Below are 52,125 nucleotides of genomic sequence, written 5' to 3'. Positions count from 1 at the left end.
GAATATAGGAGAAACCGAAGGTAAATATAGACATAAGTAAAAGAACAAACGGACTGGACTGGTATAAAAGAACCTCTGCTATAAAGATGGTGACGGAGGATAAAAGAGCACTAACTGATACCCTCCTATTTTCTGCGGATAAATAATTTTCTTTCCATATAAAATCGTGCGGCGGAGTAACGATAAACGAGAAGCCGGTATAATAAATTCTAAGGATAAACGATATAGCAAAACAGATAAGTATATATGTTAATTGTAAGATGTAGACCTGATAAGTTGTGTTTTGCTGTAGTACCCCAGTCTGCAAAATACCCAGAAAATTATAAAGATAGTAGACGCCGACTTGCAAAATCGCATATGCACTTATTCCAGCTCCGAGGATAAATGCCGCAAGATGCGTCTTAATCGACATCCCGTATCTGAAAAACAATATAAACAGTATATATTGTAAAGGTAAATCCCACTTAGGAATATCGAAAACCACGCGCATGAAAAAAGAAATTATAGCGATTAATACCCCAAAACCAATAATTCTTTTTTTATATGATGCTACTGGAAGCATATATATTTTAAGACTAAACACCATAACGGCTATTGCATCCAAAATACCAAGCAGTATATAAATCGCATTACTTAACACCTCACACCGCCTATCTAATTAATCTACCTTAATTATATAGGGGCGCATGACGTAAGCAAGAGATTTTAAAAATTTGTCGAAACAATATCCTCCAGCTTAATCCAACTAAAATCATCCTCACCACGAAACAGTTTTACTTCGCGTCTAGCGGTGTTAATTGATGTAACCACACCAGTCATAAGCGTGTCGTCGAACGGGCTAAACACGGTCACCGTGACGGCGTTGCGTGAGTTGTAAGAGTCTATTAGAGCCTGCTCAATCAATTGCACCTCTTGATCGTCTAGCTCAGGCTTTCCCCTCCGTTGTCGGTCCTTCATAAGCTTTAGATAAGCCTCTTTATGTTCTGGTATGATAATCCGGCTGCTTTCCCACAAACCATTACCTTCTAGTTTTTTAGACATGTATGTAGCCTCCTGTTGTGTTATGTAGAAATTATATAGCGAACGTTTGTTCCTTACAAGGGATATGTTTTCTAGAAAACAAAAAAATAAGCCTCAGATTAATCCGAGGCTTAATATTCCGTATAGTATCTATTTGCTGCACCTGGTGGCGTAACGATCTTCTGATCGCGATCCCAGCCCTCTATGATTACGATATGGCGCGTATCAGATTTGTTTTCCCAGAAGATATAGTTATCATTTTCAAGAGCCAACAGACCCGCCTTTATGTCCTCTGTGCGCCTTCCTGTCTTTATCTCCAGTTCTCGTATGGTCGGTAGTCGCCTTCTTCCAGCAGAGTAGTTGTAGAGTATCCGTAGTAGCTTGCGTTCTAAATCGGGCAACAATGCGATCAACTCCCTTCACTTGTATTATATACAAACATTCGTTCCTATAAAAGAGACGGAAAATAATTCTTTACACTCTTATTATACGTATAAATAATACGTTGACACGTACTTATTATACGTGTATAATAATAAGTGTAAGGAGGGCAATCACTTGAAATCATACAGTTCGAGAGAATTAATCAAACTGTTAGAAGAGGACGGATGGTACATAATAGGAGTACATGGTAGTCACCACTACTTCAAGCATCCGACAAAAATCGGTAAGGTTACGGTTCCACATCCTAAGAAAAGCTTTCCTCCGAAGACACAAGCAAGTATCCTAAAGACAGCGGGGATTAAGGGCTGAACAGCCCTCCCCAAAGGAGGTTAATTATAGTGAGTAAAAAAGACGTTTATCGCTACTGGGCATTGCTCGACCATTCTGAAGAGGGTATATCCGTTCGTTTTCCAGATCTTCCTGGTTGCCTTACATTTGGAGATACTGCCGAAGAAGCGCACGCTGCAGCTCGTGAAGCGCTGGAGGGTTTTATGTATGTTACGGAACAAGACGGCGACCCTATCCCTGCCCCTTCCCCACTTGATGTTATTTTGGCACAAAGAGAAGCAACAGAAGCTGCGTGTGACGTTCAGGTCTATATGCCAGTAGTTCGGGAAGCTATGGAAAGTAAGGCTGTTAAAAAGACACTGACTGTCCCAAAGTGGCTTAATGATCAAGCTGAACTGCAACACCTTAATTTCTCCCAGGTGCTACAGGAAGGATTGAAGCGGAGTCTCGGTATTAATCCTTTGGAGAAACGATAATGAAATACGGCCCACGCAAGCCCAGCCTAAACAAGCGTATAGCAGCTCGTACCAGCCTCAAACGGCAGATTGTACACCGTGCAGGACTCAAGATGCCACGGGGCTGGGGATGGCTCAGAAACCCACGTAAGGCGGCATACAATAAGGTGTACAATCGTACAACGTTTGATATATTTAAAGTGATTGGTAAATTATTCAAGTAGGAGGGCTAAAAATGGCATTTGAAGGATATAGCGAGGATCAGCGAGGACGTTGGTTTAACTATCCATTTCCCTCATCGGTATCAATGTTATATGTGAATGTAGATCAAACAGAAACAAAATGGTACCTTATTAACGAACAAGAAAAACATTTGATCCGTATTAGGAATGAAAAACAAATTGAAATGCTCTATTACTGTATGTATGGAGTCCGGTTAAATGACGAGAAAATCAACTGGATTATTGACAAAAACGGTGGAGGTTTCAAGTATTACGACAGTGTAGATGATTTTAAAAAAGCTGAAGATGAAGTGGTATAGGAATAACAAAAAAGCTCTGCCGACCAATTAAGGTTAGCAGAGCTTTTAACTATATATAGATTAATCTAACTATCCCCCATTGATTCACATAACAACATCATTTAATGGTACTTAGTGACTATGTACACAGATGTACAGATTAATTATAATTATTTTTGTAGTTAAATTATAGAAAGAAGGGATTTAATTTGAAAAGATTAATGAGTTTTGGTATCGCCACATCATTGCTTCTGTCACTAAGCCCTGCTGCTTTTGCGCAGGATTCAATTTCAGCAAATCAAACTGATAGTGGTTTCATTAAAGTGATTGAAAATACTGAGAATCAGGAAGGACATGTTATTACTCCTTTTGATGTTCAATTGATTAATCCGATACATCACACTGGAAAAGGAGCATTTGAGAAAACCTTCACCATGATCCCTGAGAATGGAGAAGACGCCAATGTGTTCGTTAAAAATAATGGAAGTTCAACAGTTTATGTAGAGATTAAGAAAGCGGGTTCTAGCACCTCTATAGACACTTCGGTTTCACCTGGTAGTCAAAAGACCTTGCAAATTTATTCTCAAAGCAAAAACTCATATAGTGTATACATTTACACCCAGGACGGTTCCCAGATGGACCTCAATATAAGCGCAAGACAATTCTAATTAATGTGCAGCAATTACTAAGTAGATTCATATACATCCGACTCACATAAAACAGAGAAGGACTCTATCGGCTATATACCGTTGGAGTCCTCTTTCACATCTACTCTAAATTCAAACTGCTTACGAAAGAAATACGCCCCGTTAATCTTGATGGCTTCAGGTGTAATCTTCTCCAATACTCCACCGTAATCCACAATGTCTATCAAATCCTCTCCCAACGGCTGGACTACATATACTCTTACCTGGCTTAATGCAGCTGCAAATAGTTCTATATCCGACTTTAACACTTTATATGTATGGTTCATGCTGATCACCTCAGTAATTCATTCGGTGAATGATGTGGTAATTCCTTTAATAAAAAAACCGCCGACCAGTTAAGATTAGCGGGGATTTTATTTATTCAGGCAAATCAGAGTTTTCGGGCTTTACCCATCCCTCATTAAATCTGAAATAAGTTGTTTCTCCTGTAAGCCTGTTCACTTTGACCAAAGTTTCTTTTGAATGTGTATATAGATATGGTGTCGGATAAACATAGTAAAATATAAAAAGTAAGAAAATCAGTAAAAACGCGTATTTGAAAACATCCTTTGTTGCTATTACTGCTAAACTCTTGTCTTTTTCTTTTGAAAAAATTAATGAAGCAGTACCGATCAGCCCCAAAATAATGAAGATGGATATCAATCCAATTATGATATACAAAATAATAGTAACCATTCTTTTGAACTCCTCGCCCAAATCAATTCAATTACTGGTTAAAAATTACTGATTTTTGACATTCTCGGTTTTCTCAGATATGTCTACTCCATACTTAGTTTGTAACTCTCCTAAAGAATCTGTATACATTCTTAGTTTTTCATTGCTCAAATCAGAGTTTGTTTTTAGATTAGCCTGAGCTTCTGATGCTTTTTCATCAGTTATTTGATAGTCGTTGGGTTTATCAGCTACATATTTCATGAGTGTAACAGTATCTGATTGAAGATCAATGGCTGCAGAAATTGATTCAAGTAATTTCTCATGAGTATCAGTTATGCTCTTGTAACCTTGGTATTTTGATATTAGTTTTCTTTCCTCTTCTTGAATATCTATAAGTCTATGGAGTTTATCATCCTGAATTTCTACAGTTAAATCCTCTATCTTCTGTTGTTTTCGCTCAAGCACAAATTTTACAACTATCATTTTATTTTCATTCATATACTGAGTTAGTTTTTCTTTCATTGTAGATTCTATTTGATCTTCTTTTGCTTTTTCTAATAGTGTTTTTGCATCAGAGCTTGAGGGATTATCGATTAAGGCATTGTTAAAACTGTCTATTGCTGAACTGTATTGTTTGCTTTTTAAGTATTTTTTCCCATGGTTCATATTTTTTTCAAACTCACTTTGACCACATCCAACTAACATAAAAATTACAGCGAATGACAAAATATAAAAAATGAGCCGCATTTATAGACCACCTTTTGAACAATTATGATATCGGATTTTCAACTGTTTATTTTGATAACCAATAAAAAATGAATATAAAAAATACCCCACCAGCGTATGCCAGCAAGGTGCAAGAGATACTTTATTTCACAAAGACTTATCTAACAATATAAAAGCCAAATGATCAGCCTCTTCTTCGCCGATTTTTCTGTGTTCCTTTGGATGTATCAGCAGCCGAAGGCCTTGTCCTATTTACATATCCCATAAACATTTCATACAGAAAAATAAATGGGAGCGTTCCTATCATAATGTACCATATGACATTTAATAGTGCTGGTTTCATGAATTCTTGATTCTTTCCGAATAATATCAAAAGCATCGTAAAAATAACTAATACTATTAATGTCCCTAAATAGACTGTTGTGACAGTTGTTAATTTACCGTTTTTCCACAAACCACCTAGTTCGAAATTAATCCAAGCTTTTTTTTCGGGTTCAGGAGGTGCATCAAGTACAGAAAATGCAATATTAAACATTCCTTTTCTCCCACTTTTGATAGTCACAATAAATACCAGCTAGCAACCCGGCCGACAAGATCACTCCGAACAAAGAAGGTATAATTGAAATAGTATTTGTAATTCCTAAAACCAAAAAAGAAGTGAGCGCAACAATTCCGACTATGCCGAATGAAAAGAAGCCCATCACTACCTTTTTATACATAAAAATAGCCTCCTTAACTTCAGATATGTCACCTTCAATTGCAACTCCATTTTGATCAACTTCATAATATGAACTCACGTCAATGGGAGGAGGGGTAGTACCTTTGATTTTTGAAGGTTCTGAATATTCTTCAATCACATCAACAATTGCTGGATATTTCTTTTGCAGAGTCAGATCACTTAGACCATCTCCAAAAGTCGATCCGATGAAAGATCTACTTTGAGTAAAAGATGACATTATAGCCTACCTCCAGATTCTATTCGGGAACTCTTCAAGATTAGAACAAATACCATTTAGAACACCATTGATCTGATCGGGTTTTTTTTCAAATTCTGTTGAAATATCAATATCGATGAGCGGATGAACGCTTTCCACGTTTAATGATGAAATATCACCTGTAGTTAGATTTAGGTTTTCGCCTTTAACTTTGTGTAAGTATCCAGTATTAACAACCATTGTCAATTCGTGATTTACCTTATACCTAAAAGAAACTCTTGGTTCAACATCCAATGTCGCGGCTTGTTCACCTAAGAAATCTAAAATATTTTGTGAGAAAAAATAATTGGCTAGTTTTTTTGAAGCATCTAAATTGTTTTGGATCTCTTCAAAGTAAGAATGAGCCCTTACACCGATTCTTTTTGTTTTTTCAACATCCATCTTTCTCATAATAAATGGAATAATGGAAGCGCCTAAAACCTTAATTTGATGTACGTTTTTTGGTAAATCCAAGTCTATAACCAGTCGTTCTTGATACAGTTGTACATTTGATGCGGTTTGCGGATTTAAAAACAAGAGCATTTTGTTCTCTTCCCTGTATTCAAAATGAGGGAAATCTTTTTTTAGCTCTTTTACAATATCATTTCGTGTCCTTCCGTCCTCAAATAAAAAAGAGGGTTCGAATCTTATTTCCGCGAAAATTTTGTTTAATTTCATAATATCCTCATCCCATGGTTGATTCTGTTGTGAGATAATACATTCATCTAGTAAAAATGTACCATTGTATAAATATTCCTGTCAATCTTTGAACACTTTAATACATCCCTAAGCACCTCCATTTTGTTTGTTTTCTAAATTTCTCTATTATCATAATAAACACCTTTCTCCCATAGTTAGGCTGAAAAAAGACTAACCTAAGTACATTTCAGGGACGTTATTAGGATAAAACCTATATTTATAGCGTCGTTTTGGGGATAGGTAAAATGACAACGCTATGAATATAGGTGAATTAACAGCTTGCTTAACAACCCGAAAACAAAAATAACCCCACCAGCGGAAGCTAGTAGGGCATTAACTTTTTAGGTTTACTCCGTAATGACTGGAGTTTTTACGGAATCTACTGGTGCAGGATTAGGCTCGGGTGCAGATTGAACCTGAGCAGAGGCAGCGGGTCCCACTTCTGCTGTAGCCTGTGCCAAGAAATCATTAAGCTTTGCAGCAAGACCCGATACAGCTTCCTTAGCTGCTACCTGTGCTGCCTCCTCGTTTGGCTGTGCTTCAGTAGCCAGTACCGCTTTTGTTTTGGCCTTATACTCCAGATATGCTTTCTCAATCGCGGCTTGAAGCTCCACAACTGACACTGTAATGCCTTGTTCTGTCAAACGGAGTGTAGCATACTGTAAAGCTTCTTGAAGCTTACGCTCGCCTCCAGCCTGCTTAAACGCCGTTTGAGCAAAAGCGAAGCCCTCCCCAGCAATCTTGTGTATTACTTCCCTCTGTGCTGCCGTTGTACGCGCTTCTAGCCACACGTTAACCTTAGTTTTGAGTTTGTTCAGACCTCCTAAAACAAACGCTGTAAGCACACCCGCAGCGGCTGTGACGATGGTATTTACGTAAGGTTGTACAGTTTCGATAATTGTTTGCATATAAAATCCCCCTATTATTGTTTGGGCAGACCTGCGGCAGCGCGCAGATAATTAGCCAGATTGTTGAAATGTTGCATTTGTTCCTTGTCACCCGCTTGTTTCGCTTTAAACCAAGCTGGTTGGAGCCACCGGAAGATAATCTCTTGTGCATTGGACTTGTACAGCTTCACAGATCCAGCAAGCGGCAGATTCTTTTCATTAAGCCCGGCCGCAGCTCGCAGGTTATTAGCGAGGTTATGAAAGTGTGTCTTGCCTTCCTGATCGGCTGCCTTCTGGCTGGCAAACCAAGCTGGAGATACATAGTTGTCTATAAGCGACTGAGCGATATACACAGGCAGCGGTGTAAAGTCCAGCGCAACAGGAGCCACAGAAGCGCCTTTAAGCTCTGCTTCCACGTCATAAACCAATTCCTTTAGCGTCTTGCCAATAGTCGCAAGCGCTTGGTCTACGTCTCTCTTACGAGCAGGGTCAAGCTGTTTATGGCTTGGTATGTGTGTACGTGGATTAATCCCCCACTTGTTACAGCAGTAAGCCATATACCATACAAAGCGTTTGTAAGCCTCCAGCGTGTCGATCTTGCCACCAAAACAAAGTTCTATACCAAGGGCGATATCGTTTGCATCGTCGCCAAAGCGTTCGTTATCCGTGGTGACGTTGTACAAGACGTGCCAAGCTTTCTCTGCTGCGTCTGGTCCGGTTCCTGTTGGGATGATTTCAAGAATCTTTTTGTCATCTACAAAGACCTGAGCAGATGCGGATCGGTCTTTTAGATTTTGAAAATAGGTAAAGTGGTTATCCGCTGAAGCTCCTGGATTACCCGTGTCGTGTGCAACTAAAAAGACCGGATTCCCGCTTGTTAGGCGAGTACCCGGTCTTACGTTATGGCGCTTGTTTATGTAGCGCCGTTCTATCGTATATTTGGTTGTATCCAATTATCACAATCCCCCTCTAAAAATGAAGGCGACGATAGCAATGATCGTGCCTCCTAAAACGAACTTAGTAAAGTCCATCCAGCTCTTTTGCCCCGCCTTTTCGTCTTCCTGGCTTTGTTGAAGTAATTGAAACATACGTGCATCCAAGGTATCCCACCGGCGCATGATTTCATTGAATTGAATCTTCATTTCCGCTGAAGCTTGTTTAATCTGTTTCACATCTTCTTCGTGACGGCTCCGGCTCTCATCAAGATAGTTGAGTTTAAGTTGCATGGCGTTACTTTCTGCCGCAAGTCTAGCAAATTCATCTGATAAAGCAGACAATCCCTTTTCCACATCTTCAAGCCTTTGGATCGGCACTACATCCCCTTCCCCTCCTTTGAAGATTTCCCCCGTTTCGTTCATGACCTTTCCCCCGTCTCTCTATAAAATCAGCCCTCAACCACTCTGAGGACATAAAAAAACACGCCGTTTAAGACGTGTCGTTAAAATCTATTTAAGATTCTTATCGAAAAAATCAGCTGCAAGTTGAGTGGAAAATTCATGTGTAACCCCTCGCGGAGATTGTAAGTTTACATTTTTTTCAACACTCAATTCTTTGTAATGTTCCTTTATTTTAGCATATGAAACCTGAGCATCTGCATAATGGAAATGGTCCATCTCTCCGTTAACATACAACGCGTTACGTGGAGCGATTAGATTGCCGACATCCCACATCTCTCCAATGTTAAGGATCCCGCTAATGTTGTTACAGATATCGTGCGTACCGTCTGTGAACGTTTTTGCATAGGTGCCGAGATAACCTTGTACATAAGCTGCGTCTACTCGCTCATCTAATGCAGCAACCAACATACTCAGTGCTCCGCCTGTAGATACACCAGCGGTTCCGATTTTCTTCTGATTCACGTAACTGACGTTGTTTACTGCTGCGCTCAGATATAAAGCATCCGTAGTTATATCCCCATACCACGAACCGCCGTGCAAGCGCGCTACAGCATCAAGGACTAGGTGATCTCCCATCTTCGCAAGCTTACCCATACCTCTATTTTCCATTGTGTAAACGAGGTAACCATTTTGTGCAAGTCCTACTGCACCAGCATGTTGATATGATTCTGGTTTAGAGATTAGTTCTTCCATCTCCCCATGTCCAGAAAATACTAGGACCGTAGGATACTTATTATTTGTTTTAAAGCCTTTCGGGTAGATCACTTCGCCAGGTATCTTCTGACCGTCAAAACTAGAAAACGTTATATCTGTTACATCCAGTCCCTCTACCTTTTTTTGTTCTCCGTAGATAATTTCAGGAGCATCTGGTAACTTTCCGTTATTCAAATGAATGCCGTAAACAGATATAAGTTTCTGTTTAAATGTAGCTCCCTTATCAGCATAAGCGAAGGATGTAGTCATAATTAGGATCAGTGCCACCAACAAGAAACTTATCTTTCTACGCAATATCAACTCAACGCCTTCCAAAAGGTATTTATTAATAGTTATTAATAGAGTACCTTCATTCCAGAAGACAAGTCAATGAGAAGCGAATACAAAATGTCCTTAAAATCCGTCGACGCAACAGCACTATCTATAAACGTAGCTGTTCTCATCTTGCCCGTTATAACATTACCAGATATTGAAATGTTATCGAGTCTATTGGCTGTGTCGGTTACCAGATTGATGCCGACACTGTTTGCATTATTGAGCTTTATTTGATTGTCTTTAATATTTGCAGTCGATATCGAGGTATCTTCGTCCTTACCTATAGCAATTTGTCCTTTAACAGTGTTTGCGCCAGTAATCACGTTACTTACTACATTTAAATTTTCAACAGTAGATTGATCGTGCCCAAGTTGTAACACAAGTTCGGACATTGAAGTGATTTCGTTATTTTCTATAGTGACATTCTTTGGATTTGTTCCATCCAATAACAAACCCCATATCCCTAGGTTTTTGGCTCGGTCAATTTGAATTGTAGCCGTCCCGTAGGTGTCTTGGAGATTGTTACCGATACTTTCTCTTACAGTAACATTGCGTGATCCGCAAATGTCTACGAAATGTTGATCGTGATTTAACGATTGGACACGCTCAATGAGTACATTATCCGCATGTCCTAACGCAATCAAGTCCCCGTATTTTCTTGGTTTAGAAGTTACGCCACCGTCTGTAATTGTAAAATTACGCAAGGTGATATTCCCAGCTGCTTTATATTCACCATTTGTGTCGTAACCCTTATTTACAAGTAGTATGCCGTTTTGTTCCCGTTCACTACTGATCCTTTTGAGAATAGTGACACCCACCCCAGAGCCTTCAATTGTCACACCAGCCGGGATTATTAAGCAAGCCTTGTCATGCACGCTTTTTGCAAGACTTAATAAAAACTTGCCTTTGCCAAGGACAAGTTTACCGCCCCCGGCCCTTTCTAGGTAATTCAAAGCTGACTGTAAAGCCTGGGTCTGATCTGTGCCGTTACCAGTAGCGCCAAACGCAGCAGCTTTAACTACAAAATTGCGACCTTTGTTCAAAATTTCATGTTTGGTGCCAGAAACATTACTTATGCTAAAATCACTGGCTGACGCAAAGTAAAGTCCCGAAAAGAAAATACAAACAACCATAAGGAAAAACATAGATAATTTCATACGCATCATCTAACAACCTTCCCTAGTAACGTTTATGTTAACACCTTACATTTTAATGGGAAGTAAAGTCAATTCCTATAATGTATTTACACGCCGACACGCAACATCAAATAGCCACTGGATCTGATCGAACCTGTATGATCCGTTGGATTAATTGCCATGTTACAGCCAGCATTACCCGTGTTGATGGTTAAAGTGTTAATCACTCGACCATTCGCATCATTTCCTGTTACAGACTTACTCAATACTGCGCCTACAAACTTCGTGGTCGCCCCCTCCACCCAATAAGCTGTCTCAATTTCCTCTGCATCCGTACCAAATGCCGTGGCCGAAATCGGGTTAAAAAACATTGTTCCACTTGTCGTGTATGCCGTCTGTGTGATTCCGCTTTTTCTGATAGGCGAGACAAACGTATACGTCTTTGCAGATTGAATTGTCAATACAGGACCGGTTGCCGCAAAACCTAAAGATTCAAAGTTTACAAACTGCAGGTTATTGGTCCCATCTAACGACGGCGTGGACTCATGGTAATGCCCTTGCATTGGTGCGTCATCGTACACATTATTTTGTGAAACCACCGCTTGTAAAAAGTTTGAAACATTAACCCCTCCGCGCTCCGAAATCCCCCATCGGTACCCAGTGCCCAGAACCATATTTGAGATTATCTTTGCTTTGCAATAGAGACTGTTAGCAATGGCAGAATCCATTTCGAGTTGGATACCATACAATTGCGCATCCGTGCGGGAATTTGAGTCTGCCATTATAATTTGATTTGCGCTGATCAAAATATCTTTAAAACTATCTGCCCTTATAATCTTCGCATCTGCATAACCACCTCCTTGGCAGGCGAAGCGTACAGTATTATTACAAATTGCTGCACTAATGCCGTTACTCACTCGGATTCCCGAAATGTAATGAGTGCTGGTTGACTCTCTAATATCCATGTCAACGGTATTTTCTGATACCAATACATTTTTGAAATTAGCAAATGTACTTGGCATTGTAGAGCTACCAACAAAAATTGCTGCACGCATCTTCCCCGTTACGATATTGCTGGAGATAGATATGTTTTCAAACTTGTTTGTTGGATCGCCAACCAAGTAGATTCCTGCACTATTTATATTGTTGAGTTCTATTTTGTTATCTTCAATATCAGCGGTTGATATCGAAGTATCTTCGTCATTCCCGATTGCTATCTGACCTTTAGCAATGTTCGCACAAACAATTACATTGTCTACTACACTCAAGTCCTCTACAGTAGACTTTCCATGCCCAAGTTGTAGTATCAGTTCAGATATAGAAGTGATACTATTCCCTTCAATAGTCACATTGCTTGGATTTGTATCATCCAGCAAAAGACCCCAGATTCCAAGCCCTTTCGCCCGGTCGATTTGGATAGTTGCACTCCCATAGGTATCTTGCAAGTTATTACACATGCAATCCCGAATGGTGATATTTCGCGATCCGCAAACATCCACAAAATGTTGATCGTGATTTAAAGATCCAACCCGCTCAATAAGCACATTATCCGCATGCCCCAGCGCAATTAGATCCCCATATGTTCTGGGAGTTGCAGTAACAGCACCATCAGTGATCGTGAAATTTCGTAGCGTAATGTTACCCGCCGCTGTGTATCCACCCTTTGTGTCGTAATCCTTGTTAACTAACAATACTCCGTCTTGAATACGTTCGCTTTCCAGCCGTTTAAGGATAGTCACGCCCATGCCAGATCCTTCTATCGTTACTCCCTTAGGAATGAGGATACAAGCTTTGGTATGTGTGCTTTTAGCGAGACTCAAAAGAAATGTGCCTGCGCCTAGGATAAGTTTTCCGCCTCCGACACTCTCCAGGTAATTGAGTGCATTTTGAATGGCCTGTGTTTGATCTGTGTTATTTCCTGTGGCTCCAAACATATCCGACGTGACCACAAATTTAGTCGCCTTATCCAAGCTTCCTTTTGTCGAACCTGCAAAGGTGTCTATAGCACGCCAGTTGTCGTTCATCATAGTTTCCACATCGAAGAAATCATTCCCGTCTGTTGTGGGGTCCTTCATATATAAGCTCAAATTAGGTGTATTACTAGCCAATTGGCACACCTCCCGCAAAATTATTTAATTGAGTACTGTTTATTGCATTAATCGTCATCGTATGGTGTATTTCACGTATGACAAGATACCTGAACTTATATCGCACTTCTAGATGCGCGGGTTTTATTTCCTCTATTGCGTCCTTTAGATCCTGTAAGTTCGGCGGCACGCCTAAAGTACCGATAAATTTAATGTCAAACCGATATTCAGCCGGATATACAATTACATCCACCTTGCCGCGATCATAGCTGTCAGCAACATTTTTTATCATGCTTGCAGACACCTTGCCGCTGCCGCGCATTTTAGAGATAACCACGCTACGGCGCTGCTCGATTGGCTTAGATGGGAGCGGAGTTATTTTCAAATCGCGTTCCCAATAAGCAATTCCCCAAGTTGCCGTCTCCGGGTGAAACTGCCGGAATGTATCCACTATTGCGGCATTCACTTTGTCGAGCTCAATATCTTCCGTGTCCATTATCTGCACAAACTCTTCAATCTCTTGGTAATAGTCAGGCAGATAGGACATAAGTTTCTTAGACATGTACATCCACCGTCCCAAGTACAGCTACGCTATCCAGCGGAACTTGTATATTGCCAGTCAGCCCGTTAATAGTCAGGTCAAAGTAATCTATGACTTGTGGGACATCAAGGATAAGGTTTGCTATTCGAGTAATCCTAACTAATGTATCAGTGTCAGAGAAAGCTAAACCTTCAAGGTACTTCGCAATACTTACTTCTAATTGTTCTTTTACATCAGCCACCGTAGCATCCCGCGCGAGTTCGACTCTTGTACTAATATTGATAGCGACTTCAGTTGCCCCTACAACCGTAACAACTGGTCCGATTGGTGCAACACCTTCACCGTGTCCATCTTGAGTAGGATCAATATATGTTTGTACAGCCTGTACAACTGCAGCAGAGGGGGAACGTTTGTCGTTATTCAAAATAACAACCTTTACCGTCCCTTCACCGTTCCAGAGAGGGAATACTTTGGCGTCACCAACCCCTGGCACTTCACGTGCCCAGTTAACATATTGATTTTTATTTGCACTTGTAATAGGTTTCGATACTCTGTCTTGGTACCGATCGTACAACGCCTCTCCCGTTTCGGTATCTTCTCCAGACACCAACAGATCGACCAATTCGGCCCGAGCCAGCCCGTTTATAAAATCAATCGGTAACAGTGAACCCGAAAATTGATTACCTATTACGCCAGCCGTTTCACATTCTACGGCAAACTGTCCGACACCCAATTTGCTGAGCACGATATAATTCAGGTCCTCGATACCGTAGCGACTACCAATAGGTACGTCCATTAACGCTCCCTGGTTATCGTAAAACTTGCCCCGCCAGTGAGCCTTTGTTGCCGCCTTTCGCACTATGCCAGACCAAGCCACAGCCGAGTCCAAATATTCCTCATTGTCCGCATTTGGGAAAACTAGGCTTATATTCGTATCCAGCTCAACATACATTTGGGCCAGTTCATTTGCTGCAGGTGCCAGGGCATCATAAATAACGCTCCCCTCCCGTTTATCCATGGTATCTGGTATACGAGCCAGCAGGCGTTCTAAGATAGCTTCTTCAGTTTGACCCTCATACAATGCCACCCACCCCCGTTTCGTCTCTAAAGTTACCTTGTGTTGTGATCACTTCAAATTCGGCCAGAACATCGCTACCGTTAAAAGTGAATTGAAAATCTCGCACATCAGTAATCCGGTCATCTGCCAGGAGCGCTTCACGGACCAACCGTTTTAATTCAGTCTGCACAAATAACCGGCTCTGCCCTTGCAGCCGGTCTATCTCAGCTCCGTAATCATCGGAGTATATTAGATTTTCATAACGTAATGTCTGGAGTATCTTATACACCACTTGCCGCATAGCTTCCAGACCGTCCACAATGCCGCGTGCGCGTCCATTAAAAAAATCCAAGGCATATGTCTTGGTGGGCATTTCTTCCTCTTCAATCTCTTCATCAACAATGCTGCCGCCCTCTGGTATCATGGTTTCACCAACTTATCTATGACAGCGAATTGCTGGCCGCCTTGCATGCGTTGTAAAAGCACAGCGTCACCGATCTTGAGCCCTTCACGGATAACCAGTACATCAGGTAACGCGGTTTGGGTGGTTTTGGTTGCCGTTTCTGTCGGAGTTTCGTCTTTATACACGTGACTGTGTGTTAGGCTAACCTCGTAACGGGTTACTCGTTCCGTGATAAGCAAGAAATCTTCATCCAGTACCAAACGTTGATCCACTGTGATTTCAAGCGGCGCGATGCCTGTTACTTGCCCTACCATCCCTGTGGACGGCTTGGATGCCTCGACGCTGTTTAAAGCTATTTGTCGTAGCTGTTTTATCATTAAATCACCTTCAATTCGAGTGACATTGTGTGCTCAAGCCCTGAAAATTTATGTGTGCATGAATCTACCAAGTAAACTTGGCTTACTTTCAGATCGTCGATGAATACAGGCACATAACACCCGGCCCGGATGCTTAAATCTCCCATAGCATCTATACTCAGACTCTTGCTTTCCCGGTTGTGCAAGGTAAGAAGGTTTTGGGCTTTTTGTTTAATCTGTGCCGCGTTCATCTTTTCATCGACTTTATCGTAGAGTTGCAGCTTACCCCACTTTTTTATGTTGTTACCATCCTGATAAACGTAGGCATCCCGTTTGCCGCTCTCTTTATTGTCCTGCACCAGCTTTACATAGTTGTAGGTCTCACTGTCTATGGACCGTTTAAGCGCGTATCCGGTCATTAGACTGCCATCACCCACCGACACCGATACAAGCATATCAGCGGCCCGTTTAAGGGCCAGAGCGCCGAAATCGTCATAGAATACATAGATTGATCCAGTAGACATAAGCGTCTGGTCGATAGCCTTGTAAATGATATCTAATAGCTTTTGATTGTCCTCGACCATAGCGGGTATTTTGTATCCCGTGTCGGCAATCATCCCGGTCTTAAGTTTGAAGTCCTCCGCAATACGCTTGATAACCGCCCCGGCCGTTAGGTTTTTAAATACATATGTGTCATTGGCATTGAGATAGCGAATTTGGTCGTATGCGGTAATCTTCATATCGGACTTTTCCGACTGCTCCACCGAAAATACGTAGCCGTAAAATATCTTGTACTTGCCTTTGGTTATTCGAACGATATCCCCGTTTTGGACCTTGAACTTTTTGTTCTGGTAGATTCCGTCACGGACTAGCGTGATATCTACGCTACCTGGGCTCCCGGTGCGTTCGGTCTTCCAAGTTAATTCAGACACCAGCCCGGCGGCATTTTCCTTGCCCGCCATCGCCTCGCCGGACACCTGCCACACGTTACCGTCTCGATTGTCGATAAATATATCCATGCCATCACCCCGGCAGTCTCAGCACTTGCCCAACCTTTAGCCGCTTGGCCTGTGCATTCGTGATTTTGTTGAGTGTTTGTATCTCTTTGCAACGTGACCCGTCACCCAGGTTCTTTTTAGCGATAATCCAAAGCGTATCTCCAGCTTTAACCTTGACCGACTTGGGTTTAACCTTCTCATTAGGACGCTTAGCCTTTGCCTTTGTGGTCGTAGTCTTTTTTGCGCCTGCCTTGGTTGTGGTTTGCTTCACCTTGGCCTGCACCGCATTGTAAAACACGTACTTTTTGAATGATATTGTGTATTCAATGTCCGATGTACCAGCTACCGGTTTCCACTCAAACTCTTCGATTGTCACCGGCATGTTTATAGCTATCTCCTGCGGACTCTTTTGTGCGCCCGGGTCAAAACTTATCGCTGAATAAATAAAGCGGATGGGCCGCTTGGTGTCCATCCACTTGTCTATTAAAGCTATATATTCAGGTATTGGCCTTAATTCATCGGTGTTGACGAATGGGTACGCCTGTCCAGGGAAAAAGCTATCGAAGGATATCTCCGTAAGTTTCCGTGACTGAATCGCGTTGATCTCGCCCCCGTCCACGATTTTAAATGTGGAACCATCTCCAGCCTCTTTGATGCTCATTTCTGGCGGATTCACTGGGATACGAAATGCTTCTTCTCCGTTGTTGTAGCTTAGTAGTATGGCGTGTTCCATTAGGTGTACACCCCCTGTGCTGTTGAAACAAATTGTTCTTCTAAATGGTCGCCAATTTTCTTAATGATCGTATCCACATCAGCTCCGTTGTTGATGTCGCCTGTCTTGACCTGCACTGTAGGCGTAAGAGTCACGAAGTTCTGTATAGACTTCATTTCTGCAATATCCCGCATGACCTTTAAATCCTCCGATGAGATATCAACCTTGTCCTCGATCTTACCAACCTTGCCCACTTTGCCAACATTACCGATGTTGCCATTTTGTTTAGGCATTTTTGGGACTGTGTAAGGTTGCGCAGTTCCTTTCAAGGAGAAGTTACTTATAGATTTAGTTAGGTCATTCGCTGCTGTTTTCCCACTATTGAAAGCCTTCAAAACGTCCATTGATTGCATTCGGTATTTGCTAAAATCCAAAACGTCTTTATCCGTTGTTGGCTTTTGTGGTCCATCTTCCATCTTCATGTATTGGATCGCTGAAATGGTAGAGCCTGTAATAGAATTCGTCTTTTCTATCAACCAATTCAGACCGTCGACCATCTTATTAATTAGATCAACAAAGTACTTACCTATGTCATTCCAAAGGTCATAAAACAGTTTTTTAATGGCATAGACCGGATCGATGAATATATTTGCGAAGAATTCTACAAAATCCAGTATCACATTCCAGAATCCCGCAATCCAGTTGTTGAGTTGAGCAAACATTGCGTAGAAGATACCTACAACAAAAGCCACAACTTGCCCGGTAGAAATACCAAACTTATTTAGGATCGTTATAATCGCAATTATGCCAGCAACAATTAGCGCTAAAGGCCAAACAGCTATGATCCAATCTACCGCAAATCCGACAGCTACAGCAGCAGCCACAACACCCAATACCAATAAAGTGTTCTTGACCAAGTCCCAGTTATTTATTAGGAATTGCACTACGCTTGATGTGACTTGAGCTATCATAGACATACCGGCCTGTATGCTACCGAAAAATTGGTCAAACTTGCCTGAAGCAAAAGCTTTATTGATAACGTCAAACAAAGGAGCAAACGCGTTTACCGCAGCATTACCAGCTTGAGCCAAATTGAATTTAAAGGTATTCACAAGTTTCTGCCATTTCGCTGCTGGTGAATCCAACATTTTTGAGAATGCCTTTTCAGAAAGGTTTTGTTGAACAAGGAGCTTATCCATCCCCTTTATGAACCCTTCAATATCTCCCGCTTTACCAGCTTTTAGAGCATCACTATTTTTAATAGTTCCTCGGCCAATGTTAAAGCGTTCGACGATGGATGTGTAATCGCCGGATAGCAACTCCTTCATCGAAAATGCCGCTCCTTCAAGCCCTTCCATTGGGTTGAGCTTCGCAAGACGCATAGACAGCTTATTTAACTGTGCTAGTTGCTTAGGATCAAGCGTAGAGGACATGAATGACATAGTTCCTGATAAAGCTTGCTGTACGTCTTGACCAGCAGCTAATGCTTGTTTAGTAATCGCATTGTAAATGGCATTACCCAGTGCTTCTGATCCCGAACGGGCAACAAATGTACTAATCATCTGTTGTTGTTCCATCGCCCCGCCCATAACATTTTCAAACAGACCTTTTGCAGCTGCAATAGATACATAAGCAGCGGCGATGTTCCTAAGGTTGCTTAGCATCCCCTCAGAGTTCCGTCCACCTTCTCGCAATCTCCGGTTTAGTTGATCTTGTAATTGGTTTATCTTCTGTTCCAAAGCTTCTATCCGTGCTAAAGCGGCTTGTAACGATGCTGCGTTTGCACCGCTGCTTGTTCTCAGTTGTCGAACAACACGAATAAGCCGCAGTACAAGCATTTGCAGATTACCAAACATTGCTTGCAACGAAGCTGGTAACTGTATCTGTATACGTGCCTGTATATTCCGAAGCTGGGAATCAATCTGTTGTCGAATGTGCCGCGCTTGCGCTATTGCATCAGCGGCGTTGATTGTTATATTTACAACCGAAGCTGTAAACATTCCGCGAATACGGTCACGAATAACTGTAATTTCGCGCAGAATATCAGCAGAGTTCACCACAATGTTGACAACAGACCCTGAGCCCATCTGCCTTATATGGTTACGCACAACTTCTAGCTCTCGAATTGCATTGGCTGCATCAATATTGATTCGTACATTTCCATCAGATAAAGATTGCAGTCTTCGTTGTACAGCATTCAACTCACTAACTGCATTAGCCGCGTTTACGTTTATTTGAATATTAGCACGGGCGGCTGTTTGCAACCGTTCCATTTGCCGTGTTGTATTTTGAAGAGCCTGATTGACTGCATTTAGTTTGCTTGAAAAGTTATCATATAGTTGGAGCGTCGATTGAACAGTAGCCATTTTCCCTCCTTTCCAAAAAAGAGGCACAAAAAAAGCACCCTATTTGGATGCTTTACCTGTACTTTGTTTTTTAGGATTTACTATTTTTTCAACTACATTGATTTCCTGTAAACCTGCCTTCACTCCTACTAAATACAAAGGAGAATTTTCTCGATATTCAGCTAATTCACTTGTTTTACCATCATCCAAGTATTCAAGTAACGATGCCAGCGCAGAGTCTTTCATAGCTACTCCATCCAAAATCTTTGATTTCCCTTCCGTTAAATGAGCTCCAAGTTTCTCGGGAAATCTTTCGTCAAACTTCATTGCTATTAAATTTGATCTATGTTGATTAATTATATCCCGATACTCTTTAACGTTTTCGTAAGCTTCGACTTGACTAAACGAACCAGATGAATAAGCTTTAACGAATTCATTAAAATTCGCTTCACTCTCAATCATTTGTGTAGTTTCACTGAGAACTTGCTTTTTAAACGAATCAAACTCCTTCTTTATTTGAGCAGATTCTGTCATGGGTTTTACAGATTCTTTGCCGCTCTCTGAACCTTTTGTGATTCCAACAATGATAACCAAAGGAATTCCTATTATCAATATGATTGCAAGAAGAACCAATTGGCTTTTATGACGTTTCTTTCTTTTTTCCATCTTGTATTCTTTTTTCGATTCTTGCCACTCGCCGTAATTAGACATAATGACCCTCCTGAGTGGGTATATTTTACCATTATTCTATCAACCCGCTCAGGAAGAGTAAATCATTTATTTAGTTTTACTACTTGTTTTTCTCATTTTCTATACGTTCTTTAATCATCGCGTATATAACCCCGCGCTCAGTCACGGACATTTTCATGAGGTCCTGCGGCAATATACGTAATTTATGGAGGGCGTAATAGGCGAAACTCGCATCGACGTCCTCCTTTATGAGTTTTTTGTTTCTTCCATAACCTTGTTGATATCTTGATCGTAACCATTAAGCTCCTGCACCTTTTCCAACAAAGTAGCGAACTCACCAGACAAAAGCATTTTGTTGAGCAAGTTATCAGCCCCAACAACACCATAGTTCTCTTGCAGCTCAGCATCTTTCAGGTTAGGATACACTACGCTTTCTAAAACTAGCTTAGTGGTGTAATCGTCTGGGTCAATTTCAGGAATTTTCATCCCCCCTTTGCCCTTCTCTGTTTTCGTGGCAGACTTTCTAATGGCTTTGTTTCGTTCTTCCGAAATACCTTGGATCTTCCAAAGAACGGGCTTGCCATCTTCATCCTTAAATCTTTCAGAAACAGCAACCTCTTCTGTAATATCCACTGAAGAATTTTCTTTAAAGAATGCGCTAAATTGACTCATTATTTATATCCCCTTAATTTAGATTATTTTAGTTACCACCCAAAACAGGTTTTGTGAAGCTGTCTTGCAATCCTACCCCGGAAAAAGTAAAGTCCAAATCTTCGTCCAACAATTGAGATTCAGTATCCAACTTAGCAATAATAATGCTGCTTATATTGACATTCTTGAGCGTCACGGTTTGTTTGCCGATCGAGGAGGTTGGGTCTTCATTGACCGCGACCAGATCAAAATAGGTATCTTTTCCTGTGGTCACATAATCCAGCATCATTTGTCTGAACAACGAGGTCACATAGTAAAAAGTCATTGACCCCGTTCCCTTCCAACCATTGGCTTTATTCTGATCCCCCAGATATCCCAATACTTTTACTTCTGTCATGTTTTTCTCGATCTTTGCCTCGAATTTCTTGCAGTAGGCCATCTCTTCCACACTACCGTTTATGGTGGCGTACAATCGACCCTGCTGACCAGAGATTGTATCTTTTGCGTTTAACCATGCCATATTAGCTTACCCTCACTTTCAAGTAGATTTTTTCTGCTGCATCTACTGGTTTAACTCCCGTATCTACCAACACCGCGTCTTTGTCTTCGCCAGCAGTTACTATAAAATCTGTTTGAGGGTTGAAGTCCTCAATGGCATTGATGCTTTGCAACAATTCCATGTACTTAATACCTTCTTTTTTGAAGATATTGCGTCCATCTGCATTGTTGTCCACCTTGCCGATATAGGACTTTTCAAACACCTTCTTGAGGTCGTTGCCTATGCTGTCCAACACACGAATTACGCGGTTCTTAGAGCGTTCCTTACCCTTAGTAGGAGTGTAACTTCTGAAAGTATTGATATCCTTTTCAACGATGGCTTTATCGTCACTAAAGGTGAATACGAACTCCCCGTTTCGCAACGCTATTATCGTCTCGCTATTGGTCAAACGTACATCAACATCAACTGCATCGTCATAGGCCGTGTAAGTAAGTGACTGGTTCACCTGTGCCGCCGCCTCTGCTGCAGCTACCCAAGCCACCACGTTAATCTTGTCGATCACCGTTCCATCCGACAGTATCACGCCATTCCTCGCGCTGATTACTCCCTCGTAGTCAGCAGTAGGATAGTCAGAGAGGACAACTTGTACATAACGGCCCTCTGACTCTCTCAATCGCTTCACAAAGGATACGTAAATTGACTTGAGCGTGGCATCCGTAGATACCACTCCGATGGTGTTGAAACTCTGTGTTTCTACAGCCACTAAAAAGTCACTATGGTCTGTGTTGGTTACAGCACCGTTTGCGCCGCCTGTAAGTGGAGCGCCAGCTGTAGCAGCCAGCGTCTTATCAGTTGCAGACGCCTTGAATGTTACCCAGTCATTGGCTACCAGTCCGTCGATGTTCGCCACCTTCTGCGTATCTACTTCCCGACCTTCCACAAGCGTTCTTACATTAAAAATAGTAGGAGTATCAATGTCACTTTGGATCACAACGGTAATGTCGTTCCCACGCACGCCTCCATATTTAGCTGTGGTGACTAAATTCCCACTTGTGGCGGTGGCTTTTGTACCTTCGTTGAGTTTGTATATAAGAAGCTTAGAAGCCCGTTTCATCGCTTCTTTAACTAGCAACAAGCTTGCATGAGTAATGTCATATCCCAACACCTTAGATACATCGTCTCCTGCATTAATGGTAATGATCTGCTTTGCCGCCCCCCACGGAAGCATCAGGGGCAAAGCTACCGTACCGCGCTCCCCAAGTGAGCTGAGTGATTTCGGGTCAGAAACAATATTAATGTATACGCCCGGTCTGACTTTATTTTGGGTAACCCATGTACCACCTGGCATTATTTAGCCTCCTTTGCGTTAAAATCCGCCAGAAGGTTCTTAGCCTCACTGACTGTGTATGTTCGTTTATCCTGAAGCAAAGCGCTTAGGAAGTCCTTTTCGATGTTCGTAAATTGCTGTGAATCCTGGAATTGCTCTTTGGCAAAACGGGGTTCTACCGAAGCTGTGGACGTTGCCGCCTCTTTCTTCGTAGGCGCTGCCGCAGGCGTTGTCTCGGTTTCTGTTTCTTGGTTATCAGCCACGTATACCAGCCTCCTGTTTTAAAGTCCTCATTTTTGTTTCTGGTCCCTTTGGACGCATCAAATGTACATTGACGTCAATAAAGAAATGCAACACATCATCAACAATCTGGTGTTTCATCCCTACCGCCCTGTACATGGTGCCTTCCCACTGGATATACTCCAGTTCCTCGTACAGTTGGTCAGCAACCGTTTCGCATTCACGGCGCTTCTCCGGGTTGCTAGGTTCCGGGAAATAGTGAATGTCATAGTTGCCCACTCTCATGTAACGCCGCCCAAATTCGCGGTCTTGTGAGCCGTTTATGAGCAGCACAAAAAAGCACGGTTCCTTGAAACCCTGCTCGATTCGCTCGTCGTACACTGGGACACCCGTTCGAAAGGTACTCAGGTACTTCAATATTCCGTTTTTTACATCTTCCATTGCATCACCTCAGGTGGTCTTCCATAAATCGTTTCAACTTGCGGTCCATTAGTGCAGGCAGTTCTCGTTCAAGCTCTCTTTCGGAAATAGTGAGCATGAACCTACCTTCCACCCAGCCCGTGTGTAGCCGTGTGCGGTGCCCATATTCCACGTAAGGCGCATATTCGATGGGGTTAAACAATTCGATGCTATAGCCCCCGCCCACACGCTCTACAGGACCCAACTGCCAGTTACGCCGGAGCATCCCAGTATCTACAGGAGTACGTGCCACCGTTTTAGCTAGTAGCCTGCTGGCAAGCTCTCTTATGCAGTTCTCCACGAATTGTGGGTAATCAGCTTGCATCTTACGCAGGCTCTTGCCCAGCTGCTCGAACTCGCTAAAATCAAACTCAGCAAAGCCGCTCATGCTTTACCGACCCGCTTCATCTTGATTTCTTGATGCGTTGGGTAAATGAAAGGCTCGCCCGATTGCTGAAATTCATAGCTCATACCGTCCTGCGTGATAAAAATACGACTTCCGGACGGAATAACAATATCAGGCGTAATGAATAGCTTCCCATCATATGCGACATCATTGTTCGTGTCCGTTTGTGCTGCGCTTGGCAAGGATGCTTGGGACAATGCACACGGCTGGTTGTCGAATATAATGCCCTTTGTGGGTCGTTCTACGCCTGTTACGGGGTCTTTGCGGGTTGTCTGTCCTTCTACCCGACAAACACCTGTGTAGGTCATTTCAAGCAGTCTGCGTTCTGTTACTGGACTACCCAATTGCATCACTACCACCTCAATCTACGGAATGCGTTGAGCTGCGTGGCATACGACTTAATGAAAGCCGTACCCTCCACGCCCTTCTTGGCATATGCGGAAAAATTAAACTGCACATCGCCGCGCTTGACACTTTGGACGTTCAACTCAGCTTCTCCAGCTGTTGCAGGCTCTGCAAACTGGTTAAGGTAATAGTCCTTAGCAATCAGCAGCATCGTATTTTCTAGTTGCTCCGGTATGTCGGATATATTGCAATAGTTTTTGATACCATCAATCGTAAAGTTGAGGGCAAAAGACAACTGCACATCCTTATCTGTTTCAGTAACTGGCAGACCCAGCAGAACCTTAAGCTTAGTGAGTAAAGCTTCGAGACGTTTCGGGTCCATATCGCTCACCAGCCTATTCGTTTTTATTTGCGGTGTCCGCTTCGGCTTTATTTGTGCTGTCCGTTTTCTTTGTTGATGCTACTTCTTCAAGTACGCCTTTTTCAACCAGTTTGGCTCCATACTTATCGTCAAGATCGATTTCACCAGAATTCACAATAACCCCGGCTTGGATCACCGGGGATAGTACCTTATATTTTTGTTTTGCCATGTTATAAGTTCCTCCTATTAAACCGACAGACGGTAGATTTGGGATGGTTTTTGTACAGCTACGAAAGCAGATTCACCAACGTATACCTCTTCGGATGGCGGTGGGCCTTCTTTGACGATAGGCAGTACATAGATTCCTGGTTCAAAGTTCTTTTCAATTGTTGGACCTTGTACGGTGATGATAGGTTGTTCGCCCAACAGCGCTACCGTACGAGCTTCAAGCAACCGCGCAGGCGCTGCACCTTCCAAGGAAACCACATCGTCATTGACACGGATCGTAATTGGAGCGTCAGCAATTTGTGTGATGATGCCTTGTACTTGTTCCCGTGTAGGAAGCATAGCATTATTGACTCCAAACAATGCCCCACGGGTTTGATTATTAAGAGTCAGGTCCAACATGACATCACCGGAAATATCAATATAACGTGGCGCTTGACCTGCGTTGATATCCTTATAAGCTTTAATTGCTGCTCTCAGGTCATCCAATGGTGTGGAAGCTGCTCGATCAGACCATAAAACGGTCGGTGTCACCTTGGCTGTTAGGCCGAAGTTAACATTGATTTGCACATCGTTTTTGTTATACACGATAACCCCATTGTAAACAGCCTGTGCTCTCAACCATTCCTCAGTATCGTTCACACCTTCGATCAAGCGATCTGTTTGGTCGTAGATACGTTGGATTGCTCTTTGACGTTCATTTTCAACACGCGGATTAGTAAACTTGAGTTGTTCACGCTCGTCCAAGCGGAAGCCGTGTTGAATCTTAGCAACCTCTTGAGTGAGTGTTTTTAACCCTTGTTTGTCCCGTAGCGGAGCACCTGAATTCCACCCAGTAATGGAGGCGCTTGGTGCATAGGTTTGTGTAAATACGTCATAGTCAAATGTCAAATCGTAACTCGTATCGGTAGCACTGATAGCTTTAAGAAGATACTGTTTTGGTATAAGCCGGTTCTCTACATACCCCATGAATTCCGGTTGTTTAAATTGATCTAATGAAAGAATACCCATTTATATATTCCCCTTCCCTTGTCCCTGTTTTAGTAGTAACGGTAACGTCCGCCTGCCGCTGTTTTAAATGCTGCTGTAACGCCTGTGAGTTTGCTTTCCACAACCAAGGCTTCTGCCCATGCACCAACAATGACGTTCTGTGTGGTCGCATCTCCTGTAAACGCATCATGTGATGTGAGATAAACCTTGCCTGTGTCAGCATCCGCAAACGGTTTAGCCAGCCCGTTGGCTTGGATGCTGATTGCTGTACCTGCTGGAACAAGTGTGTTTACAGCAAACTTAGTGCCGTCCAATGTCACCCCACCGATTTTTTCAATGGAGCCCTTTACGACATAAAGGATTTCCTTTTGTGATCCATACTCTTTAACACGTGGATTCAAGTTCATTATTTTTCACTCCCATTTCTTTGCTCGGCAATTGACTTGCCTGCGTCATAACCCTTCAATGGTGCTGGTGGGTTGCCAGCCCCTGCACCTTCCGCTGGTTTAGCACCTTTGAAAGTCGGTTGCGTATTACCTTCCTCTTTTGGAACAAACAAAAAAGACTTGCTATCACGCAGGTCCTTGAGTTGGTCGTCCAAGCCGCCTTTCACAGCGCCGTTGTCGTCCAGTTCAATTTTCGATTTGTCCAGCAGTCCAGCCACAATATCAGGATCGTGCGCCTGACCGCTTAGAGCCATCTTAAGCGCAGTGTTCATTCGCAGTTCCTTCATATCAGCTTCGTACTTGTCGGTAGCGGCTTTATTGTCCGCCTGAAGCTTTGTAATCTGATCCTGTAGCGCTGGCACATCCCCTGCCGCCTTCTGCAAATCGGTCAGTTGCTTATCGCGTTCCTTCAAATCACCTTCAAGTTGCTTCTTAGCATCATTTATTTCATCAAATCGATGCTTAGGCACATATCCGGTGTACTTTTCCTCAACCTCCTTTGTGATAGCATCAATTTTGTCAGCTGGCACGCCTTGACCCTCCAGCAATACTCTTAACCATTCCATATATACCGCTCCTTCATCTTCGTTTTTTAACCTGGTCTCGACCAGTGATGTCTTGTGTTTTACGCCCACAATACCAAACGGCGATAGGCAAAATAAAAAGCCTGCTGCATCTAAATGTGCAATCAGGCTTTAATCCTTACTATTTTGTTTTTCAAATGGCTCTTTGACTTGCCTTAGCATGTCAGCAGCTATTTCTTTAGGTGTTTTGGTAAAATCCAGCTTCAGCGGCGTATCATCGATTAAACCGATAGTCCGCTTTGGCTGCTTGGAAGTCTTCGACATACGTCCACCCCAGTTCTTTTATGATTAATCGCAACCATAGGTAATCCATATATTCATTCTTGGCTGTTTCTGACATTGTAGCATAGTTCTCGCTGCTTTGTAACTGCTCAAGAGCAGTCATAGCAGTAGCTTCCAGCACATTATTAAACACAAGCAGATCGGATGATTTACCATTGGATGATACTCCACTTACTCCGCCATCATGCCCAACTGCAAGTAGGCTAGATATAGCGGGATAAATAGCCATGTTACGTATATCCTTAACGTTAACCCTTGTCCCTCTCGGGTGGTTGTGAGTCAGGATTACGCTATTCGGCGGTGCTTTAATAAGCGAATCGTGTATCTCAGGAGTGAATGTAACTTTGTTTATGACGCCATCGACCCGACCGATTTTCTTGCCTGCTGTCTGATCCATAATAACCATGATTTCTTTGCCTGCTTTGTGGCCTTCCCGGGCAAGACTGCGGTTAACCTCAGCCAATTTTTCCAATACCGGTTCAGACACATTAGGTAGATCAACATGGTAAGAAGCTTTTGGATTGTACTTCCTGTTAAAACTTCCCCCAGGCTCTTCAACCTCAGGATCAGGCACATTGCTTTCTGTGGGTTCATTCGGTGCGTTTGGCTTAACATATTCCTTTTCCCATTGCTCATAGGTAATGTCGCCAGGTACCGCTTGGTTCTTGCCATCTTCTTCCCGAGCTATTCGCTCCTGAACATTATCCTCGTAATAAGGAATCGTAGTAGAGCGGCAATGAGCATGCAGCGGCGGGTAAGTAACTCCTACCTCTGCCTCGGACACCGCAAATACCTCTCCATCCATGTGCCGGCAGATACTTGATGTGTGTTTATCCAGGGTAGCTGTAAACTTGTACTGCTCTACACCTAACTCCTTATAGGCATCCATGCGAGACTGGCCGGCAAAGTAGGCGGATTCAGTTTGGATGATTCGTGCTGCAGCTGATCGAGATACTCCCATACGGTCAGATAAGGCGTTAATCATCTTGTCCGGCGTATCGCCGCGTATCATGCCTTGTGTAAGCACGGTTTGAAGCTCATGGACCAACTTATCACGGTCTTTCCATATCCGCGCTGAGAAGTTTGAACCATCTGCCGCCCACGGCTTACTTAAGACCGCCTCAATCTGCCGCTTGTCCAACTTCGAAAATGTAGCACCTAGTCCTGTGCCTTTATGAAGCTCAAATACCGAATGATAGTACCCATCCTTGTATATATCGCCCATAAGCTCTTTAGCGCCTGCCTGACGCTTTCCAGTCAGCACCTCGACATGTTGCCGCATCTGCATTTGTAGAGCCTCTAAGCGAGTCATACGCACTCTTATGGATGCATTCTCAAGTTCCTTCATCCAACGCTGATCCACAGCATTTTCGCGGCCTGCCTTGATATAGTCATCTACCGTCCATTTGAACTCTTTGAGCTCCCCAGCTTTGAGCACTTGCCTTGCTTCAGCTAGGCTGATCTCGTTATTTTTCGCAAACCGCTGGTAGAACACGTCAATATCTTTTTGGATGGATGCGTTAGCCTTGGCATACTCAATCTCCATTTTGCGGACGTAAGCATCTCCTTTGCCTAGCTGCGCCTCATTAAGGGCATCCATACGCTTAGACCAGTATTCCTCGGACCTCATGATTGTTCATCCTGTTTTGGTACTGGTTCAGGAGGGACGCCACCCGTGCCGCCGTAAGGTTGATCTTCTGCCACAGTCATAGCATCGTTCTTTTCCTTTTTGAGCCTATCGAGTTCGTCCTGCACGTTGGTTACCCATGGATGATTAGCCACAATGGTTTCGTCGGAAATAACGCCTACACTATCCTTAGCATTTGTCACAGCTTCCGTTTCGTTGATCAGGATATCCCGGTTAAAGATGAACTCTACATCAAACTCAGAGTAATCTTTGTTCGTTGTATTCGCCAAATGCTGATTAACGAACCAGAGCAGTTGCTCCAGAGAAGCTTGAAACTCAGTCTCGATGATGTTCGCATCCATATCCAGGTCACCATATAGGAAACGTAAAGCTATACCGGAAGGACTGTTACCAAATTTATCGGATTGCGTATCTACCCCGCGTCCAAACTCATAAATACTTTTCCGCAACTCAGTTATATGGCTAGTTAGCGCCGTAGTATCAATGTTAACGCTAATTGTATCAATGCCACCGTCACCAGAAACCTTTGTCATACGGTATTGTGCCAAGTTACGCCGTGCTTCCCCCAAATCCGTACCATCGTAGTTTTTGAGCACGATGATATCATTCGGTAAGTCCTCAAGATTGTTAGAGTTGAAGGAGACGTGTTTGTCGTAATCATCGACCAATGTCTTTAGGATCTCAACCAACGGCATTTCTTCGTCGTTGTATTTAAACGGGATGAACGGGATACGCTCCCAGTTGAGCTGTTGAACATTTCCGTTAACATCCTCAGCAGAAAAATGCCCCTGCAATTCCTCGTACGGCACATAGTCGGACGTGGAGTTTTGCACCCACTTCATAACACCGTTTGAATCCCAAAACTCAATGATTTGAATGGTCTTTTTTGTCTTGGCCTCGTATACTTCGACTGGGTAGAAGCGAATCATTGCATCCAATTCAGTATGAGCTCCATCTTTCCAAAGCGGCACACACTCCTTAGTCGGAATGACTTTGAAACTCAACTCTCCCGTTTCAGAATAGTATACTTGCAACCATCCGATACCATTGTTGACAGCATTTTTTCCAAGGTTCTTGAGTTGGCGTAAGAAAGACTTACCATAGTATTTATCCAGTTCATCCTTATACTCTTTGGGCCCATCAGTTGTAATACTTATCGGTTTAGACAGCAAATAGCCGGTCTTTTGATCAACCAGCTTGCGTACAAACCCGAATACCAGTTTGTTATTGGCGAGATTTTGCGCCTCAATCTTAGCGCCGCCTTCACCGATAACATACCGCTTATGCTCGAGGATATCTGTCTTGTTTCGATAGTACAGTTCACCCGTAATCATCCACTCTAGTTTCTTGGATCGTTTGAAGTCATTAACCTCTTGTTGTGCTATCTCCCTATTGGTCATAGGAGCATTTTTTTCAAGGTTGTAGATTACTTCTTCTGTTGTGGTCATGTTTACCTCCTCCCTTAAAATTCAAATGTAGCTGGCTTTCTAATTTGCTCCATGGCATACCTTAAAGCATCCAACGTATGGTTGAAGTCATCTATAGGTTTGTTCATGAACTTGCCTGCTTTGTTTTGCTCCCATACGTAGCTTGAAAGCTCAATAGCAACATTGGGGCAATTGAATTTGTGGACTATAATCTCGTATTGTTGAATGAATTGGATGCCATTCTTAACACTGTCTGGGCCCTTATCAGCAGCCCGTATCCTTCCGATACCGTAGCCTCTTATCTCATCAATGGATTTGGGCTCCGATGAGTCAGCAATGATCCGCTCTTTCGCATAGCCCTTGCCTTTAATCATCTGGGCAATATCGTCATTCTGCATGCCGTGTTCATAATGCTCATCGAATATATAAAGCTTCTTCGCCTCTTTGTTTACGAGAGCACAAACTAGTGCGCTCGGGTCATTCGTGTAACCAAAGTCGAGGCCGAAAACGGCTTTATATCCGCTTTGCTTAGAGATGGCTTTCCAGTCAAAGTCTTCTTCTCTCCAATCCTCATATATAGCGCCCTCAGCAATCCCCCAATCCCCATCACCTTCAACCCGGTGACGTTTGGGTTTATGCTCTTTCATCCATTTAAACAATGCACGATCATCTTCCCCCAGGAACTCATTGCATCGATAATTCGTGGTGATTGCCAGGACATTTGGATTGGAGACATCAAAAAAACGCTTCTTCAGCCAGTGTTTTTCATTCCACGGGTTAAAGGAAAGCGTCAATTGTTTAAAGTATCCTTCGGGCAGTTCTCCCCGGATAGACATATCAACTTTGTCAAAATCATCTTCGTTTAAAATTTGGTATGCTTCTTCAAACCAAGCCCAACACAAAAAACCGTTATCCACCGTTATAGATGTGATGGACATCGGATCATCAAGGCCGCGGAACAATATTTTCTGTCCTGTCGGCTTATATACAGCTTCAAGGGGGCTTTTCTTAAACTGCCATAAATGTGATACTTTCAACCGATGAGCGGCCCATTTCAGCTGCGCCCATGTTGAATCCTTATGAGTATTAAACGTCTTTCTCAGAACCAGCGTGTTGGCTAACGGCATCTTCATCATGTTGTAGATGATCCAGTAAGCAGAGGTCACGCTTTTCTTAGAACCCCGGCCGCCCTTGACTACACGGTAACGTCCTCGAAAACGCCAAAATTCGGCATACCCTTTGCCTATTGCCTCTTGTAAGCTTATTTCGTTACTCATGCAAATCATCCTTAAACACTACCGATTCTGACATTTTTCCTTTATCCATAGAATCCACTTCCGCTTTCAGTTTGCTAATCCGTAGTTGCTGCTCTTCATCGGCATAACCAAGCCTACACATTTCCTCATACCGCTTAATGAGTCCTTGCAGCGTGGTCATAGCGCGACTCTGAGCATTAAGGAATGTTGCCTGTCTATCCCAAGCAAACTGAAATTCAAATTCCTGTTCTGTAACAACTGGTTGAAAGGAAGTCTCTTCTTTAGTTGAAGTGTCCATAACCTCGAACTTCTCTTTTTTCAGTTCCTTAATCATTTCATCCTTATCAGTAACGTACATGACTTGTTGCGCTCTGAGGATTGCCGCGTATTGGAGAGTGATTTGATCCCATATCATATCCAAGGGGGATCGTTCTTCAATCATTTCCATTATTTCTGCGGTATCAGCTGGTAGGAACTTGCGAAAGAATCCATGCGTCACAGCTTTGTCGTTCCCATAAGGACCACCTGGGCCACCTTTATTGCCCACTGCATTCTTGTTACCTTTGGGAGCACCATGCCCCGCTGCGTTTCGACTGCCCTTGGGTGGGCCGCGTCTTTTTTGGGATGCATCTTTAACGTTGGACGCATCTTTTATGGATTCGGATGCATCTTTATCCCAACCTTGCCGCTGTTTCCGACTCTTAATGGTCGGGTACTTGATACCATGCTTATCAGCTAGGTCGGTTAAGGAAATATCCGTTGTTTCGTACTCTTCTCTGATTGCTGACCAATCCATGACTACATTTCACCACCCCCGGCTGGTTATTTGTGTTGGTTTTGTTATAAGGAAATTTGAAAATAAACCGATAATTTCTAATGTAACGCACTTTTATACATAGGAGTTGGATACATGCTTGAAATTGTCCTGTTTTTTAGCTTTTTAGCCTTCTTTATCATTATGCTTGTAATACTAATCGTTGCTGAGCTTCCTCATTTTTTGTGGGTGAGAAGGCATCTAAAAAAACCACTGAAAAGATTTAAGTCCACAATGCAAAACGATTTGCAATTTAGTTACCGGTTAGAAAAAAATACAAACACTTTTGTAGAGTACTACAAAAAGTATGACACCCAGTCATTAGAGAATTTAAAATTAGAGATCGCCATCAAGCAACAAAGGTTTACTATCAAAAATCAGTTGACGAAATACTTTACTTCTGGTGTTTTACCTATAATTTCAGTTGGTATAGCAATATCTTCGCTTTACTATAAAAATAACAGTGATAACCTAAATCTTTTAATTTCAGCAGGTTTCCTTGTGATTCTGGCGTTCGTCATCTGCTTAATTATTTTTCTTTTCTTTACTTTTGAAACTTTTATCCTCAACCCACTTGTTGATCACCTATTGATAATTGATGATGTGTTAGCCAAGAGGGAAAAAGAATCTAGTTAATACTCCCCATGACAAATAGACCCGTGTATCCTACTTAGCTGTCACCTCTCAGCTATTTTCAGATGTATATTACGGGTCTATTCCTCCTCATTAAACATTCGATCATATGCCTGCTCGTACTTGGTCACAACAGTTTCCAAGCCTTCTATAGCCTTCTTCCTGCGCCGTTCATTATTCCATTGCCATATGCTTAGCGATATGCCTGTGATAACCAAGACGATCAATAGTATTTGAATGATTGTTTCTGGTAGAACTACAATGACATAGTTATGACCCAAGTTTAGTCCTCCTTAAAGCAGCGACATCTGCCTTTACATCGAACAACGGCTGATTACCAATATAAACCGTTCCTACTCGTACTTCCCTTGTCAGCTTATCATCACTCAACCCTTTATACTCCGCTATCTCCTGTGGTGTTCCTTCTATGGTTCCGTCTGTATAAAGTTTCATGGATTTACCTCCTTATCTTTCTTCTTAACAAAATGATAGGCAAAATCACTCTAGCCATGGTCCAATAAAACAAACAAGATATCGTTAAGTAAGCGAGTAGGAATCCATACGCCCATACTTTGTAATACCATGGCAACCTGTCTATAGATTCCTGCGTTATCATCGCATTCACCCTTTCAGCAAATAAAAAAGCCGCCTATTGGCGACTATTCGAGCAGTTTTTCAATTCTACTCCGCATTTTTTCTATATCATCTTCAAGCTCTTTTCTATCTTCATCAAGTTTGCCTGAGTATTCAGTTATTACAGTCCATTCAGCTTCTTCATACTTTTTAATCAGTTCGTTGAATAACTCCCTGATCCCTTCTTTCTTTTGATGGTTTTCATATGCCTCTAAAAACTGGCTCCAATGTTTATCATCACCTTGATATTCGGTATTACCAGACCACACAATTTTAGATTCATAGTCAATGCTTGTTATATCAGACAAGTTAACCGCCAAGTTCTCACTCACTCTGCAAAACCAAGGCATGTCTTCGAGTGCTTTTTTCATCACTTTCTCATTTTCCTTCTTCTCACGTCCGAACATTCAACCACCACCGTTTTTTCGTCCAATATACCATATATAAGACACACAGCGGAATCGAACCGCTATAATCCTGTATGTGTCAAATAAGGTGAGGTGCGTTATGCACCCGACCTTTAGAGTTACTTAAGTTGATCAGCCAACTGCTTAATTACAGCTGGTGTACTGATACGTTGTCCATCCTTACGGTTGCCCTTGATGTATGCTGCATCCTCGTTGCTGTAGTAGACTACACCGCTGCCCTCTACAATCGGATAACCGCTTTCGTCTGCTTGCAGCTCAGTAGCAACATGTTTGCCGTGCTGTTTGGCATGTTCCTCATCGTGTAGATGCAGGATGCCGTATTGATCGAGATACGCGTAATTCTGTGCCATTGTTTGTTTCCTCCTTTACATAGCAAAAAGGACACCGTATACCGATGCCCTTATGCTTGCTTATTTAGTTGCGCCCTAACCCTCCGTCATGCGCTTGCCACTTCCGCTCCCTTATACTTGCGGTATGGTTCCCAACGGTATTTGTTTCACTTAGTCCGCATTACGTGCGGAACAATCTGCTGCCCTTATTGATGGGGTATTATGACCCTCTTTACAGCTGTTTCAAGTTAGTTGGTTGTTACTGCTTTGGAACGTGCGAGTTTTAACGAGTTCCCTTTCTCAGAGCTGGGCTTTGGTATTAAGCCATACGACAGCAGCCTCCTACACCCAACCATTCACATCCCCTATCTTGATTGCTCAGTTTGGTATCACTTAATATCTAAGAATCCAAATCAAAAAAGACGCCATTAGGCGCCTCTATTCCGACATCATATCAAGGCAATGTTTACGCATTTTTTCCAATGCTTCCTCCAAGTCGGAAGTTTCGGTTGGTATCCAAGGATAGTTGTTATACATCCGATAAGAACAACTTGCAATTCCATAATAATTCCCATCATCGCCTATTGCTAATTTTATTTCCCAATCCCATCTTTGATTGTATCCATAATATACCACTTTAATTGATTGAAACAAGAAGCTCTTAATCTCATTCATAAATCAATTCACCTCAAAGTATGATTTCGACATCAGAGTGACATTCCCATTGTTGCCGAGCTATCAGCCATTGAGTATACAGGTTTCATCCTATGAAGTGAGCGAGGCGTGTACCGCGGCCCTTCGTCTATTCCGCCACCACATCACACTAACATAATAACATGGATAAACCCTAATACCCTGCCATTCTCCTGCCAAATTCCTGCCACTATTTATTTTATGGAATCATCATGACTAAACCTACTCTTAAGCCACAAAGGCCGCCCCTCAAACAGAGCGTCTGGCCGGATCATGGTACCTCTATAACCAGGCTCTAATGCTCTAAGACCAGACTTTGTAATGTTTTGCTGCGTGGTGCCTTTTCTTTTGGCTATCCAAGCAGCTCCTACGTATTCGAGAGGCTGCGTTACTTTTTTTCAACCATGTTATTTTATCCTTTCATCCGCATTCGGTATCCCCGACTTGTTGGTCGTTGTATGTACGTCCTTGTTGTGGTTTAAATATATCACAATAGGTTGTGTAACACAACCTATAATATGAAAGTATAATGTAAAGAATGCCCAACCAACCAATTTAGGCTAGTAGGGCATGCATTGTTATACTTCTTTTTTAACCTCTAGTCCTAGAGCGTAAGCCAACTCGGACATTGCTTCCCGTTTAAGCCTGTAATATGTCCGCTCCGCAAGGTTTAGTTCTAACCATACATTCACATCCAAAACATCATCTGATTCAAGGTAACGGGTTGTTATGATCCGCTGATGAGCATTCCTAAGCCTGTCTATTGCCTTCATGACTTGATCATGCGTCTTTTTAAGCCTATCCGAACCATCAACATTTGCAATTGCTGCTGTTTCTGCTGGCTTACTGATTACATTTGTTCTTTGTGATGGCTGGTATTCATAGGTTGCAGTATTTTTTATTTCCTTACGAACAAATCCCAATCTTTTATAAATCGCTGCTTTTTCTAATGCGCCTTCGACTCGTAAAAATGTTGCGTCCTCGTCAATTTCCATGCCTGGGAATGCGATTTGAAACACTTCATTTTTCGCCTTATCTTTCGTTTCCATATAACCACCTCCTAGATGAAATCAAATATAGTCGTCTGCCCTTCCTGCGGCGCGTCTTCTGCATCCTGAATGAGTCCTTCCTCTATCATCCATTGTGGTGCTTCGTATAAATGCTCCATCCATATTTGGTCGCCTGCTTTGGTGCGAGCTGGGTTCTTTGCTTCAGCCTTTTGTGTCCACACCCAGTAGGTTTTTGCTGTCACTTTTTCGTTGTTACCAGACATTAACAATCCTTCCTTCGCTCATTATGTTCGGTTCAATCGACGTGATGATCATATACCTATCTATACTGACTACACCCACATATAACAGTAATGCGCATAATATAGAGGTATAGGCTCTTATCATGGGGTGTCTCCTGTTACCTTTTGGAGTTTGGAAACAAGGTAATATGCTGGTGTGGGTTGACCGAATAACAACTTTTTACGGTCATAATCAGGCCACTCTACATACGCACGCTTACCGCTGGCTGCTATTTCTTTTACTCTGCCTATGCCGTAATACTTAAAGCTACTATGCTTATGCCGTACTCGATCACCCGGTTGTATATCTGGCTGACGTGGTGGGTCTGGATCAATCCTTCCACTTTCAATTTCACCTACCAACTTCGTATACAATTTAGCACTACCAAGCTCTACCTTTGCCCATTCCAGCAGCTTATTCGCATCTACATAGTGTTTATCTGTCATTGTTGTTCCTCCCCATCCTCTTCGCCTTCATATTCGTCATCCAAGGATTCTACGTACCGTGTATGATCATCTTCCGATCCGCCTACATACTCGTCGTTAATGTAATAGCTATACGATGTGTATGGATGTGCAGTGACGCAATCCGTGCAGTATACTTCATCATTAATTTCATAATGTGCCGTTTCTGGCGGCAGGTCTGTTTTGCAGTTGTAGCAAACTCTTGACATATCTATATATCCTCCCTTAGTGGGTGTAGGTCCTACACCTTGTATTGGTTTAATCCTCAAGCGCATTTTGTTGAGCCTTAAAATAAGCTCTGTCTTTTCCTGTATCTCTTTCTAAATCCCGAATACAAGCAATAATGTGGCTTCTTTCGTGAGGTTGTTCAGTCATTTCGTCCAGAATCCTATATAAGTTTTCTAACGTTATTTCAGCTTCAACCATTCGACCTTGGTCATAGGCTTTTTTCTCTTTTGCATTCATATCTATCATCCTTCCAACGCTCCGTCAGAGTGCAGGAGCGTATTGTATTGGTGGTTACTCCCCTAACTCGTTAGTAAGCCACTCTATTTTGCGTTCCCTCTCTCCCAGTTGCTCCTGAAGCCTGACAACCTCATTTGTTGCACTGGCCCACTCGCGATCAGACCTGCGTAGCTGGCGCTTTAACTCTGCTACCTGCTGCTGGAGTGAGTCTACCAGGGCAAGCAGATTCATATATTCAGCATTTGGGTCTGTCGTAATCTCTGGGAAGTCCGGTTCCAAACGGTGACTCAGAATTCCTTCTTCCGAACAAATTAACTCTGACCCATCCAACAATTTATATGTCCGTTCACTCATGACTGTTCTTCCTCCCCTTTGATCGTGAAAGGCAACTTCATCTCGGCTGGTATCACCCAAAGATGGTACATGTTTGCCTCATCAACTAATTCTCTGGAGTCTGGAAACACCTCAATAGCCGTCCGCCATTCGCCCAATAGTTCATCCTTGATACGTTGCTTTTCAGCCCATGTAATGTCAGTCCCGTTCAAATTGCGGATACAAGCGTGAATGACTTGCCCCCACTCTGTTTCCACTGGACGCGTCATGACAGCGTATTGCCCGTCTTTGCTGGTGTAAGCTCTATCCAACTCCGCAAACCACCCTGTACCCACACGCTGGCTTTTGGGTGATGGTCTTCCGATCCAATTGCTGCTCATACCTACTCACTCTCCTTATATATAGGAGTGTATGGTAATAGGGTGGATATCTCATACCTACCTTGGTTGTCGATACCGTAGACAGGATTACAGATTTCAAATTTTTCAAATCCCCTGTCCCGAAGTGCATTCACATACCCTTCAACGTCTTGTTCATACATCAAATAACCCGATGCCTTACCGTCTTTTTTACAAATCAACCAAACTTTTTGCATACGTTCATTCGCTCCTTTGATATTTGTATTGGGTAGGGTAAGAGGCTGTTATGCCTCATACTTGCGCTCTTTCTCCCGCTTCTCCCAAGCGGTTATACATGCAGATTCTATTTGTTCGGAATCGCTAAAATCATCGCTTTTTACATCAATGACAACATAATGAGGCACAATTAAAAATTCCTTTCCGCATTCACTGCATGTAGGGTGTCCGAATGCGTACACGCCTCGTTTTTCATCCGTAGGAATATCCTTAAAATCAAAATCAGCATTTTCAAAAAGGACGAACCCTTTGCATCCAGCAGCATTACAACGATGTGCTTCGATGGACATTGTATATCTCTCCTTTGGTATAGGTAGTAGGGGGTGTATCCCCCTTAAAATAGTGACGGCTGTATAATAGCTGTATACCGTTTTGCTATATCCACATTTGCTGCTGACATCTCTATTACAGTACATTGACGATTGTTTTCATAGGTAACTTTCATGGTCGTTGCCCTACCTCCGAATGGATCCAGCACCCACCCTTCTGGCGGGGAACTAGCAAGTATACAAGGCTCAATTAGTTCCTCAGGAAATACAGCGTAGTGAGCTTCTGAGAAGTTAGCAGTTGCAACAGTCCATACAGACCGTTTGTTCCTGGTTTCACCGTTCCCGACTGCCTTCATCGCTCCGTTTGTCTTCGCGCCACCGTTCGCCCTGGATGATCCGGTCTGACCCTCGAGGTCCTGAGCCAGCCTTGAAATGCTCGATTCCGCCAACGGCTCTTTAATAACTTCATGGTCAAAATAATATTGTTCTGATTTGTTCAGTTGAAAAACATATTCATGTGCTTTGGCTGTACGATCCGTGACACTCTCTGGCATCGGGTTGGGTTTATGCCAGATGTTATCCATGCGTAAGTACCAGCCTTCCGACTGCAAAGCAAAAGCAGCACGCCAAGGAATCCCGACTAAATCCTTGTTTTTCAATCCAGTTGGAATCTTTGGGATTTTCGTAAGTGCAGAGCCGGGCTCAATTACATAAACCTCTTTTTGAGCCGTTTTATTTTTCCACGCTCCTTTACCACTACCTGCGTAGGTATCCCCCAAGTTTAGCCAGAGCGTGCCGTCTGACCGAAGTAAGCGCCATACTTCCCGAAAGGTAAGCACTATGTGAGCGATGTACATTTCCGGCGTAGGCTCCATCCCAAGGCATCCGGTCCACTCTGGCACAGTTACAGGTGGTAAGCCCGGCATAGGTGTGTAAGTTACTTCCGGCCAATAGGATGGTTCCAGACCATAATCCCTCAATCCCCAATACGGCGGGGACGTGACACATGTATGAAATGATCCGGCTGGCAGCGTAGGCATAACCTCTATATTGTTGCCGTGTAGTATCATCCTGTCTCTCCCCCTTATGGAGGGCTGTTCCCTCCTTCTTATCCCCTATGGGGCTAATATGGTCTTACTGAAAATATTGCCGCTACCTCGCCGCTTGGTGAAATACGCCCCCTAATATGATTTTTTGAGAGTGGTGATTCCTTGTAATTTTTATAGAGACCGGGGTAGCGTTCTTTATTCTCTTTCAGTACATAGGCCCAAAGTTTGAATGATTCCGCATGCTTGTCAGGATCAGAACTTTCATATCCCCAATCGTAAAAGCTTTTTCCCATTTCTTCCTCAAGCTCTGAATTCTCGTCTGTAACCCAAAAATTTTCACAATCTTCGTTACACATCAAGTACAGTTCTTCATGATCATCAATAGAATCCAACTTATCCTTTATGTGCCTAACCGCATCAAAAACGGATTCAAAATGTTCCATACGTTCGTCCTCTCTGCCCTTGGGGGCTATGCTTTTTTCTTTCTTACCGTCCCTATTGGCAACGTAGATGCGTCTTTTTTACTCCATCCGTATTGCTCTATTCGTTGGATAAAATATTCTTTCTTTATTCCGTTTTTCTCAGCTGCACGAATCCATGCTTTGTTTTGTTCATACTTGGTTTTTCTTTTCATATAGTCACCTAAATTCATTGTTATATGAATTAACTACTTTTCCCACCGTCGAATTTGTACACCTTGTCGGCCGTGTACGTGTTTATACCGTCCCATAATGTCCGTATCTCTTCAGCCTTCGCAAGTACCCGGTTTATCGTCGGCTTGCTTATCTTTGGATCACAGCTCATAGCTTCCGTCATATGCTTGATAGCCATGTCGTAAGCATCTGAATTTGTGGCATCCATGAAGCGATAAAAGTTTTTGGTTGATAGGGATTTTATCTTTTGGAAAGCACGCCGTTTCTCTGCCTCGTTCATCCGACTTTCACCTTCTTTTTCTTCTTCGGAACCGGGCTTAAAATGGCTTGTATGACTTCATCTTGGAATTTGGCTGTATTGGTATTACCTCGCAATGAACGGGCTATCTGAGCTAAAACAAATGCGTCTCTGACGTTGTCTGATCCGTGTTGAAAGCCCCATCGTTTAAAAATCTCTACTGCCAAGTCATCTTTCTTTGTAGTGCCTTTGCCGGAAGCAAATTTTTTGAGTGCAGCAGGAGCAGCTTCCTGATATTTAATGTTACGTTCATATAAATTCAGCCTGATTCCCCAGCCAATCCCGCCAAGGAGGAAACCTGATTGTGAAGCAAAGCCAAAACCCTCTATCACTACCACATCGCCGTATTCTACGTTTTCGCAAACATCGGTGATGATATCATACATCCGCTCGGGATCTTTTCCGTCTGCTGTTATTTCCATCGCATCAAGTACATTGCCATCTGCATCCAAGATGCATACCCCCGTTTTGGTGCTCGGGTCTATTCCTACGTATCTGGTCATATTTATTCCCATTCCTCTATCCTATTTTTTTCTTTGCTTTTCTCCGGCTGCCTTGAGAATGTGCTTCACGTTTTTCCGCAATTTGATCTATCATATCTACCAACTTTTTATTTATATATTCTGTTCTGGCGTCATAAGGAATACCAAACAGTGCTGCTTCACTTTGGATACTGGCAACTATCCGATCAACTCCGCCTAGCTTTTCAAACAGATGAAATTCCCAAGTCTCAAAAATTGCGTCCATCCGGTTTGTGTAGTCCGTTGCCATCCGTTACACCTGCCCTCCGGTAGATTTCTTTAGCAAGTTCTTGACGGTAATCCGTACAAAGTGTGTTGTCATAAAAGTTTATGATTAAATCCGCATCGTCCAATTGTTTGGGGTCTATTGGATTCATGGGGTATCCTCTCCCAACCCATTCGTAATTGAGTTGAACTTATCTCTATCAATAAGAACCATCATCGCAACTGGACTATCTCCGCCAAGCATCAACCGATCTGCCGTTTCATCGGGTACCGCAAACTTAATGAATCCCGGTCTTCGTCTATTCTTTTTGCTCAACTCCATCAGAGCATTGTTCATTACCTGTACTTCCAAACTGTCAGATTCTAAGCATTTTTGAATCAACTCCGAAAATTTCATTCTGTATCCTCTCCTTTCAAAGCTGCACGGGCTATAATGCCGTAATCATTGAGAATTGCAGAATCTATATCCAGTGACCCATAATATTGCTCCCAATTTTTTAAATCAGCATAGAACCCAAGTGCCTTATCCTTAATCTCTATCTGTTGTAGGAGGTAGGATACCTCAGCAACTGGAAACTGAATATATTTCTTTGCTTCGCTTTTAGCCTGCTGCACATCTTCTCTTATCACTTGTATCTTCTTATCCATGGTTTAGACCTCCTTGAGTCCAAATGGTAGTTTAATGCCCTGTGGGAGCACCCAAAAGTGATACATGTTCGCCTCGTCTACAAGATCGGTTTGAGCCGGGAACACTTCAATGGCTGTAGATTCCACTCCAAACAAATCATTTTTTATCCGCTGTTTCTCAGCCCAAGGAATATCCGTGTTGTCGGTATTCCGCATACAAGCATGGATCACATCGCCCCAATCCGTTTTTACAACACGTGACATAACTGCATATTCTCCATCTGTCCAAGCTTTGTTCAACTCCCGAACCCAGCCTGTCCCTGTGTGCATGCTTTTCGGTGATGGTCTACCTATCCATTTGTTCATCCCTTATTCCTCTCCTTGCCCTTTAGGGGCTGTATTAGGTTGCTTATTGCCGTGCTCATCGCAGTGCCAACCAGTCTTACCTGTGCCTTCACAATTCCAACATTCAAAAATTCCGCTATCATCATCAAAAATGCCTGTACCTTCGCATCTTTCACATTCGGGTAGGTTGTAAAGCCTGCCTGGTTCCGATTGCTCCCATTCCAAACGCATTTCGTCGAATTCTTTTTTAATCGCTTTTTTTGTCTTTCTGGAGCATGAATTTATTTCACCTTCATGTTTTGAGTAATAATTCCATTGCTTGTGTGTCGCCATTATTCCTCTATCCCCTCTCCTTGAGCTATTAGAGCTGCTAAACAGATGGCTTCCTGTACAGTTGTAGCCGCCATCCTATACCCTTTCACCCAATAAGGTTCACCTTCTGCCAAAATAAACCTGGTCATCCATCCCCATGACCCGTCGTCCAATTGAGTCATAGCTACCTCTGTAAAATGCGTCTTGCTCAATTTGTCTATTACTTCCCATGCTGCGGAAATGTCAGTGGAATAATTGGGCACATCTCTGAAATAGTCAGGATAATCTGGAAGTCTGTATTTTGGGTATGCTGCAAGCATGTTATCACTCAATTCAAGCCCCATAACTTTCTCTGCCACCCAAGCATCCCGTTCCCTCGGTTGCATACTATTCCATTTAGCTATTACTTCATCTCTGGTCAATGTTTGTCAGCTCCTGTTCTGAAACCTTTGGTCATTTCTAAATTGCATGGCTCACCTACAGCTTTTGATGTTGCCATTAGACCTTTTGCCATGAATTCAACCATTTGGATAAACAGATGTTCTCTCTCATCTTGAGGAAATTCGACCACCAAACTGCCAAGTGTGTAGCTCATGGCACCTAATGTTTCTGAGAAGTCTCCCATTGTCTTGCACCATGCTGTTGCTTCCAACACCTTATTAGCTACAAATTGTTCCCGCTCACCTTGATTCATGCTTCTTCTTCCCTTCTTATTGGAGTCTCACTGCGGCCTGCGGTCCGGTCCAAGCAGTTCTATCATTTTCGAGTTACCATTTATCCGACTGGCTATTTTTCCGCCGTTCTCTGGAAGTCTGTGGCGTATGCGACCCGGAGCAAAGTTGCTGGTCATTATCGTTACTTTGCTTTGTCTCTCCCGTTCCTCAAGGATGCTGAACAACTTGCCTTCCGCCCAATCTTTGTATCCAGCAGTGAAAATATCGTCAATCATAAGAATCGGAACTTTATAATAACGTTGAAGCACTTCTTCTTCGGTTTCATCACTTTCACGGTTATAGGTAGATTTGATATCACCGAACAGCTTTTCTTCTTTGACAAACAATCCAGGGATCTTTCGCCGGGTCAGGGCATTCGCGATACACTGCATCATGTATGTTTTTCCGGTACCAAAAGCAGACACCTCATAATCTGCCTCTTTTTGGGCTTCCTGAGCCCGTTTGTCGTCTCCGAATATATAGAGCCATGTTCCGTCCTTCATGTGGCTCTGGATGTCTCTGACGAACTCTACGGCTGTCGCAAATTGTTCTCGGTTGTAATCATCCATGACGGCATTTTTGAAAGTGTAGCCTAACTCCTTTTCTGAAAATGATTCAGAAGGGTTATAACTCTGGAATTGTCGTTCGTAATAGCAACTGCACAGTTCCACCGTAGCCACTTCCCTAGGCATGGGCTTTCCGTTCTTGTCCGTGTAGCTTTCATCTGTTATCCAACGGAATGTATTAATGGTCCCGGTATAATTGCATTTGGCGCAGCCTTCATTATTCAAACTCGCGGACCATCCGGTCGAGCTCTGCTGCGTCTCTGTCGCTGGCTTGTCCATGCTTGCCGATGAATCTTTCTTCGTGTTTGCCCGCATCCTTTCGATCCGCTTCTGCATCTCTTGCATGACCTTGCCCATACTTTCCACCGTTACCACCTCCCCGTTGCTTTTTAAATGTTTCAAATGGATTGTTTTCGCTTAAAAACTGGTCAATGTTTTTAGGACTCATGAATTTTTCCAAAGTGAATTTGTAGGTGTACCAATATAAATCGCTTTTTATAATGGCGTTGTAATTGCTTATGGCTTCTTTCATTTCCTCGAAGCTCATATTTTTCAATCTGGCATTTATACTAGATTTCATTTTTTGAGTCAGTTCTCGGTGTTTTATAATTTCGAGAGAATTCCAAAAATCATATATATCTTTTTCTTGTTGTTCATTATTGTTGTTATTATCATTATTGTTTATATTGTTGGGTTGCCGTTGCTTTCGTGGCGGTTTCGTAGCTTTTTCGCCGTTGCTTTCGCCGTTGCCTTCGCGTTCGTCCGAAGTCTGATAAACCCCGTAGTTACTTATGTTTATCAGCATCCCTTGCGTTGCTTTCGTCGTCGTGATCATCGTTGCTTTCGCGTTGCTTTCGCGACCCCCTTCGTTGGGTTTTCGTAGCCACTCAATTACTTGGTAAATTTGGTCCTTGGTAGGACGCTCAATCCGAGCTCCAACACGCCATTTACAAGCCTCTATGATTTCCGGAATAGACGTCCTTACCTGACCTGGCTTAAGCCCTTTATAATCCGTATGCTGAGCAGATATAAGGAGGAAAACCCACACTTTGATGTAAAGAGGCGGCTTCTCCCATATCTCGCTTTCAATCAACTTCCGATGGAGGCTGATCCATCCGTCCATGTCACCACCTACTTAGTTGCTTGGTGTTCCAACACCGTATTAATTGCTCTTGCGATAAAATTCCGCGACCTGATCCCTTCGGGCGTCTCATCTAACCAATCATGACAAGGAGTACATAAATGTATTAGGTCAGTTACCTTCGTTTTCTCATCCAAATGAGGGCGACCAGTCAAATGCGACCTTTCTGTTGCTCTGGCGGCGTTACACAGCTCGCACAAGCCATGTGACCGCGCTTTAAGCTGCTTATCTACCTGCTGGCTTATATCTCCCTTTTGACGCTGAGTGAGCTTCACGCGCTTTCCCTTGACGGGTTTAGGAGCTGGATGAAATCCGTACTGTATCACGTATTAGCCTCCTATATCCGAGTGGTATTTTAAGATAGTCTGGAGCGCTGAAACCTGTACCTTAATTGCGTCCGCTGCTTTGATGCCTGCCTGAAATTTAGCCTCGGCAAAATCCCGTTCGAACAGCTTTTCCGAAACATTTCCTTTGGCGATATCAGGAATGAGTGTGACAGACATTCCCTCATGTTTAAGCTTGAGCATTTCTTGGGCCAGCAAAGAACGGTAATCCCGTTCCGTTTCAGCTTTGTTCCGCCCAAGAGCGAATAAGGCATCTGCCGAGTTGCCAAGGCGATTGGATGCGGCATATAATTCCTTGCTTACGTCTATAAGTTCCATAAATCCCCCTTAAAATGGTAGCTCTAAATCCGCTGGATCAATCGGCTTTCCATCATCATGGAACGGGTCTTTGTCATAAGGACGGCGATGGTCCGGCTCGTTCGGGTCTCGTTGGCTATCCCGGTTACCCTCCAGAAACCGCACATTATCCGCTACAATCTCAGTTACATAGATACGCTTGCCTTCACTGTTCTCGTAGTTACGCACCTGTACACGGCCCTCTACGGCGGTTAAGCGGCCCTTTTTAAGATAGTTGGCGCACGTTTCCGCAAGCTGCCGCCAGGTCACAATAGATAGGAAGTCCGTCTCACGTTCACCGCTTTGACTGGTAAATGGACGATCTACAGCCAGTGTGAAAGTAGTTGTAGCAATTCCGTTCGGGGTATATCTGAGTTCAGGATCTTTGGTTAAGCGACCCACAAGTACCAAACGATTAATTGACATTTTTATTCCTCCGTTCTTCGTGCCGTTTTTTCATATGGAACCTTTGGTGATCTTCTTTCGTAGAGAATAAGTGTAAGTTTTCAATTCGATTATCATTTCTTTTATGATTGATGTGATGTACCTCTTCCTTTCGAGTAAGGTACCGCTCTAATTTTTGCTCCATGATAAAACGATGTTCCATGACATAACCTTCTTTAGATGCATTCGGATGATCTGGCTTGTAGAGTTGAATGTACCCGTCAGTTCTACCTAATCGCTTTCCTGTGAAATGTGGTGATTTACCGATATATGAAATACCTCGTCTGGCCTTACTCAACTTTTCTCTAGTTGCTTTTGTAACGTTTTTGCCAGTATGAGTTTTTTTGATGGCTTCAATATGTTCCGGTGACAGCTTTCGTCCTCTTTGAAAGGTGCCATTAGGGTGTGTCTGGATGTTGAATTTAGAGAACCAAAGACATATAGCTCCAGCTGTGCATTCTAAAATTTCAGCTATCCTATATTGATCAAGACCTTGCTCGAAATAGGCCTGCCGAAGAAAAGTTTCTAAATCAACTCCATACTTTTCAGAAACTAATTTATGAAGCATTTTCTTCCTAGCCATTCGCCGCTTCCTCCTCTGCTTTCTTTTCGTCCAGTCTAGTCAAAAGAGCCCGCTCCATGTCCGAATAACTCCAGCCTTTTTTTGTTTGCTTAACAACCCAATCGTCAAAGCCGTAAATTCTCCCGCCATTAAGCATCTTCCATTTAGCCCGTAGAGCAACTGGCGGCTTTTTAGCCTCTTCTTCACGTTTTTGCTGCTTGTCGTCTAGTTCCGCGCTACTCACCTTATCCGGGTCCTCACCTGTAGGGATAGCGAACGTACGTAAGAACAAATATTTATATGAATAGGTCATAGCCTTGCCCACGCCTTTATCTTGCGTGTCAGCTCCCGTACCAGAAGAAACGATAATTTCAAAATCTCCTGTATCAATGTCGATGATTTTGTATTTAACATCGACGGTTGACAGATTACCTGCCTTTGTGTGGATTTGTTCAACTGGAATAACTATAAGACCGTGTTTAATGAGACTAGCGCGTACCGTGGCGGTTACTTTTTCTTCGCTAATTGCTTTATATTTGGTGTTGTTAAACTCTACCTTGTCGTCTTTGGAAAGGTACTCTACATCCCGCATGACGGCACTTATTTTTTGGAATATACTAAGTTTGACTTCATCGGACATCTTTACAGCCTCCTAAAATTTTGATATAGTGACCACAAATGTTTATTTAAAAGTTTTTGATTCGACTCCGGTTGCAGCCAGGGTCGTTTCACTTTCTATGGCATTACGCACGTCATACAACGCTTCGAGGACATTTTGTAATTTACCATCCCGAAAGATTAGCAAAGGCTCTACAATGTTATTCAGCGACTTACCACGAATTTCAGTTTCGGCCTGCAACTCTTCAAGCGTTTGGATAGCTTGTTCTAACGGCGTTTTCACGTTTCATTCCCTCCTTCTGTTCCCGCCGAATACGGCGATATTCCCGATAAGCAATGTCACTGCTGAACCTGAATTGAATGCTCCCGTTTTCTTGCTCAATGGCTTGTCCACCAACTTGTAACAAGGCCTGTAGATCGGAGTAGCTACTGCTTCCCTTGCAACGAGTTTGCATATGCAAGTTCATCTAACCTCCTACACTCTTTTGGGCTGCTTCTTCGTGGGACCAACCTCTTTCAACTCTTTTTATAAAGGTGGTAATCCCTATGTTGTATTCCCGTGAAACTTGAGCCGCAGATAAAAGTCGATTGTCAATCAAGTACTTTTTTGTTTTCCTGCGATTTGAACATTGTGATGACATTGTTTCCCACCGACAATTATCTTTATGGTAATCTCCGTTAACGTCTATTCTGTCAATGCTAGTGTTTTTCTCTCCGTGTAACTTCGCATGATTTAAATATTCGGGGTGCATGTCATTCATAAAATTTTCGAACACATGCCATTTTTCACAAACTTTAATTCCTCTACCTCCATAATTTTTATATCCGTTTGTTTTTGGCTTTTCACAACGAGCGATCATGCTTCTCCAGATGTGGTAGAATCTTGTGCCTGACATTTTATGAGTGACCCTGTGATTTTTTCGCATCCTATTAGCTGCAAGTTCTCGATTCAAGCATCCGCAACTTTTACTCTTCCCACTAGTAAGTTGATAGGTTGATGTAATGTGTTCTTCTCCACAATCACACTGGCAAATCCATAATGCAGCATTATGTTTGTTAGTTCCCGCATAACCAACAACCATTAACCTCCCATACTTTTTTCCTGTTTGATCTTTAATTCGTTTATTTTTCTTACAAGGATTGGCACCTCGCACTCTATCGCCTCCCTAAAACAAAATTCGCAATGCGGTTCCTCATGTTCGTATACCAGATACTTTGCCTCTGCTCCGCATCCGCAAGTAATCATGAGACACCCAATACAACACGTAAGTCCAAAATCTCTTTAAGCATCCAGCCAAAAGATGCCTGAGATACTTCGGGATGTACCCAACTTGGGTTATTTGCTAATGTATCGTACATATTTTCAAGCGCGTTTAAACGTTGTTGTGCGTCAAACATGATCAATCTCCTTTCTTAATAGGGAATTAAAATAACTTCTGCCCATTCGTTTCTTCAATCTCGATCATTAAATTGTTAGGTGGTGTCCAACTGGCTACATACTTTAAGCCCCTTTCACAGTCTTTCTTCAACGTGTTGTTATAAGAGTTAATACCAAAGTATTCTTGGTAATCATTCCACAATGCTGAGTATGTGCTAGAGCGAATGCTGCTGTGCTTGTAAGCTGCTGACTTCCTACCTCCAAGAAAACCGACTACCCTCGAACTACCAGCCTTTTTAAGAGCCCTTTGTTGTGCATAGTCGATTGTAGTGGTGTTTTCGATCCTATCCATACGGCTTTCAATCTGTGGGAGCTTGTCCATTACATCAGCAGTCTGCCGAAGTGCTATAGCAATGGCTGCGTTGGAGTCAAGCAAGGGAATTTGTTCCTGTTTTACACTGTAGTAATCGTCCACCAGACTTTCGTAAGCATCCCATGCCTCATCTGTATTAAGTGACTTGGCATGCATCCATGCTCCTTTTTCTGTCCAAAGATAAAGTACAGCAGCAGTTTTTGAACCTAAATCATTTTGATGTTGGTTCAAAAACTCACGTTTCTCTTGTCCTTCAAGAGCATTGAAATGCTTGCCTACACTATAACGATGTTTGTTTCGATTAAAATTATTGGTAAGAATCTGAGCCTCTGTACCGAATGATTCAGCCAGTTGCGCCGTTGTAAGTACACGTTTGTTTTTGTAATTGATAATTTGTAATTGAGTCATACTGTTTCTCCCCTCAAACGAAATTTTTAAGGCGCTTTTGTTTTAATTTATCTTTCCATGCCCTTACATCTTCTTTGTCTGCACGACGGGAATTGCCTATGGAATAATTCGGGATGCCACCATGTGAAGGACTAAGGTCGAATATGTCATAAACAGTGCGGCGGGTTAGTCCAAAAAAATCAGCAATGTCTTGAGCAGTCAAACTATCAGGAAGGTCATCCCAATGTTTTTTTTGCGTTTTCGTCATCACATACACCTCATTTCTGTTAGGTTAGTGCTGGTACACTCTTCTTTTTCTTCTTCACATCTTCAACTTCTTCAATATAGAAAAAATCATCAAAATTACCTTCAAATACTTCTATGACCCCAGCAATGAATTGGTTCCCCGGAGAAGAGTGTCGCTCGTCAGTAATCGGAAGCTTTACTCTCCAAACCTGTGAGACATTAATGTTCATCATATCTGCAAGGTCCTTATCAGTCGCAATGTCTTTATCAATCTGTGCTTTCATTAATTCTTTTACTTTTAACCGCACGACAAATTTTTTCATGTGGTTCTCACCTCCCATATTGCATGCTTGCAATTTATTTTTCGTTTTATTCCGTGCTTGCAATTTAAGTATATTACACGAATTACAGGCGCGCAATATGATTCCATTAAATAATTGCATGCATGCAATTATTATGTTATAGTTATTTCAGCCATTAGATGAAGGGAGATTTTCGAAAATAAATGAGTGAAATTACAATTGGCGAGTTAATTAAAAAAGCACGTATCGCAAATGGGTACAAAACTAAGAAAGACTTTGCGGATAAAACAGGGGTATCGCCAGCTAGTCTTACTAGAATCGAGAAAAACACTCAAAGACCTGCGCCTGATATGTTAATGCAAATTTCTAAACATTTGAATGGAATTACATACGGAGAATTAATGAAATTTGCAGGGTATTTAGATGGACTGGATGAAAATCACGAACAATTCCTTGCGGATTTCATGAATGAAAATCAAGACCTTGATAATGAAATATTTAATTTAATAGATAAACTATACTTATATATTGGAATTGATGATGGGTTACAAAAGGAATTAGTCGAATTATTTATTGAAGCCGATCTTTTGGATATTCATCATACAATTGACGCTGAGACGCTTAAAAAAGAATATGTAAGAAATGATATAGATACTGATTCCAAGAGGAAAATAATCAACACGCTTGAAGATATGCTAAATAGGTACTCCCCCAAACTTGGAGAATACTTAAAACTCAAAAAGAATAACAAACCAATACCTTTGATCGGAACTATATGTGCAGGTGATGGGATAATTGCTGATCAAAATGTTGAAGAATACATAAATTATCCTTTCATGAAGCACAAGCAACCCGATTACGCCCTGAGAGTCAAGGGAGATTCAATGGTCAATGCTGGAATTCAGGATGGAGACATTGTTTTTATGAGAAGAGAAGCTTGGGCGGAATTCAATGGTCAAATCGTTGCTGTTATCGTTAACGGCGAGGAAGGCGTTTTAAAGAGAATGAAATGGTCAGAAGGTTCTGCAAAATTCAATCTTGTACCAGAAAACGATTCTTATCAGTCCATGGAGGTGACACCAAATGAGTTTATAGTTTGCGGAGTTTATGTGGGGCATTTCAGACAATAAAAGGAGTGTTCAAAATTGGAAGGAAGTTTCTATAAAAGAGGATCAACCTGGTCATTTATGATTACCATAGGTACTGATCCGAAAACAGGAAAAAGAAAACAAAAGGGAAAGGGCGGGTTTAAGACCAAAAAGGAAGCACAAGCTGCAGCCGCAGATTTGCTTTCTGAAATAAATCGAGGCGTATTCAAAGAAGAAAACAAAATGACCTTCGAAGAATTAGCGGAAAAATGGCTGAAATATTATAGTTCTCATGGAAAACCAAAAAAAGATGGTACGATCCGAATCAGAACTAATGAAAAAGAAAACTTGTCGCCGTTCCTTGCAAAGCTCAATGCAGCTTCAATCACTGAACAGATGTATCAGGATGCACTCATAAGCCTGCAAAGTAAACTAGCTGACAATACGTTATCAGGTGTACATTCAACCGGCAGAATGATATTTTCATATGGTTTAAAAATCGGTGCTTTGAAAACAGATCCTACAACAACTGCTTTTGTGCCTAAGCGTCAGAAAACAGTCCAAGAGCTTGAGCAAAATAACGAGCTACCTAAGTATTTAGAAAGAGATGAACTCGTACATTTTTTGCAGATTGCTCAAGAACACGGACTGGATAATGACTTCGAAACCTTTAATACCTTAGCTTATACTGGCATGAGAGTCGGTGAATTATGCGCATTAAAAGAACTAGATGTCAACTTTGAGGACGACAAGATAAGAATAACGAAAACTTTGTACAACCCAAATAATAATTACGCTCTTTACAAACTCAACACACCAAAAACTGTATCATCGGTTCGTGAAATAGATGTTGATCATGAAGTTATTGTAGGTTTTCAAAACCTCTTGACCATTCAACAAATAGAGAAATCAAAAAGGCCAAAAACTTATCACGACCAAGGTTTCATATTCGCGAGAATCGGTAAATTCGCTGGGTATCCTCAGGTAATAAAAATGGTTGAACTTCGAATGAAGCGACTACTAAAACTAGCTGGGCTTAATCCTGATCTTACCCCGCACTCACTTCGCCACACTCATACATCACTATTAGCCGAAGCTGAGGCTACTCTCGAACAAATCATGCAGCGGCTTGGACATGCAAACGACGAGATAACACGCAGAATATACCTTCATATAACTAAGCCAAAAAGAAAAGAGGCTGCTCAAAAGTTCAGCGAACTAATGAGAGCCTCAAAAAAATCTGATCAGAGTTAACAAATTGTTAACAAATCAATATAGCAATCACCTAAACCCTTGCTGTAACAAGGGTTTTTGGCTTTATTACATCATGCCGCCCAT

87 protein-coding genes (1 of these 87 only partly in view) are annotated in these 52,125 nt (G+C 42.5%); 8 read left to right on the top strand and 79 right to left on the bottom strand.

Annotated elements, in window-relative coordinates; translation table 11 throughout:
• Positions 1-640, bottom strand: partial view of a hypothetical protein gene (locus tag MMB75_RS25780; protein WP_277511572.1) — the 5' portion only. It extends 74 nt beyond the left edge of the window; only the first 640 of its 714 coding nucleotides appear in the window; it begins with the start codon at positions 638-640; its stop codon lies off the left edge, out of view.
• A 65-nt stretch (positions 641-705) separates the two neighbouring features.
• A complete protein-coding gene (locus tag MMB75_RS25775) occupies positions 706-1,041 on the bottom strand; it encodes a YolD-like family protein (protein WP_277511569.1) in 336 nt (111 codons plus the stop codon).
• Between the two features lie 537 nt (positions 1,042-1,578).
• Here MMB75_RS25775 and MMB75_RS25770 point away from each other — a divergent pair.
• From MMB75_RS25770 to MMB75_RS25750, 5 genes are all read left to right on the top strand, one after another.
• Positions 1,579-1,773, top strand: coding sequence for a type II toxin-antitoxin system HicA family toxin (locus MMB75_RS25770; RefSeq protein ID WP_152380875.1), 195 nt, complete (start codon positions 1,579-1,581; stop codon positions 1,771-1,773).
• A gap of 29 nt (positions 1,774-1,802) precedes the next feature.
• Positions 1,803-2,228: a type II toxin-antitoxin system HicB family antitoxin gene (locus tag MMB75_RS25765; protein WP_277511565.1), complete on the top strand. Its 426-nt coding sequence runs from the start codon at positions 1,803-1,805 to the stop codon at positions 2,226-2,228.
• Positions 2,228-2,431: a hypothetical protein gene (locus MMB75_RS25760; protein ID WP_277511562.1), complete on the top strand. Its 204-nt coding sequence runs from the start codon at positions 2,228-2,230 to the stop codon at positions 2,429-2,431. The genes MMB75_RS25765 and MMB75_RS25760 overlap by 1 nt, the downstream gene beginning before the upstream one ends.
• Before the next feature lie 11 nt (positions 2,432-2,442).
• Positions 2,443-2,748: a hypothetical protein gene (locus MMB75_RS25755; protein WP_277511559.1), complete on the top strand. Its 306-nt coding sequence runs from the start codon at positions 2,443-2,445 to the stop codon at positions 2,746-2,748.
• Positions 2,749-2,936: 188 nt separating this feature from the next.
• Entirely contained in the window at positions 2,937-3,395 is a 459-nt protein-coding gene (locus tag MMB75_RS25750) for a hypothetical protein (protein ID WP_277511557.1), read from the top strand.
• A 71-nt stretch (positions 3,396-3,466) separates the two neighbouring features.
• Here the strand turns inward: MMB75_RS25750 and MMB75_RS25745 are convergent, their stop codons facing one another.
• From MMB75_RS25745 to terS, 36 genes are all read right to left on the bottom strand, one after another.
• Positions 3,467-3,700: a hypothetical protein gene (locus tag MMB75_RS25745; protein ID WP_277511554.1), complete on the bottom strand. Its 234-nt coding sequence runs from the start codon at positions 3,698-3,700 to the stop codon at positions 3,467-3,469.
• Between the two features lie 91 nt (positions 3,701-3,791).
• Positions 3,792-4,109, bottom strand: coding sequence for a hypothetical protein (locus MMB75_RS25740; protein WP_277511551.1), 318 nt, complete (start codon positions 4,107-4,109; stop codon positions 3,792-3,794).
• A 45-nt stretch (positions 4,110-4,154) separates the two neighbouring features.
• On the bottom strand, positions 4,155-4,835 hold the full coding sequence (locus tag MMB75_RS25735; RefSeq protein ID WP_277511546.1) for a hypothetical protein: 681 nt from the start codon (positions 4,833-4,835) through the stop codon (positions 4,155-4,157).
• Positions 4,836-4,998: 163 nt separating this feature from the next.
• Positions 4,999-5,349: a hypothetical protein gene (locus tag MMB75_RS25730; RefSeq protein WP_277511543.1), complete on the bottom strand. Its 351-nt coding sequence runs from the start codon at positions 5,347-5,349 to the stop codon at positions 4,999-5,001.
• Positions 5,342-5,770 carry a hypothetical protein gene (locus tag MMB75_RS25725; protein ID WP_277511541.1) on the bottom strand — a complete coding sequence of 143 codons (429 nt, stop codon included), beginning with the start codon at positions 5,768-5,770 and terminating at the stop codon, positions 5,342-5,344. The genes MMB75_RS25730 and MMB75_RS25725 overlap by 8 nt, the downstream gene beginning before the upstream one ends.
• Before the next feature lie 6 nt (positions 5,771-5,776).
• A complete protein-coding gene (locus MMB75_RS25720; protein ID WP_277511538.1) occupies positions 5,777-6,466 on the bottom strand; it encodes a hypothetical protein in 690 nt (229 codons plus the stop codon).
• A gap of 368 nt (positions 6,467-6,834) precedes the next feature.
• On the bottom strand, positions 6,835-7,395 hold the full coding sequence (locus MMB75_RS25715) for a phage holin, LLH family (protein ID WP_277511535.1): 561 nt from the start codon (positions 7,393-7,395) through the stop codon (positions 6,835-6,837).
• 14 nt (positions 7,396-7,409) lie between these two features.
• Positions 7,410-8,327 (bottom strand): peptidoglycan recognition protein family protein, encoded by a 918-nt coding sequence (locus MMB75_RS25710; protein ID WP_277511532.1) that lies wholly within the window; start codon positions 8,325-8,327, stop codon positions 7,410-7,412.
• Between the two features lie 3 nt (positions 8,328-8,330).
• Positions 8,331-8,732 (bottom strand): hypothetical protein, encoded by a 402-nt coding sequence (locus MMB75_RS25705; protein WP_277511530.1) that lies wholly within the window; start codon positions 8,730-8,732, stop codon positions 8,331-8,333.
• Positions 8,733-8,819: 87 nt separating this feature from the next.
• Positions 8,820-9,785, bottom strand: coding sequence for an acetylxylan esterase (locus MMB75_RS25700; RefSeq protein WP_277511529.1), 966 nt, complete (start codon positions 9,783-9,785; stop codon positions 8,820-8,822).
• A gap of 35 nt (positions 9,786-9,820) precedes the next feature.
• Positions 9,821-10,966, bottom strand: coding sequence for a hypothetical protein (locus tag MMB75_RS25695; RefSeq protein WP_076292405.1), 1,146 nt, complete (start codon positions 10,964-10,966; stop codon positions 9,821-9,823).
• A gap of 77 nt (positions 10,967-11,043) precedes the next feature.
• A complete protein-coding gene (locus MMB75_RS25690; RefSeq protein WP_179085885.1) occupies positions 11,044-13,044 on the bottom strand; it encodes a glycoside hydrolase family protein in 2,001 nt (666 codons plus the stop codon).
• Positions 13,037-13,585 carry a YmfQ family protein gene (locus MMB75_RS25685; RefSeq protein ID WP_256703206.1) on the bottom strand — a complete coding sequence of 183 codons (549 nt, stop codon included), beginning with the start codon at positions 13,583-13,585 and terminating at the stop codon, positions 13,037-13,039. Before MMB75_RS25685 ends, MMB75_RS25690 begins: the two co-directional genes overlap by 8 nt.
• Entirely contained in the window at positions 13,578-14,645 is a 1,068-nt protein-coding gene (locus MMB75_RS25680; RefSeq protein WP_277511518.1) for a baseplate J/gp47 family protein, read from the bottom strand. The genes MMB75_RS25685 and MMB75_RS25680 overlap by 8 nt, the downstream gene beginning before the upstream one ends.
• Positions 14,638-15,045 carry a DUF2634 domain-containing protein gene (locus tag MMB75_RS25675; RefSeq protein ID WP_076292402.1) on the bottom strand — a complete coding sequence of 136 codons (408 nt, stop codon included), beginning with the start codon at positions 15,043-15,045 and terminating at the stop codon, positions 14,638-14,640. Before MMB75_RS25675 ends, MMB75_RS25680 begins: the two co-directional genes overlap by 8 nt.
• Entirely contained in the window at positions 15,042-15,401 is a 360-nt protein-coding gene (locus MMB75_RS25670; protein ID WP_064795242.1) for a DUF2577 domain-containing protein, read from the bottom strand. The genes MMB75_RS25675 and MMB75_RS25670 overlap by 4 nt, the downstream gene beginning before the upstream one ends.
• A complete protein-coding gene (locus MMB75_RS25665) occupies positions 15,401-16,399 on the bottom strand; it encodes an XkdQ/YqbQ family protein (protein ID WP_076292401.1) in 999 nt (332 codons plus the stop codon). The genes MMB75_RS25670 and MMB75_RS25665 overlap by 1 nt, the downstream gene beginning before the upstream one ends.
• Before the next feature lie 4 nt (positions 16,400-16,403).
• Positions 16,404-17,111: a LysM peptidoglycan-binding domain-containing protein gene (locus tag MMB75_RS25660; RefSeq protein ID WP_076292400.1), complete on the bottom strand. Its 708-nt coding sequence runs from the start codon at positions 17,109-17,111 to the stop codon at positions 16,404-16,406.
• Complete coding sequence (locus MMB75_RS25655; protein WP_076292399.1) at positions 17,111-19,456, bottom strand: hypothetical protein; 2,346 nt, start codon at positions 19,454-19,456, stop codon at positions 17,111-17,113. Before MMB75_RS25655 ends, MMB75_RS25660 begins: the two co-directional genes overlap by 1 nt.
• A gap of 39 nt (positions 19,457-19,495) precedes the next feature.
• Positions 19,496-20,146 carry a hypothetical protein gene (locus MMB75_RS25650; RefSeq protein ID WP_076292398.1) on the bottom strand — a complete coding sequence of 217 codons (651 nt, stop codon included), beginning with the start codon at positions 20,144-20,146 and terminating at the stop codon, positions 19,496-19,498.
• Between the two features lie 225 nt (positions 20,147-20,371).
• Complete coding sequence (locus tag MMB75_RS25645; protein WP_076292397.1) at positions 20,372-20,797, bottom strand: phage tail assembly chaperone; 426 nt, start codon at positions 20,795-20,797, stop codon at positions 20,372-20,374.
• A gap of 28 nt (positions 20,798-20,825) precedes the next feature.
• Positions 20,826-21,296: a phage tail tube protein gene (locus MMB75_RS25640; protein ID WP_076292396.1), complete on the bottom strand. Its 471-nt coding sequence runs from the start codon at positions 21,294-21,296 to the stop codon at positions 20,826-20,828.
• A 1-nt stretch (position 21,297) separates the two neighbouring features.
• Positions 21,298-22,623 (bottom strand): phage tail sheath family protein, encoded by a 1,326-nt coding sequence (locus tag MMB75_RS25635; RefSeq protein WP_277511505.1) that lies wholly within the window; start codon positions 22,621-22,623, stop codon positions 21,298-21,300.
• Positions 22,623-22,865, bottom strand: coding sequence for a hypothetical protein (locus MMB75_RS25630; protein WP_277511503.1), 243 nt, complete (start codon positions 22,863-22,865; stop codon positions 22,623-22,625). Before MMB75_RS25630 ends, MMB75_RS25635 begins: the two co-directional genes overlap by 1 nt.
• Positions 22,858-23,283, bottom strand: coding sequence for a phage tail terminator family protein (locus tag MMB75_RS25625; RefSeq protein ID WP_277511501.1), 426 nt, complete (start codon positions 23,281-23,283; stop codon positions 22,858-22,860). Before MMB75_RS25625 ends, MMB75_RS25630 begins: the two co-directional genes overlap by 8 nt.
• A 4-nt stretch (positions 23,284-23,287) precedes the next feature.
• Complete coding sequence (locus tag MMB75_RS25620) at positions 23,288-23,689, bottom strand: HK97 gp10 family phage protein (RefSeq protein WP_151255383.1); 402 nt, start codon at positions 23,687-23,689, stop codon at positions 23,288-23,290.
• Entirely contained in the window at positions 23,686-24,057 is a 372-nt protein-coding gene (locus tag MMB75_RS25615; protein WP_151255382.1) for a hypothetical protein, read from the bottom strand. Before MMB75_RS25615 ends, MMB75_RS25620 begins: the two co-directional genes overlap by 4 nt.
• Before the next feature lie 2 nt (positions 24,058-24,059).
• Complete coding sequence (locus tag MMB75_RS25610) at positions 24,060-24,434, bottom strand: head-tail connector protein (protein ID WP_277511496.1); 375 nt, start codon at positions 24,432-24,434, stop codon at positions 24,060-24,062.
• Positions 24,435-24,447: 13 nt separating this feature from the next.
• Positions 24,448-24,642 carry a hypothetical protein gene (locus MMB75_RS25605; RefSeq protein ID WP_151255380.1) on the bottom strand — a complete coding sequence of 65 codons (195 nt, stop codon included), beginning with the start codon at positions 24,640-24,642 and terminating at the stop codon, positions 24,448-24,450.
• 17 nt (positions 24,643-24,659) lie between these two features.
• Complete coding sequence (locus MMB75_RS25600) at positions 24,660-25,649, bottom strand: major capsid protein (RefSeq protein WP_263560030.1); 990 nt, start codon at positions 25,647-25,649, stop codon at positions 24,660-24,662.
• Between the two features lie 29 nt (positions 25,650-25,678).
• Positions 25,679-26,035 carry a hypothetical protein gene (locus tag MMB75_RS25595; RefSeq protein ID WP_151255377.1) on the bottom strand — a complete coding sequence of 119 codons (357 nt, stop codon included), beginning with the start codon at positions 26,033-26,035 and terminating at the stop codon, positions 25,679-25,681.
• Complete coding sequence (locus MMB75_RS25590) at positions 26,035-26,640, bottom strand: phage scaffolding protein (RefSeq protein WP_151255376.1); 606 nt, start codon at positions 26,638-26,640, stop codon at positions 26,035-26,037. Before MMB75_RS25590 ends, MMB75_RS25595 begins: the two co-directional genes overlap by 1 nt.
• A 232-nt stretch (positions 26,641-26,872) precedes the next feature.
• Positions 26,873-28,570, bottom strand: coding sequence for a minor capsid protein (locus MMB75_RS25585; protein WP_277511489.1), 1,698 nt, complete (start codon positions 28,568-28,570; stop codon positions 26,873-26,875).
• Complete coding sequence (locus MMB75_RS25580) at positions 28,567-30,036, bottom strand: phage portal protein (protein WP_277511488.1); 1,470 nt, start codon at positions 30,034-30,036, stop codon at positions 28,567-28,569. Before MMB75_RS25580 ends, MMB75_RS25585 begins: the two co-directional genes overlap by 4 nt.
• A 14-nt stretch (positions 30,037-30,050) precedes the next feature.
• On the bottom strand, positions 30,051-31,292 hold the full coding sequence (locus MMB75_RS25575) for a PBSX family phage terminase large subunit (RefSeq protein WP_277511486.1): 1,242 nt from the start codon (positions 31,290-31,292) through the stop codon (positions 30,051-30,053).
• Positions 31,285-32,067 (bottom strand): phage terminase small subunit, encoded by a 783-nt coding sequence (gene terS / locus MMB75_RS25570; protein WP_277511485.1) that lies wholly within the window; start codon positions 32,065-32,067, stop codon positions 31,285-31,287. Before terS ends, MMB75_RS25575 begins: the two co-directional genes overlap by 8 nt.
• A 114-nt stretch (positions 32,068-32,181) precedes the next feature.
• Between terS and MMB75_RS25565 the strand changes: the two genes are divergently transcribed.
• Positions 32,182-32,721, top strand: a complete 540-nt coding sequence (locus MMB75_RS25565; protein WP_277511482.1) for a hypothetical protein — start codon at positions 32,182-32,184, stop codon at positions 32,719-32,721.
• Between the two features lie 77 nt (positions 32,722-32,798).
• Here the strand turns inward: MMB75_RS25565 and MMB75_RS25560 are convergent, their stop codons facing one another.
• From MMB75_RS25560 to MMB75_RS25360, 41 genes are all read right to left on the bottom strand, one after another.
• Entirely contained in the window at positions 32,799-32,999 is a 201-nt protein-coding gene (locus tag MMB75_RS25560) for a hypothetical protein (protein ID WP_277511479.1), read from the bottom strand.
• A complete protein-coding gene (locus MMB75_RS25555; RefSeq protein WP_277511477.1) occupies positions 32,989-33,171 on the bottom strand; it encodes a hypothetical protein in 183 nt (60 codons plus the stop codon). Before MMB75_RS25555 ends, MMB75_RS25560 begins: the two co-directional genes overlap by 11 nt.
• 206 nt (positions 33,172-33,377) lie before the next feature.
• Positions 33,378-33,758 (bottom strand): hypothetical protein, encoded by a 381-nt coding sequence (locus MMB75_RS25550; protein ID WP_277511474.1) that lies wholly within the window; start codon positions 33,756-33,758, stop codon positions 33,378-33,380.
• A gap of 119 nt (positions 33,759-33,877) precedes the next feature.
• Positions 33,878-34,129 (bottom strand): hypothetical protein, encoded by a 252-nt coding sequence (locus tag MMB75_RS25545; RefSeq protein WP_277511473.1) that lies wholly within the window; start codon positions 34,127-34,129, stop codon positions 33,878-33,880.
• 417 nt (positions 34,130-34,546) lie between these two features.
• Complete coding sequence (locus MMB75_RS25540; protein WP_277511472.1) at positions 34,547-34,783, bottom strand: hypothetical protein; 237 nt, start codon at positions 34,781-34,783, stop codon at positions 34,547-34,549.
• A gap of 596 nt (positions 34,784-35,379) precedes the next feature.
• Complete coding sequence (locus MMB75_RS25535; RefSeq protein ID WP_277511470.1) at positions 35,380-35,850, bottom strand: ArpU family phage packaging/lysis transcriptional regulator; 471 nt, start codon at positions 35,848-35,850, stop codon at positions 35,380-35,382.
• A gap of 11 nt (positions 35,851-35,861) precedes the next feature.
• The gene (locus MMB75_RS25530; RefSeq protein WP_277511469.1) at positions 35,862-36,074 is read right to left on the bottom strand and encodes a hypothetical protein; all 213 of its coding nucleotides are present in this window, start codon (positions 36,072-36,074) and stop codon (positions 35,862-35,864) included.
• Between the two features lie 120 nt (positions 36,075-36,194).
• Positions 36,195-36,539 carry a hypothetical protein gene (locus MMB75_RS25525; RefSeq protein ID WP_277511468.1) on the bottom strand — a complete coding sequence of 115 codons (345 nt, stop codon included), beginning with the start codon at positions 36,537-36,539 and terminating at the stop codon, positions 36,195-36,197.
• A complete protein-coding gene (locus MMB75_RS25520; RefSeq protein WP_277511466.1) occupies positions 36,536-36,766 on the bottom strand; it encodes a hypothetical protein in 231 nt (76 codons plus the stop codon). The genes MMB75_RS25525 and MMB75_RS25520 overlap by 4 nt, the downstream gene beginning before the upstream one ends.
• A 49-nt stretch (positions 36,767-36,815) precedes the next feature.
• On the bottom strand, positions 36,816-37,022 hold the full coding sequence (locus tag MMB75_RS25515; protein ID WP_235193641.1) for a hypothetical protein: 207 nt from the start codon (positions 37,020-37,022) through the stop codon (positions 36,816-36,818).
• Positions 37,023-37,076: 54 nt separating this feature from the next.
• Positions 37,077-37,376, bottom strand: coding sequence for a hypothetical protein (locus MMB75_RS25510; RefSeq protein ID WP_025364407.1), 300 nt, complete (start codon positions 37,374-37,376; stop codon positions 37,077-37,079).
• The gene (locus tag MMB75_RS25505) at positions 37,373-37,735 is read right to left on the bottom strand and encodes a DUF7694 domain-containing protein (protein WP_277511463.1); all 363 of its coding nucleotides are present in this window, start codon (positions 37,733-37,735) and stop codon (positions 37,373-37,375) included. Before MMB75_RS25505 ends, MMB75_RS25510 begins: the two co-directional genes overlap by 4 nt.
• Positions 37,736-37,737: 2 nt before the next feature.
• Positions 37,738-37,950 (bottom strand): hypothetical protein, encoded by a 213-nt coding sequence (locus MMB75_RS25500; protein WP_025364406.1) that lies wholly within the window; start codon positions 37,948-37,950, stop codon positions 37,738-37,740.
• A 48-nt stretch (positions 37,951-37,998) separates the two neighbouring features.
• The gene (locus MMB75_RS25495; RefSeq protein WP_025364405.1) at positions 37,999-38,280 is read right to left on the bottom strand and encodes a hypothetical protein; all 282 of its coding nucleotides are present in this window, start codon (positions 38,278-38,280) and stop codon (positions 37,999-38,001) included.
• Positions 38,281-38,324: 44 nt separating this feature from the next.
• Positions 38,325-39,329: a DNA-methyltransferase gene (locus MMB75_RS25490; protein ID WP_277511457.1), complete on the bottom strand. Its 1,005-nt coding sequence runs from the start codon at positions 39,327-39,329 to the stop codon at positions 38,325-38,327.
• 53 nt (positions 39,330-39,382) lie between these two features.
• Positions 39,383-39,751: a hypothetical protein gene (locus MMB75_RS25485; RefSeq protein ID WP_277511456.1), complete on the bottom strand. Its 369-nt coding sequence runs from the start codon at positions 39,749-39,751 to the stop codon at positions 39,383-39,385.
• Between the two features lie 26 nt (positions 39,752-39,777).
• A complete protein-coding gene (locus tag MMB75_RS25480; protein ID WP_277511455.1) occupies positions 39,778-39,942 on the bottom strand; it encodes a hypothetical protein in 165 nt (54 codons plus the stop codon).
• 29 nt (positions 39,943-39,971) lie between these two features.
• On the bottom strand, positions 39,972-40,241 hold the full coding sequence (locus MMB75_RS25475) for a hypothetical protein (RefSeq protein WP_277511453.1): 270 nt from the start codon (positions 40,239-40,241) through the stop codon (positions 39,972-39,974).
• Complete coding sequence (locus tag MMB75_RS25470; protein WP_346842758.1) at positions 40,238-40,711, bottom strand: hypothetical protein; 474 nt, start codon at positions 40,709-40,711, stop codon at positions 40,238-40,240. The genes MMB75_RS25475 and MMB75_RS25470 overlap by 4 nt, the downstream gene beginning before the upstream one ends.
• A 67-nt stretch (positions 40,712-40,778) precedes the next feature.
• Positions 40,779-41,030, bottom strand: a complete 252-nt coding sequence (locus tag MMB75_RS25465; protein WP_277511452.1) for a hypothetical protein — start codon at positions 41,028-41,030, stop codon at positions 40,779-40,781.
• Positions 40,990-41,157: a hypothetical protein gene (locus MMB75_RS25460; RefSeq protein ID WP_277511451.1), complete on the bottom strand. Its 168-nt coding sequence runs from the start codon at positions 41,155-41,157 to the stop codon at positions 40,990-40,992. Before MMB75_RS25460 ends, MMB75_RS25465 begins: the two co-directional genes overlap by 41 nt.
• Positions 41,154-41,402: a hypothetical protein gene (locus MMB75_RS25455; RefSeq protein WP_277511450.1), complete on the bottom strand. Its 249-nt coding sequence runs from the start codon at positions 41,400-41,402 to the stop codon at positions 41,154-41,156. The genes MMB75_RS25460 and MMB75_RS25455 overlap by 4 nt, the downstream gene beginning before the upstream one ends.
• The gene (locus MMB75_RS25450; protein ID WP_277511449.1) at positions 41,399-41,653 is read right to left on the bottom strand and encodes a hypothetical protein; all 255 of its coding nucleotides are present in this window, start codon (positions 41,651-41,653) and stop codon (positions 41,399-41,401) included. The genes MMB75_RS25455 and MMB75_RS25450 overlap by 4 nt, the downstream gene beginning before the upstream one ends.
• A 3-nt stretch (positions 41,654-41,656) precedes the next feature.
• On the bottom strand, positions 41,657-41,998 hold the full coding sequence (locus tag MMB75_RS25445) for a DUF7694 domain-containing protein (RefSeq protein WP_277511448.1): 342 nt from the start codon (positions 41,996-41,998) through the stop codon (positions 41,657-41,659).
• A 3-nt stretch (positions 41,999-42,001) separates the two neighbouring features.
• On the bottom strand, positions 42,002-42,310 hold the full coding sequence (locus tag MMB75_RS25440; protein ID WP_277511447.1) for a hypothetical protein: 309 nt from the start codon (positions 42,308-42,310) through the stop codon (positions 42,002-42,004).
• The gene (locus MMB75_RS25435; RefSeq protein ID WP_277511445.1) at positions 42,310-42,711 is read right to left on the bottom strand and encodes a BC1872 family protein; all 402 of its coding nucleotides are present in this window, start codon (positions 42,709-42,711) and stop codon (positions 42,310-42,312) included. The genes MMB75_RS25440 and MMB75_RS25435 overlap by 1 nt, the downstream gene beginning before the upstream one ends.
• The gene (locus MMB75_RS25430; protein WP_277511444.1) at positions 42,708-42,983 is read right to left on the bottom strand and encodes a hypothetical protein; all 276 of its coding nucleotides are present in this window, start codon (positions 42,981-42,983) and stop codon (positions 42,708-42,710) included. The genes MMB75_RS25435 and MMB75_RS25430 overlap by 4 nt, the downstream gene beginning before the upstream one ends.
• Positions 42,984-43,010: 27 nt before the next feature.
• Positions 43,011-43,505: a DnaA ATPase domain-containing protein gene (locus tag MMB75_RS25425; RefSeq protein ID WP_256620838.1), complete on the bottom strand. Its 495-nt coding sequence runs from the start codon at positions 43,503-43,505 to the stop codon at positions 43,011-43,013.
• A gap of 280 nt (positions 43,506-43,785) precedes the next feature.
• Positions 43,786-44,691 carry a hypothetical protein gene (locus MMB75_RS25420; RefSeq protein WP_277511443.1) on the bottom strand — a complete coding sequence of 302 codons (906 nt, stop codon included), beginning with the start codon at positions 44,689-44,691 and terminating at the stop codon, positions 43,786-43,788.
• Positions 44,692-44,699: 8 nt separating this feature from the next.
• Entirely contained in the window at positions 44,700-45,035 is a 336-nt protein-coding gene (locus MMB75_RS25415; RefSeq protein ID WP_277511442.1) for a hypothetical protein, read from the bottom strand.
• A 3-nt stretch (positions 45,036-45,038) separates the two neighbouring features.
• Complete coding sequence (locus tag MMB75_RS25410; RefSeq protein WP_277511441.1) at positions 45,039-45,371, bottom strand: hypothetical protein; 333 nt, start codon at positions 45,369-45,371, stop codon at positions 45,039-45,041.
• Positions 45,372-45,380: 9 nt separating this feature from the next.
• Positions 45,381-45,815 (bottom strand): single-stranded DNA-binding protein, encoded by a 435-nt coding sequence (ssb, locus tag MMB75_RS25405; RefSeq protein WP_277511440.1) that lies wholly within the window; start codon positions 45,813-45,815, stop codon positions 45,381-45,383.
• Positions 45,805-46,416 (bottom strand): HNH endonuclease, encoded by a 612-nt coding sequence (locus MMB75_RS25400; protein WP_277511439.1) that lies wholly within the window; start codon positions 46,414-46,416, stop codon positions 45,805-45,807. Before MMB75_RS25400 ends, ssb begins: the two co-directional genes overlap by 11 nt.
• The gene (locus tag MMB75_RS25395) at positions 46,409-47,035 is read right to left on the bottom strand and encodes an ERF family protein (protein WP_277511438.1); all 627 of its coding nucleotides are present in this window, start codon (positions 47,033-47,035) and stop codon (positions 46,409-46,411) included. Before MMB75_RS25395 ends, MMB75_RS25400 begins: the two co-directional genes overlap by 8 nt.
• 42 nt (positions 47,036-47,077) lie before the next feature.
• Positions 47,078-47,296: a hypothetical protein gene (locus tag MMB75_RS25390; RefSeq protein ID WP_277511437.1), complete on the bottom strand. Its 219-nt coding sequence runs from the start codon at positions 47,294-47,296 to the stop codon at positions 47,078-47,080.
• Complete coding sequence (locus MMB75_RS25385; protein ID WP_277511436.1) at positions 47,259-47,480, bottom strand: hypothetical protein; 222 nt, start codon at positions 47,478-47,480, stop codon at positions 47,259-47,261. The genes MMB75_RS25390 and MMB75_RS25385 overlap by 38 nt, the downstream gene beginning before the upstream one ends.
• Positions 47,481-48,167 (bottom strand): hypothetical protein, encoded by a 687-nt coding sequence (locus MMB75_RS25380; protein ID WP_277511435.1) that lies wholly within the window; start codon positions 48,165-48,167, stop codon positions 47,481-47,483.
• An 88-nt stretch (positions 48,168-48,255) separates the two neighbouring features.
• Entirely contained in the window at positions 48,256-48,411 is a 156-nt protein-coding gene (locus MMB75_RS25375; RefSeq protein ID WP_277511433.1) for a hypothetical protein, read from the bottom strand.
• A gap of 26 nt (positions 48,412-48,437) precedes the next feature.
• The gene (locus MMB75_RS25370) at positions 48,438-49,172 is read right to left on the bottom strand and encodes an ORF6C domain-containing protein (RefSeq protein ID WP_277511432.1); all 735 of its coding nucleotides are present in this window, start codon (positions 49,170-49,172) and stop codon (positions 48,438-48,440) included.
• 13 nt (positions 49,173-49,185) lie between these two features.
• Entirely contained in the window at positions 49,186-49,419 is a 234-nt protein-coding gene (locus tag MMB75_RS25365) for a helix-turn-helix domain-containing protein (RefSeq protein WP_277511431.1), read from the bottom strand.
• Positions 49,420-49,438: 19 nt separating this feature from the next.
• The gene (locus tag MMB75_RS25360; protein WP_076292348.1) at positions 49,439-49,720 is read right to left on the bottom strand and encodes a hypothetical protein; all 282 of its coding nucleotides are present in this window, start codon (positions 49,718-49,720) and stop codon (positions 49,439-49,441) included.
• Positions 49,721-49,902: 182 nt separating this feature from the next.
• On the opposite strand from MMB75_RS25360, the gene MMB75_RS25355 reads away from it, so the two are divergent.
• Entirely contained in the window at positions 49,903-50,829 is a 927-nt protein-coding gene (locus MMB75_RS25355) for a helix-turn-helix domain-containing protein (protein ID WP_277511428.1), read from the top strand.
• A 15-nt stretch (positions 50,830-50,844) separates the two neighbouring features.
• Positions 50,845-52,041 carry a tyrosine-type recombinase/integrase gene (locus tag MMB75_RS25350; protein WP_277511425.1) on the top strand — a complete coding sequence of 399 codons (1,197 nt, stop codon included), beginning with the start codon at positions 50,845-50,847 and terminating at the stop codon, positions 52,039-52,041.
• Positions 52,042-52,125 lie beyond the last annotated feature (84 nt).

The organism is Paenibacillus sp. P2(2022), from assembly GCF_029522175.1.
GTDB classification, from domain to species: Bacteria; Bacillota; Bacilli; order Paenibacillales; family Paenibacillaceae; genus Paenibacillus; species Paenibacillus polymyxa.
The sequence above is the reverse complement of the archived record's forward strand: the minus strand, read 5'-3'. Positions and strand labels throughout refer to the sequence as shown.

Coding starts and splice junctions, on each gene's coding strand:
- MMB75_RS25665 (WP_076292401.1), bottom strand. CDS start 16,399: ATGGATATATTTATCGACAATCGAGACGGTAACGTGTGGCAGGTGTCC.
- MMB75_RS25550 (WP_277511474.1), bottom strand. CDS start 33,758: ATGTTCGGACGTGAGAAGAAGGAAAATGAGAAAGTGATGAAAAAAGCA.
- MMB75_RS25555 (WP_277511477.1), bottom strand. CDS start 33,171: ATGAAACTTTATACAGACGGAACCATAGAAGGAACACCACAGGAGATA.
- MMB75_RS25525 (WP_277511468.1), bottom strand. CDS start 36,539: ATGACAGATAAACACTATGTAGATGCGAATAAGCTGCTGGAATGGGCA.
- MMB75_RS25495 (WP_025364405.1), bottom strand. CDS start 38,280: ATGTCCATCGAAGCACATCGTTGTAATGCTGCTGGATGCAAAGGGTTC.
- MMB75_RS25685 (WP_256703206.1), bottom strand. CDS start 13,585: ATGTCTAAGAAACTTATGTCCTATCTGCCTGACTATTACCAAGAGATT.
- MMB75_RS25545 (WP_277511473.1), bottom strand. CDS start 34,129: ATGGCACAGAATTACGCGTATCTCGATCAATACGGCATCCTGCATCTA.
- MMB75_RS25455 (WP_277511450.1), bottom strand. CDS start 41,402: ATGAAATTTTCGGAGTTGATTCAAAAATGCTTAGAATCTGACAGTTTG.
- MMB75_RS25605 (WP_151255380.1), bottom strand. CDS start 24,642: ATGGCAAAACAAAAATATAAGGTACTATCCCCGGTGATCCAAGCCGGG.
- MMB75_RS25505 (WP_277511463.1), bottom strand. CDS start 37,735: ATGAGCAGCAATTGGATCGGAAGACCATCACCCAAAAGCCAGCGTGTG.
- MMB75_RS25615 (WP_151255382.1), bottom strand. CDS start 24,057: ATGCAATTGGGTAGTCCAGTAACAGAACGCAGACTGCTTGAAATGACC.
- MMB75_RS25500 (WP_025364406.1), bottom strand. CDS start 37,950: ATGCAAAAAGTTTGGTTGATTTGTAAAAAAGACGGTAAGGCATCGGGT.
- MMB75_RS25400 (WP_277511439.1), bottom strand. CDS start 46,416: ATGGCTAGGAAGAAAATGCTTCATAAATTAGTTTCTGAAAAGTATGGA.
- MMB75_RS25695 (WP_076292405.1), bottom strand. CDS start 10,966: ATGATGCGTATGAAATTATCTATGTTTTTCCTTATGGTTGTTTGTATT.
- MMB75_RS25760 (WP_277511562.1), top strand. CDS start 2,228: ATGAAATACGGCCCACGCAAGCCCAGCCTAAACAAGCGTATAGCAGCT.
- MMB75_RS25755 (WP_277511559.1), top strand. CDS start 2,443: ATGGCATTTGAAGGATATAGCGAGGATCAGCGAGGACGTTGGTTTAAC.
- MMB75_RS25775 (WP_277511569.1), bottom strand. CDS start 1,041: ATGTCTAAAAAACTAGAAGGTAATGGTTTGTGGGAAAGCAGCCGGATT.
- MMB75_RS25355 (WP_277511428.1), top strand. CDS start 49,903: ATGAGTGAAATTACAATTGGCGAGTTAATTAAAAAAGCACGTATCGCA.
- MMB75_RS25660 (WP_076292400.1), bottom strand. CDS start 17,111: ATGGAACACGCCATACTACTAAGCTACAACAACGGAGAAGAAGCATTT.
- MMB75_RS25365 (WP_277511431.1), bottom strand. CDS start 49,419: ATGACGAAAACGCAAAAAAAACATTGGGATGACCTTCCTGATAGTTTG.
- MMB75_RS25675 (WP_076292402.1), bottom strand. CDS start 15,045: ATGATACCAGAGGGCGGCAGCATTGTTGATGAAGAGATTGAAGAGGAA.
- MMB75_RS25360 (WP_076292348.1), bottom strand. CDS start 49,720: ATGAAAAAATTTGTCGTGCGGTTAAAAGTAAAAGAATTAATGAAAGCA.
- MMB75_RS25655 (WP_076292399.1), bottom strand. CDS start 19,456: ATGGCTACTGTTCAATCGACGCTCCAACTATATGATAACTTTTCAAGC.
- MMB75_RS25740 (WP_277511551.1), bottom strand. CDS start 4,109: ATGGTTACTATTATTTTGTATATCATAATTGGATTGATATCCATCTTC.
- MMB75_RS25375 (WP_277511433.1), bottom strand. CDS start 48,411: ATGTTTGACGCACAACAACGTTTAAACGCGCTTGAAAATATGTACGAT.
- MMB75_RS25430 (WP_277511444.1), bottom strand. CDS start 42,983: ATGAATCAAGGTGAGCGGGAACAATTTGTAGCTAATAAGGTGTTGGAA.
- MMB75_RS25490 (WP_277511457.1), bottom strand. CDS start 39,329: ATGATACTACACGGCAACAATATAGAGGTTATGCCTACGCTGCCAGCC.
- MMB75_RS25745 (WP_277511554.1), bottom strand. CDS start 3,700: ATGAACCATACATATAAAGTGTTAAAGTCGGATATAGAACTATTTGCA.
- MMB75_RS25585 (WP_277511489.1), bottom strand. CDS start 28,570: ATGAGGTCCGAGGAATACTGGTCTAAGCGTATGGATGCCCTTAATGAG.
- MMB75_RS25600 (WP_263560030.1), bottom strand. CDS start 25,649: ATGGGTATTCTTTCATTAGATCAATTTAAACAACCGGAATTCATGGGG.
- MMB75_RS25475 (WP_277511453.1), bottom strand. CDS start 40,241: ATGAACGAGGCAGAGAAACGGCGTGCTTTCCAAAAGATAAAATCCCTA.
- MMB75_RS25670 (WP_064795242.1), bottom strand. CDS start 15,401: ATGATAAAACAGCTACGACAAATAGCTTTAAACAGCGTCGAGGCATCC.
- MMB75_RS25565 (WP_277511482.1), top strand. CDS start 32,182: ATGCTTGAAATTGTCCTGTTTTTTAGCTTTTTAGCCTTCTTTATCATT.
- MMB75_RS25480 (WP_277511455.1), bottom strand. CDS start 39,942: ATGAAAAGAAAAACCAAGTATGAACAAAACAAAGCATGGATTCGTGCA.
- MMB75_RS25640 (WP_076292396.1), bottom strand. CDS start 21,296: ATGGCATGGTTAAACGCAAAAGATACAATCTCTGGTCAGCAGGGTCGA.
- MMB75_RS25625 (WP_277511501.1), bottom strand. CDS start 23,283: ATGGAAGATGTAAAAAACGGAATATTGAAGTACCTGAGTACCTTTCGA.
- MMB75_RS25720 (WP_277511538.1), bottom strand. CDS start 6,466: ATGAAATTAAACAAAATTTTCGCGGAAATAAGATTCGAACCCTCTTTT.
- MMB75_RS25725 (WP_277511541.1), bottom strand. CDS start 5,770: ATGTCATCTTTTACTCAAAGTAGATCTTTCATCGGATCGACTTTTGGA.
- MMB75_RS25460 (WP_277511451.1), bottom strand. CDS start 41,157: ATGAATCCAATAGACCCCAAACAATTGGACGATGCGGATTTAATCATA.
- MMB75_RS25650 (WP_076292398.1), bottom strand. CDS start 20,146: ATGTCTAATTACGGCGAGTGGCAAGAATCGAAAAAAGAATACAAGATG.
- MMB75_RS25465 (WP_277511452.1), bottom strand. CDS start 41,030: ATGGCAACGGACTACACAAACCGGATGGACGCAATTTTTGAGACTTGG.
- MMB75_RS25635 (WP_277511505.1), bottom strand. CDS start 22,623: ATGCCAGGTGGTACATGGGTTACCCAAAATAAAGTCAGACCGGGCGTA.
- MMB75_RS25645 (WP_076292397.1), bottom strand. CDS start 20,797: ATGAGTCAATTTAGCGCATTCTTTAAAGAAAATTCTTCAGTGGATATT.
- MMB75_RS25370 (WP_277511432.1), bottom strand. CDS start 49,172: ATGACTCAATTACAAATTATCAATTACAAAAACAAACGTGTACTTACA.
- MMB75_RS25420 (WP_277511443.1), bottom strand. CDS start 44,691: ATGGACGGATGGATCAGCCTCCATCGGAAGTTGATTGAAAGCGAGATA.
- terS (WP_277511485.1), bottom strand. CDS start 32,067: ATGGATTGGTCAGCAATCAGAGAAGAGTACGAAACAACGGATATTTCC.
- MMB75_RS25715 (WP_277511535.1), bottom strand. CDS start 7,395: ATGCAAACAATTATCGAAACTGTACAACCTTACGTAAATACCATCGTC.
- MMB75_RS25610 (WP_277511496.1), bottom strand. CDS start 24,434: ATGGACCCGAAACGTCTCGAAGCTTTACTCACTAAGCTTAAGGTTCTG.
- MMB75_RS25575 (WP_277511486.1), bottom strand. CDS start 31,292: ATGAGTAACGAAATAAGCTTACAAGAGGCAATAGGCAAAGGGTATGCC.
- ssb (WP_277511440.1), bottom strand. CDS start 45,815: ATGTCAATTAATCGTTTGGTACTTGTGGGTCGCTTAACCAAAGATCCT.
- MMB75_RS25485 (WP_277511456.1), bottom strand. CDS start 39,751: ATGGAACATTTTGAATCCGTTTTTGATGCGGTTAGGCACATAAAGGAT.
- MMB75_RS25510 (WP_025364407.1), bottom strand. CDS start 37,376: ATGAGTGAACGGACATATAAATTGTTGGATGGGTCAGAGTTAATTTGT.
- MMB75_RS25735 (WP_277511546.1), bottom strand. CDS start 4,835: ATGCGGCTCATTTTTTATATTTTGTCATTCGCTGTAATTTTTATGTTA.
- MMB75_RS25590 (WP_151255376.1), bottom strand. CDS start 26,640: ATGGAATGGTTAAGAGTATTGCTGGAGGGTCAAGGCGTGCCAGCTGAC.
- MMB75_RS25410 (WP_277511441.1), bottom strand. CDS start 45,371: ATGGAACTTATAGACGTAAGCAAGGAATTATATGCCGCATCCAATCGC.
- MMB75_RS25425 (WP_256620838.1), bottom strand. CDS start 43,505: ATGAAGGACGGAACATGGCTCTATATATTCGGAGACGACAAACGGGCT.
- MMB75_RS25705 (WP_277511530.1), bottom strand. CDS start 8,732: ATGAACGAAACGGGGGAAATCTTCAAAGGAGGGGAAGGGGATGTAGTG.
- MMB75_RS25520 (WP_277511466.1), bottom strand. CDS start 36,766: ATGTCAAGAGTTTGCTACAACTGCAAAACAGACCTGCCGCCAGAAACG.
- MMB75_RS25595 (WP_151255377.1), bottom strand. CDS start 26,035: ATGAACTTGAATCCACGTGTTAAAGAGTATGGATCACAAAAGGAAATC.
- MMB75_RS25395 (WP_277511438.1), bottom strand. CDS start 47,035: ATGTCCGATGAAGTCAAACTTAGTATATTCCAAAAAATAAGTGCCGTC.
- MMB75_RS25450 (WP_277511449.1), bottom strand. CDS start 41,653: ATGGATAAGAAGATACAAGTGATAAGAGAAGATGTGCAGCAGGCTAAA.
- MMB75_RS25515 (WP_235193641.1), bottom strand. CDS start 37,022: ATGAATGCAAAAGAGAAAAAAGCCTATGACCAAGGTCGAATGGTTGAA.
- MMB75_RS25445 (WP_277511448.1), bottom strand. CDS start 41,998: ATGAACAAATGGATAGGTAGACCATCACCGAAAAGCATGCACACAGGG.
- MMB75_RS25385 (WP_277511436.1), bottom strand. CDS start 47,480: ATGAACTTGCATATGCAAACTCGTTGCAAGGGAAGCAGTAGCTACTCC.
- MMB75_RS25620 (WP_151255383.1), bottom strand. CDS start 23,689: ATGAGCGGCTTTGCTGAGTTTGATTTTAGCGAGTTCGAGCAGCTGGGC.
- MMB75_RS25540 (WP_277511472.1), bottom strand. CDS start 34,783: ATGAATGAGATTAAGAGCTTCTTGTTTCAATCAATTAAAGTGGTATAT.
- MMB75_RS25535 (WP_277511470.1), bottom strand. CDS start 35,850: ATGGAAACGAAAGATAAGGCGAAAAATGAAGTGTTTCAAATCGCATTC.
- MMB75_RS25580 (WP_277511488.1), bottom strand. CDS start 30,036: ATGACCACAACAGAAGAAGTAATCTACAACCTTGAAAAAAATGCTCCT.
- MMB75_RS25730 (WP_277511543.1), bottom strand. CDS start 5,349: ATGTTTAATATTGCATTTTCTGTACTTGATGCACCTCCTGAACCCGAA.
- MMB75_RS25530 (WP_277511469.1), bottom strand. CDS start 36,074: ATGTCTGGTAACAACGAAAAAGTGACAGCAAAAACCTACTGGGTGTGG.
- MMB75_RS25440 (WP_277511447.1), bottom strand. CDS start 42,310: ATGGCGACACACAAGCAATGGAATTATTACTCAAAACATGAAGGTGAA.